This is a genomic window from Micromonospora sp. NPDC049836, assembly GCF_044465125.1.
In the GTDB taxonomy this organism is placed as follows: Bacteria; Actinomycetota; Actinomycetes; order Mycobacteriales; family Micromonosporaceae; genus Micromonospora.
In genome coordinates this window covers 57,063-113,714 of the sequence record NZ_JBITLH010000004.1, presented here as the reverse complement: position 1 = coordinate 113,714, position 56,652 = coordinate 57,063, and the positions used below count along the sequence as shown (strand labels likewise).

At 74.3% G+C, this 56,652-nt stretch carries 52 protein-coding genes (2 of these 52 running past the window's edge); 20 read left to right on the top strand and 32 right to left on the bottom strand.

Features of this window, described 5'->3' with window-relative positions; translation table 11 throughout:
* On the bottom strand, positions 1–220 hold the 5' portion of the coding sequence (locus tag ACIBPB_RS12135) for an RNA polymerase sigma factor (RefSeq protein WP_396839617.1). The gene continues 362 nt to the left of window position 1, outside the view; the window shows 220 of its 582 coding nt (coding positions 1–220); the start codon lies at positions 218–220; the stop codon falls past the left edge of the window.
* Between the two features lie 72 nt (positions 221–292).
* Here ACIBPB_RS12135 and ACIBPB_RS12130 point away from each other — a divergent pair, with 72 nt between their 5' ends.
* The gene (locus ACIBPB_RS12130; protein WP_396839616.1) at positions 293–1,540 is read left to right on the top strand and encodes a YncE family protein; all 1,248 of its coding nucleotides are present in this window, start codon (positions 293–295) and stop codon (positions 1,538–1,540) included.
* 65 nt (positions 1,541–1,605) lie between these two features.
* On the opposite strand, the gene ACIBPB_RS12125 is transcribed toward ACIBPB_RS12130, so the two are convergent.
* Complete coding sequence (locus ACIBPB_RS12125; protein ID WP_396840091.1) at positions 1,606–2,829, bottom strand: multidrug effflux MFS transporter; 1,224 nt, start codon at positions 2,827–2,829, stop codon at positions 1,606–1,608.
* Between the two features lie 319 nt (positions 2,830–3,148).
* On the opposite strand from ACIBPB_RS12125, the gene ACIBPB_RS12120 reads away from it, so the two are divergent.
* The 4 genes from ACIBPB_RS12120 to ACIBPB_RS12105 all read left to right on the top strand — a co-directional run bounded on the left by ACIBPB_RS12120 (position 3,149) and on the right by ACIBPB_RS12105 (position 7,273).
* Positions 3,149–4,282 carry a cellulose binding domain-containing protein gene (locus tag ACIBPB_RS12120; protein ID WP_396839615.1) on the top strand — a complete coding sequence of 378 codons (1,134 nt, stop codon included), beginning with the start codon at positions 3,149–3,151 and terminating at the stop codon, positions 4,280–4,282.
* A gap of 193 nt (positions 4,283–4,475) precedes the next feature.
* The gene (locus ACIBPB_RS12115) at positions 4,476–5,474 is read left to right on the top strand and encodes a LuxR C-terminal-related transcriptional regulator (protein WP_396839614.1); all 999 of its coding nucleotides are present in this window, start codon (positions 4,476–4,478) and stop codon (positions 5,472–5,474) included.
* A gap of 87 nt (positions 5,475–5,561) precedes the next feature.
* Positions 5,562–6,326 (top strand): DUF427 domain-containing protein, encoded by a 765-nt coding sequence (locus ACIBPB_RS12110; RefSeq protein WP_396839613.1) that lies wholly within the window; start codon positions 5,562–5,564, stop codon positions 6,324–6,326.
* A gap of 113 nt (positions 6,327–6,439) precedes the next feature.
* On the top strand, positions 6,440–7,273 hold the full coding sequence (locus ACIBPB_RS12105; RefSeq protein ID WP_396839612.1) for an alpha/beta fold hydrolase: 834 nt from the start codon (positions 6,440–6,442) through the stop codon (positions 7,271–7,273).
* 26 nt (positions 7,274–7,299) lie between these two features.
* Here the strand turns inward: ACIBPB_RS12105 and ACIBPB_RS12100 are convergent, their stop codons facing one another.
* On the bottom strand, positions 7,300–8,874 hold the full coding sequence (locus ACIBPB_RS12100; protein ID WP_396839611.1) for a Na+/H+ antiporter: 1,575 nt from the start codon (positions 8,872–8,874) through the stop codon (positions 7,300–7,302).
* Between the two features lie 77 nt (positions 8,875–8,951).
* Complete coding sequence (locus tag ACIBPB_RS12095; protein WP_396839610.1) at positions 8,952–9,572, bottom strand: L-threonylcarbamoyladenylate synthase; 621 nt, start codon at positions 9,570–9,572, stop codon at positions 8,952–8,954.
* 109 nt (positions 9,573–9,681) lie between these two features.
* Between ACIBPB_RS12095 and ACIBPB_RS12090 the strand changes: the two genes are divergently transcribed.
* Together ACIBPB_RS12090 and ACIBPB_RS12085 are read left to right on the top strand one after the other, a co-directional pair.
* Positions 9,682–10,005, top strand: coding sequence for a hypothetical protein (locus ACIBPB_RS12090; RefSeq protein WP_396839609.1), 324 nt, complete (start codon positions 9,682–9,684; stop codon positions 10,003–10,005).
* A gap of 115 nt (positions 10,006–10,120) precedes the next feature.
* Complete coding sequence (locus ACIBPB_RS12085) at positions 10,121–11,257, top strand: glutamate--cysteine ligase (protein ID WP_396839608.1); 1,137 nt, start codon at positions 10,121–10,123, stop codon at positions 11,255–11,257.
* 103 nt (positions 11,258–11,360) lie between these two features.
* On the opposite strand, the gene ACIBPB_RS12080 is transcribed toward ACIBPB_RS12085, so the two are convergent.
* A complete protein-coding gene (locus tag ACIBPB_RS12080) occupies positions 11,361–11,633 on the bottom strand; it encodes a hypothetical protein (RefSeq protein WP_396839607.1) in 273 nt (90 codons plus the stop codon).
* A gap of 44 nt (positions 11,634–11,677) precedes the next feature.
* On the bottom strand, positions 11,678–13,462 hold the full coding sequence (locus tag ACIBPB_RS12075; RefSeq protein WP_396839606.1) for an N-acetylglutaminylglutamine amidotransferase: 1,785 nt from the start codon (positions 13,460–13,462) through the stop codon (positions 11,678–11,680).
* A gap of 308 nt (positions 13,463–13,770) precedes the next feature.
* Between ACIBPB_RS12075 and ACIBPB_RS12070 the strand changes: the two genes are divergently transcribed.
* Positions 13,771–16,764, top strand: coding sequence for a glycosyl hydrolase (locus tag ACIBPB_RS12070; protein WP_396839605.1), 2,994 nt, complete (start codon positions 13,771–13,773; stop codon positions 16,762–16,764).
* A gap of 50 nt (positions 16,765–16,814) precedes the next feature.
* On the opposite strand, the gene ACIBPB_RS12065 is transcribed toward ACIBPB_RS12070, so the two are convergent.
* The 7 genes from ACIBPB_RS12065 to ACIBPB_RS12035 all read right to left on the bottom strand — a co-directional run bounded on the left by ACIBPB_RS12065 (position 16,815) and on the right by ACIBPB_RS12035 (position 22,120).
* Positions 16,815–17,195, bottom strand: a complete 381-nt coding sequence (locus ACIBPB_RS12065) for a VOC family protein (RefSeq protein ID WP_396839603.1) — start codon at positions 17,193–17,195, stop codon at positions 16,815–16,817.
* A 46-nt stretch (positions 17,196–17,241) separates the two neighbouring features.
* The gene (locus ACIBPB_RS12060; RefSeq protein WP_396840090.1) at positions 17,242–17,727 is read right to left on the bottom strand and encodes an SGNH/GDSL hydrolase family protein; all 486 of its coding nucleotides are present in this window, start codon (positions 17,725–17,727) and stop codon (positions 17,242–17,244) included.
* On the bottom strand, positions 17,724–18,839 hold the full coding sequence (locus ACIBPB_RS12055; protein ID WP_396839602.1) for an aromatic acid exporter family protein: 1,116 nt from the start codon (positions 18,837–18,839) through the stop codon (positions 17,724–17,726). Before ACIBPB_RS12055 ends, ACIBPB_RS12060 begins: the two co-directional genes overlap by 4 nt.
* Before the next feature lie 35 nt (positions 18,840–18,874).
* Positions 18,875–19,252, bottom strand: coding sequence for a sensory rhodopsin transducer (locus ACIBPB_RS12050; protein WP_396839601.1), 378 nt, complete (start codon positions 19,250–19,252; stop codon positions 18,875–18,877).
* Positions 19,249–20,451 carry a D-arabinono-1,4-lactone oxidase gene (locus ACIBPB_RS12045; RefSeq protein ID WP_396839600.1) on the bottom strand — a complete coding sequence of 401 codons (1,203 nt, stop codon included), beginning with the start codon at positions 20,449–20,451 and terminating at the stop codon, positions 19,249–19,251. The genes ACIBPB_RS12050 and ACIBPB_RS12045 overlap by 4 nt, the downstream gene beginning before the upstream one ends.
* A 125-nt stretch (positions 20,452–20,576) precedes the next feature.
* Entirely contained in the window at positions 20,577–21,182 is a 606-nt protein-coding gene (locus ACIBPB_RS12040; protein WP_396839599.1) for a GNAT family N-acetyltransferase, read from the bottom strand.
* A gap of 56 nt (positions 21,183–21,238) precedes the next feature.
* A complete protein-coding gene (locus ACIBPB_RS12035) occupies positions 21,239–22,120 on the bottom strand; it encodes an SDR family NAD(P)-dependent oxidoreductase (RefSeq protein WP_396839598.1) in 882 nt (293 codons plus the stop codon).
* A 194-nt stretch (positions 22,121–22,314) separates the two neighbouring features.
* Between ACIBPB_RS12035 and ACIBPB_RS12030 the strand changes: the two genes are divergently transcribed.
* A complete protein-coding gene (locus tag ACIBPB_RS12030) occupies positions 22,315–23,346 on the top strand; it encodes a nitronate monooxygenase (protein ID WP_396839597.1) in 1,032 nt (343 codons plus the stop codon).
* Between the two features lie 130 nt (positions 23,347–23,476).
* Here the strand turns inward: ACIBPB_RS12030 and rph are convergent, their stop codons facing one another.
* Entirely contained in the window at positions 23,477–26,074 is a 2,598-nt protein-coding gene (rph, locus tag ACIBPB_RS12025) for a rifamycin-inactivating phosphotransferase (protein WP_396839596.1), read from the bottom strand.
* 450 nt (positions 26,075–26,524) lie between these two features.
* On the opposite strand from rph, the gene ACIBPB_RS12020 reads away from it, so the two are divergent.
* The 5 genes from ACIBPB_RS12020 (at position 26,525) to ACIBPB_RS12000 (ending at position 31,717) form a co-directional block, all read left to right on the top strand.
* Positions 26,525–27,832 carry an exo-beta-N-acetylmuramidase NamZ domain-containing protein gene (locus tag ACIBPB_RS12020; protein ID WP_396839595.1) on the top strand — a complete coding sequence of 436 codons (1,308 nt, stop codon included), beginning with the start codon at positions 26,525–26,527 and terminating at the stop codon, positions 27,830–27,832.
* Between the two features lie 229 nt (positions 27,833–28,061).
* On the top strand, positions 28,062–28,544 hold the full coding sequence (locus tag ACIBPB_RS12015; RefSeq protein ID WP_396839593.1) for an iron chaperone: 483 nt from the start codon (positions 28,062–28,064) through the stop codon (positions 28,542–28,544).
* 45 nt (positions 28,545–28,589) lie between these two features.
* On the top strand, positions 28,590–29,768 hold the full coding sequence (locus tag ACIBPB_RS12010; protein ID WP_396839591.1) for a low temperature requirement protein A: 1,179 nt from the start codon (positions 28,590–28,592) through the stop codon (positions 29,766–29,768).
* Between the two features lie 301 nt (positions 29,769–30,069).
* Positions 30,070–31,257 (top strand): elongation factor Tu, encoded by a 1,188-nt coding sequence (tuf, locus tag ACIBPB_RS12005; RefSeq protein WP_396839590.1) that lies wholly within the window; start codon positions 30,070–30,072, stop codon positions 31,255–31,257.
* A 148-nt stretch (positions 31,258–31,405) separates the two neighbouring features.
* Positions 31,406–31,717 carry a hypothetical protein gene (locus tag ACIBPB_RS12000; RefSeq protein WP_396839589.1) on the top strand — a complete coding sequence of 104 codons (312 nt, stop codon included), beginning with the start codon at positions 31,406–31,408 and terminating at the stop codon, positions 31,715–31,717.
* Positions 31,718–31,726: 9 nt separating this feature from the next.
* Here the strand turns inward: ACIBPB_RS12000 and ACIBPB_RS11995 are convergent, their stop codons facing one another.
* Positions 31,727–32,734 carry an SDR family oxidoreductase gene (locus ACIBPB_RS11995; RefSeq protein WP_396839588.1) on the bottom strand — a complete coding sequence of 336 codons (1,008 nt, stop codon included), beginning with the start codon at positions 32,732–32,734 and terminating at the stop codon, positions 31,727–31,729.
* 245 nt (positions 32,735–32,979) lie between these two features.
* Between ACIBPB_RS11995 and ACIBPB_RS11990 the strand changes: the two genes are divergently transcribed.
* A complete protein-coding gene (locus ACIBPB_RS11990) occupies positions 32,980–34,758 on the top strand; it encodes a glycoside hydrolase family 15 protein (RefSeq protein WP_396839587.1) in 1,779 nt (592 codons plus the stop codon).
* A gap of 5 nt (positions 34,759–34,763) precedes the next feature.
* On the opposite strand, the gene ACIBPB_RS11985 is transcribed toward ACIBPB_RS11990, so the two are convergent.
* The 15 genes from ACIBPB_RS11985 to ACIBPB_RS11915 form a co-directional block, all read right to left on the bottom strand.
* Positions 34,764–35,204: a PPC domain-containing DNA-binding protein gene (locus tag ACIBPB_RS11985; protein WP_396839586.1), complete on the bottom strand. Its 441-nt coding sequence runs from the start codon at positions 35,202–35,204 to the stop codon at positions 34,764–34,766.
* A complete protein-coding gene (locus ACIBPB_RS11980; RefSeq protein ID WP_396839584.1) occupies positions 35,201–35,560 on the bottom strand; it encodes a hypothetical protein in 360 nt (119 codons plus the stop codon). The genes ACIBPB_RS11985 and ACIBPB_RS11980 overlap by 4 nt, the downstream gene beginning before the upstream one ends.
* 1 nt (position 35,561) lies before the next feature.
* Entirely contained in the window at positions 35,562–36,650 is a 1,089-nt protein-coding gene (locus ACIBPB_RS11975; RefSeq protein WP_396839583.1) for an enolase C-terminal domain-like protein, read from the bottom strand.
* Complete coding sequence (locus tag ACIBPB_RS11970) at positions 36,647–39,724, bottom strand: FAD-binding and (Fe-S)-binding domain-containing protein (protein WP_396839581.1); 3,078 nt, start codon at positions 39,722–39,724, stop codon at positions 36,647–36,649. The genes ACIBPB_RS11975 and ACIBPB_RS11970 overlap by 4 nt, the downstream gene beginning before the upstream one ends.
* Positions 39,721–41,568 carry a thiamine pyrophosphate-dependent enzyme gene (locus tag ACIBPB_RS11965; protein ID WP_396839580.1) on the bottom strand — a complete coding sequence of 616 codons (1,848 nt, stop codon included), beginning with the start codon at positions 41,566–41,568 and terminating at the stop codon, positions 39,721–39,723. The genes ACIBPB_RS11970 and ACIBPB_RS11965 overlap by 4 nt, the downstream gene beginning before the upstream one ends.
* 84 nt (positions 41,569–41,652) lie before the next feature.
* Positions 41,653–42,135, bottom strand: a complete 483-nt coding sequence (locus ACIBPB_RS11960; RefSeq protein WP_396839579.1) for a DUF421 domain-containing protein — start codon at positions 42,133–42,135, stop codon at positions 41,653–41,655.
* 5 nt (positions 42,136–42,140) lie between these two features.
* Entirely contained in the window at positions 42,141–43,868 is a 1,728-nt protein-coding gene (locus ACIBPB_RS11955) for a cytochrome bc complex cytochrome b subunit (protein ID WP_396839578.1), read from the bottom strand.
* Positions 43,865–44,731: a ubiquinol-cytochrome c reductase iron-sulfur subunit gene (locus ACIBPB_RS11950; protein ID WP_396839577.1), complete on the bottom strand. Its 867-nt coding sequence runs from the start codon at positions 44,729–44,731 to the stop codon at positions 43,865–43,867. Before ACIBPB_RS11950 ends, ACIBPB_RS11955 begins: the two co-directional genes overlap by 4 nt.
* Positions 44,728–45,552, bottom strand: coding sequence for a c-type cytochrome (locus tag ACIBPB_RS11945; RefSeq protein WP_396839576.1), 825 nt, complete (start codon positions 45,550–45,552; stop codon positions 44,728–44,730). Before ACIBPB_RS11945 ends, ACIBPB_RS11950 begins: the two co-directional genes overlap by 4 nt.
* Positions 45,553–45,555: 3 nt before the next feature.
* A complete protein-coding gene (locus ACIBPB_RS11940) occupies positions 45,556–45,945 on the bottom strand; it encodes a c-type cytochrome (protein WP_396839575.1) in 390 nt (129 codons plus the stop codon).
* On the bottom strand, positions 45,942–46,829 hold the full coding sequence (locus ACIBPB_RS11935) for a cytochrome c oxidase assembly protein (protein ID WP_396839574.1): 888 nt from the start codon (positions 46,827–46,829) through the stop codon (positions 45,942–45,944). The genes ACIBPB_RS11940 and ACIBPB_RS11935 overlap by 4 nt, the downstream gene beginning before the upstream one ends.
* Positions 46,817–47,215 carry a hypothetical protein gene (locus ACIBPB_RS11930; RefSeq protein ID WP_357327396.1) on the bottom strand — a complete coding sequence of 133 codons (399 nt, stop codon included), beginning with the start codon at positions 47,213–47,215 and terminating at the stop codon, positions 46,817–46,819. Before ACIBPB_RS11930 ends, ACIBPB_RS11935 begins: the two co-directional genes overlap by 13 nt.
* Positions 47,215–47,832: a heme-copper oxidase subunit III gene (locus ACIBPB_RS11925; RefSeq protein WP_357327393.1), complete on the bottom strand. Its 618-nt coding sequence runs from the start codon at positions 47,830–47,832 to the stop codon at positions 47,215–47,217. Before ACIBPB_RS11925 ends, ACIBPB_RS11930 begins: the two co-directional genes overlap by 1 nt.
* 58 nt (positions 47,833–47,890) lie before the next feature.
* Complete coding sequence (ctaD, locus tag ACIBPB_RS11920; protein ID WP_396839573.1) at positions 47,891–49,819, bottom strand: cytochrome c oxidase subunit I; 1,929 nt, start codon at positions 49,817–49,819, stop codon at positions 47,891–47,893.
* Positions 49,820–49,836: 17 nt separating this feature from the next.
* Positions 49,837–50,853 carry a c-type cytochrome gene (locus ACIBPB_RS11915; RefSeq protein WP_396839572.1) on the bottom strand — a complete coding sequence of 339 codons (1,017 nt, stop codon included), beginning with the start codon at positions 50,851–50,853 and terminating at the stop codon, positions 49,837–49,839.
* A gap of 121 nt (positions 50,854–50,974) precedes the next feature.
* Here ACIBPB_RS11915 and ccsA point away from each other — a divergent pair, with 121 nt between their 5' ends.
* Genes ccsA through ACIBPB_RS11890 form a run of 5 tightly spaced genes read left to right on the top strand, consistent with a single transcriptional unit; the run spans position 50,975 to position 55,472 of the window.
* Entirely contained in the window at positions 50,975–51,742 is a 768-nt protein-coding gene (ccsA, locus tag ACIBPB_RS11910; protein WP_396839571.1) for a cytochrome c biogenesis protein CcsA, read from the top strand.
* Positions 51,739–52,143: a cytochrome c maturation protein CcmE gene (locus ACIBPB_RS11905; protein WP_357327381.1), complete on the top strand. Its 405-nt coding sequence runs from the start codon at positions 51,739–51,741 to the stop codon at positions 52,141–52,143. The genes ccsA and ACIBPB_RS11905 overlap by 4 nt, the downstream gene beginning before the upstream one ends.
* Positions 52,133–54,046, top strand: coding sequence for a cytochrome c-type biogenesis CcmF C-terminal domain-containing protein (locus ACIBPB_RS11900; protein WP_396839570.1), 1,914 nt, complete (start codon positions 52,133–52,135; stop codon positions 54,044–54,046). The genes ACIBPB_RS11905 and ACIBPB_RS11900 overlap by 11 nt, the downstream gene beginning before the upstream one ends.
* Positions 54,043–54,597 carry a TlpA family protein disulfide reductase gene (locus ACIBPB_RS11895; RefSeq protein ID WP_396839569.1) on the top strand — a complete coding sequence of 185 codons (555 nt, stop codon included), beginning with the start codon at positions 54,043–54,045 and terminating at the stop codon, positions 54,595–54,597. Before ACIBPB_RS11900 ends, ACIBPB_RS11895 begins: the two co-directional genes overlap by 4 nt.
* Positions 54,594–55,472, top strand: a complete 879-nt coding sequence (locus tag ACIBPB_RS11890) for a cytochrome c-type biogenesis protein CcmH (RefSeq protein WP_396839568.1) — start codon at positions 54,594–54,596, stop codon at positions 55,470–55,472. Before ACIBPB_RS11895 ends, ACIBPB_RS11890 begins: the two co-directional genes overlap by 4 nt.
* Before the next feature lie 6 nt (positions 55,473–55,478).
* On the opposite strand, the gene ACIBPB_RS11885 is transcribed toward ACIBPB_RS11890, so the two are convergent.
* Together ACIBPB_RS11885 and ACIBPB_RS11880 are read right to left on the bottom strand one after the other, a co-directional pair.
* Complete coding sequence (locus tag ACIBPB_RS11885) at positions 55,479–55,661, bottom strand: hypothetical protein (RefSeq protein ID WP_396839566.1); 183 nt, start codon at positions 55,659–55,661, stop codon at positions 55,479–55,481.
* A 57-nt stretch (positions 55,662–55,718) separates the two neighbouring features.
* A protein-coding gene (locus tag ACIBPB_RS11880) for a cation:proton antiporter (RefSeq protein WP_396839565.1) crosses the window boundary here: on the bottom strand, positions 55,719–56,652 show its 3' portion. Its footprint extends 521 nt past the window's final position; the window shows 934 of its 1,455 coding nt (coding positions 522–1,455); its start codon lies beyond the right edge, outside the window; its stop codon occupies positions 55,719–55,721.

Genomic DNA, 56,652 nt, shown 5'->3' with positions numbered 1-56,652 from the left:
AGGACTGGCCCCGGTAGCGGGACAGGTTGCGATAGCCCTTCACGAACGCCTCCTGGGTGACGTCCTCGGCGTCCGGACCCGCGCCGAGCAGCACCGCCGTCCGGTACGCGGACGCGGTGTGCCGGGCGACCAGGAGTTCGTACGCCTCCAGGTCACCGTCCCGGGCACGGGTGACAAGTTCCTCGTCGTCCAGGGGATCCTCCGCTCCGCTCCCCCTCATGACACCGCCCGGGCCGCGCCGGTTCCACCCCGACGGTGGGAACCTGGTCCGGCGCGGCGGTGTCATCCCGGTATGACCGCCATCCCGATCCCACGCCGCGCCGTCCTCACGATGATCGCCGGCGCCGGCGTCGCCACGCTGGCCGGCTGCCGGCCCACCCGGGCCTCGACGCCCGCCCTGGCGCTGCCCGACGCGCTCCTGGTCGACCTCGACGGCGGGGTCGGCGTGCTGCGGGGCGCGACGCGGCGGACCTTCGCCCGGGCGGTCGCCAGCGCGGACGGCCAGACCGTCTACGTCACCGCGCCGGCCGGTGCCGACACCGCCTTCTGGGCGGCCTATCCCGGCAGGGGCGACGCCTCGTCGCGGGTCGTCCTGCCGGGGCGGTGGGTGCCGCAGGTCGTCTCGGCGGGCGGCACGATGGTCGCGCTCACGCCCGAGCCCCGCGCCGTCACCGACGGACCGCCCGGCGGGCGGGCGGCGACCCCGGTGCTGGTCGCCGACGCCGGCGGGGTGCGCTACCGGCTGGAGTTGCGCGGCAACCTGGTGCCGGAGACGTTCACCGCGGATCTCGGCGGGCTCTTCGTCCTCGACTGGCTGCCCGCCGCGGCCCCGGACCGGTACCGGGTCCGCCTCGTCGACCTGGCCAGCCGGACGGTCGGCCCGCTGCTGACCCGCGACAAGTCGCCCGTCCCGACCGGCGCGGAGGAGGAGATGCGCGGCGACGGCCGGCAGGCGGTGCTCGCCCCGGACAAGGCGCTGCTCTACACGCTCTACACTCACCAGCCCGGTCACCAGCACACCCGGGACCTGGTCAGCGGCCGTCCGGGCAACGCGCACGCCTTCGTCCACACGCTGCACCTCGAGCAGCGCTGGGCGTACTGCGTGGACCTGCCGCACCCGTTCGGCGAGTCCCCGGCGGCCGGTCACGCCATGGCGATCACTCCGGACGGGGGGCGGCTGTTCGTCGCGGACGTCACCTCGGGCGCCGTCGCGGAGATCTCCACCGAGGGGCTGGCCGTCAGCCGGACCGGCCGGCTGGCCCCGGGCGCGGGCAGCGCGTACGCGGCCACCGACGGCCGGGCGCTCTTCGTCGGCGCCGGCACGGCGGTACGCGCGATCGACCTCGCCGGGCTCGACGGCACGGCGGAGTGGACGGTCCGCGACCCGGTCGCCGGCCTGGTGGCCGCCCCCGGCGGCGGCCGCCTCTACGTCGGCCAGCGCGCCGCGGTGAGCTGGCACGACCCGGTCACCGGCCGGGTGCTCGGCCGGGTCCCGGCCCCCGGCCTGGTGGCCGTACGCGGACCGGCCGCGGCGGGGTGACGTGACCGGCCGCCGGGCCGGCGGCGCTCGGTGAGCGGGGTGACCGGCCGCCGGGCCGGTGACGCTCAGTGGACGGCGACCGCGACCGCGGCCGGCTCGACGTCGGCCAGCCGGGCGGCGCCGACGACGGTGAGCAGCACCAGCAGCGCGGTGACCATCCCGCCGGCCACCACGGTGGCCATCGCGAGGCTGCCGGTGCCGAGCACGCCGACCAGGGGCGCGGCCACCGCGCCGACGCCGAACTGCACCGCGCCGAGCAGCGCCGCCGCGGTGCCGGCCGCCTCCCCGTGCCGGGACAGCGCCAGGGCGGGCGCGTTCGGCAGGGCCAGCCCGGCGGCGGCGAGCACCACCCAGAGCGAGGCGAGGATGGTGGGCAGACCGCCGAGACCGGTGGCGGCGAACCCGAGCAGCACCAGGCCGGCCGCGGCGCCGACGGTGAGGGCGGCGACCAGGATCCGCTGCGGGGTGTACCGGCGCAGCAGCCGCACGTTGACCTGGGTGGCGGTGATCAGCCCGACGGCACCGGCGCCGAAGGCCAGCCCGAACTCCTGCTCGTCGAGCCCGTACCGCTGCTGGAAGACGAACGACGAGCCGGCCACGTACGCGAAGAGCGCGGCCATCGCCAGGCCGGTGACCAGGACCAGGCCGACGAACGTCCGGTCGCGCAGCAGCGCCCGGTAGTCCCGGACGGTGGCGGCCACGCCGCCGCGACGGCGCCGCTCCACCGGCAGGCTCTCGGGCAGTCCGACCACGGCGACCGTGGCCAGCAGCACGCCGAAGACCGCCAGCGCGGCGAACACGCCCCGCCAGTCCGACCAGCGCAGCAGGCCGCTGCCCAGGGTCGGGGCGAGGATCGGCGCCGCCCCCATCACCAGCATCAGCCGGGAGAAGAGCTTGGCGAAGGCGGCGCCGCTGAACAGGTCACGCACGACGGCCGTGGCCACCACGGCGGCGGCCGCGACGCCGAGCCCCTGCAGCACCCGCAGCACGCCGATCACCGCGATGTTCGGGGCCAGCACGCACAGCACCGAGGCCAGGATGTGCAGGGCGATCCCGGCGAGCAGCGGCGTCCGCCGGCCGACCGCGTCGGAGAGTGGGCCGATCAGCAACTGGCCGAGCGCGAGGCCGGCCAGGGTGCCGGTCAGGGTCAGCTGCACGGCCGCCGACGTGGTGTGCAGGTCGGTGGTGATGGCCGGCAGCGCGGGCAGGTACATGTCGATGGTCAGCGGCCCGATGGCGATCAGCGAGCCGAGCACGAGCACGAGTCGCAGCCGCTGCCCCCGGCCCATCAGGTCGCCGGGGGTCACGATCGGGTCGGCGACGGCGGTCACGGCAGCACGTCCGTGCGGGCGGGAAGATCTGCAACTCTCACACCTGGCAGCAAATCACCGACGGGCGACATGATTCCCGGCCGCGGCGAAGGGTGCCTCAGCTCACAGGCGCCGCGTGGGCCCGACCACCCGGTTGACCGGCAGTTTGGATGGGACATAAACTAATTCAGATCGATAGATGTGTCCCGGGCCGCTCCCCGTGGTGCCCCCTCGCTCCGGCGTCCGTTCCGCAGCCGTCGGCGACGCCCCGGGCAACCGACTCCCGGGAGGTCCTCCCTTGCTCAGACGGATCATCACCCTCGCCGCCGCGGGCGCCGCCACGGTCGCGGCCTGCGCCGTCGCGGCCCTGCCCGCGTCCGCCGCCAGCGGCTGCCGGGTCACCTACACCCTCACCAACCAGTGGCCGGGCGGTTTCGGCGCCGACCTCAGCATCACCAACCTCGGCGACCCGCTCAACGGCTGGACCCTCACCTGGTCCTACGGCGCCGGGCAGCAGGTCACCCAGGCGTGGAACGCCACCGTCACGCAGAACGGGGCGCAGGTCACCGCCCGCAACGCCAGCTGGAACGGCGCCCTGGCCAGCAACGCCAGCACCTCGTTCGGCCTCAACGGCTCGGTCACCGGCGGCAACCCGGCGCCGGCGAGCTTCGCGCTCAACGGCACCACGTGCACCGGCACCGGGTCCGGTCCGACCGGCACGCCGACGCCGACGCCGAGCCGGAGCGCGACACCCACACCGACGCCGACCTCGGGTACCGGGGTGCCGGCGGACGCGGCGTGGGTCGCCAGCGGGCAGTGGGACTCGTGGACGAACAACGGCTACACGCTGAACAACGACGTCTGGGGCGCCGGCGCCGGCCCGCAGACGATCTGGGCGCGCACCGGCACCAACTGGGGCGTGATCGCCAACCACCCGCGCACCAGCGGGGTCAAGGCGTACCCGCACACCGGTCGCGCGCTCAACCGCACGCTGAGCTCGCTGAGCTCGCTGACCAGCTCGTTCAACGTCTCCGTGCCGGGCACCGGCGACTACGCGACCGCGTACGACATCTGGGCGAACAACAACGCGTACGAGGTGATGATCTGGGCCAACCAGAGCGGTGCGGTCGGCCCCATCGCCGGCTCGTACGACGGCAACGGCGCGGTGCCGGACGCGCGCAACGTCACCGTCGGCGGGCACACCTGGAACGTCTACCGGGGCTCCAACGGCAGCAACGCGGTCTTCTCGTTCGTGCGGACCAGCGGTACCAACGCGGGCACCGTCGACGTGCTGGCCGTCCTGCGCTGGCTGCGCACCCAGGGCTGGTGGGGCGACGTGACCATCGGTGAGGCCCAGTTCGGCTTCGAGCTCACCGGGACCGCCGGCCAGGCCGCCTTCGTCTGCTCCAGCTTCTCCCTCGGCTACGCCTGACCGGCGGGCGAACCGTCCACGAACCCGCACCGAAATCTTCGGATGATCTACGGCTGGTAGAACTTGCATCGGCTGCGCCGCGGCCCGGGCCAGCGCAGTCCCGTCGACCACGCGGCCGCCACGGCGGCCCGACCAGCAGCCAGCTGGGGTACGCCGGAGCAGACCTGCCCAGACCGCAGGAGTGTCGGAAGGTATGGACGCAAGCGCAGACAGCCCGTGGGCGGTGACCGGCCTGGATCCCCTCGCCGGGCGGGTGTTGGAGCACCTGGTGGCGGTGCCGTCGGCCGACGTCGCCGAGGTGGCGGCGGCGGTCGACGTGCCGCCGGAGGAGGCGGAGCGGGCGCTGCGGCAGCTCGCGGACTCCGCGCTGGCGTTGCGGGTCGACGGCCCGGCATCGCGCTGGGCCGCCGGCCCGCCCCGGTCGTCGCTCGGCGCCCTGCTGGCCCGGCGGCGGGCCGAACTGGCCCGCGTCGAAGGGCTCGTGGAGCGGCTGTACGAGGTGTACGAGGCGGTGTCCGGGCCGCGCACCGCACACGTGGTGGAGGTGCTGGACCGCGTCGAGGAGGTGCCGGCCCGCTACGGCCAACTGCTCAAGGGGACCTCGGTCGAGGTGCTGCACCTGGCCAAGCCGCCGTACGTGACCGGACCCCGGGCGGCCACCGGCGAGTTGGCCGTGGCGCCCGGGGTGCGGATGCGATCGGTGTACGAGACCGAGGGCTTCACCGACGCGGTGTCCCTGCGGACCGCGCTGCGCGGCACCGGCCAGGGCGGGCAACTGCGGCTGGCGTCGCGGCTGCCGGTGAAGCTGGTGGTGTTCGACCGCTCGGCGGCGCTGCTGCCGATCCGCGCCGACCGGCCCGCGGCGGGCTCGCTGGTGGTGCACTCGCCCGCGCTGGTGGCGGCGCTGGTGGCGCTCTTCGAGAGCGTGTGGGAGCGCGCCGAGCCGGTGTCGCTGGTGAGCCGGCGCGACGGTCCCGCCCCGAGGGGCGCGGGGCCGGACCGGCGGACCCGGGAGATCCTGCACATGATGGCGACCGGGATGAAGGACGAGACGATCGCCCGCGCGCTCAAGGTGAGCCGCCGTACCGTGCAGAAGCACGTCAGCGACGCGGGCGCCCTGCTCGGCGCGCGGACCCGGTTCCAGATCGCGCTGCTCGCGACCGAGCGGGGGTGGCTGCGGGAGCAGACCTGACCCGCCGGCCGGGACCGGCGACCGGCGCCGCGCGCGGATCGTTGAACCGGTGCCCGGTCCCGCCGGGTCACCACGAGGGAGGTACCGGTGCCCGACTACCCGAAGGCGATCGTGCCGGTCGACCACGTCGAGCCGGTGCCCCGCCGGGTCCGCGCGTTCGTCGGCGGCGAGCCGGTGCTGGACACCACGCGGGCCCGGTACGTCTGGGAGTGGCCGTTCTATCCGCAGTACTACGTGCCGGCCGCCGATCTGCGCCGCGACCTGCTGGTGGACGAGGGGCGTACGGAGGGCACCCGGCGCGGCACGGCCCGGCTGCACGGGTTACGCGCCGGCGACACCACCCGGGCGGGCTGCGCCCGCTGGTACGGGCCGGACGCGGCACCGGACCTGGCGGACACCGTCCGGTTCGACTGGGCCGCGGCGGACGCCTGGTTCGAGGAGGACGAGGAGGTCTTCGTCCATCCGCGCAACCCGTACGCGCGGGTGGACGCGCTGCGCTCGACCCGGCACGTGCGGGTGGAACTGGACGGCACGGTGCTGGCCGAGTCGACCTCACCGGTGCTGGTCTTCGAGACCGGGCTGCCCACCCGCTACTACCTCAACCGCACCGACCTGCGCGCCGGGCTCCTCGTCGCGTCGCAGACCCGGACCTCCTGCCCGTACAAGGGCCGCACCAGCGCCTGGTGGTCGGTCCGGCTCGGCGCCACCGTCCACCCGGACCTGGCCTGGTCGTACGGGTTCCCGACGGCGGCGCTGCTGCCGATCGCCGGGCTGGTCGCGTTCTACAACGAGAAGGTCGACCTGATCGTCGACGGGGAGCGGCTGGACCGGCCCCGGACGCACTTCTCCTGACCCGGGCGCGGCGCGCCCCCCACGGCGGGCCGGGCGCGCCTATGGTGAGGCGCACGCCCGTGGCCGCGGCCGCCCGGCCGACGAGGTCGCGGATCCGAGGACGGAGGACCAGCGTGACCACCACCGATTGGACCGCCGGCGTCGCCGGCACCGGCCAGTACGCCGAGGTCAACGGCATCAACCTCTACGTCGAGGCGCACGGCGCCGGGCGACCGTTGATCCTGCTGCACGGCGGCCTCGGCTCCGGCGAGATGTTCGGCCCGGTGCTGCCGGCGCTCGCCGCCCGGCACCAGGTGATCGCCGTCGACCTGCAGGGGCACGGCCGGACCGCGGACATCGACCGGCCGCTCGACCTGGAGTTCATGGCCGACGACATCGCGGCGCTCATCGACCACCTCGGCCTGGACCGGCCGGACCTGGTCGGTTACTCGCTCGGCGGGGGCGTCGCGCTGCGCACGGCCCTGCGGCACCCCGGCAGGATCGGGCGGCTGGTCGCCGCCTCGGCGCACATCCGCTCCGACGCGATCTATGCGGACCTGCGGGCGCAGCAGGGCCAGGTGACCGGGGCCGCCGCGGAGTTCATGAAGGACACCCCGATGTACCAGCTCTACCAGCGGGTGGCGCCCCGCCCGGAGGACTTCCCCCGGCTGCTCGACAAGGTCGGCGAGCTGATGGCGAAGGACTTCGACCTCACCGACGAGGTACGCGGCCTCCAGGTGCCCACGATGATCGTCGCCGGTGACGCGGACATGGCGCCGCCGAGCCATTACGTCGAGGTGTTCAAGCTGCTGGACGGTGGTCTGCGCGACGGCGGCTGGATGGGTGAGGGCCGGCCGAAGGGCGGGCACGCGCTGGCGATCCTGCCCGGACTGACCCACTACAGCATCTTCAGCTCGCCGCTGTTCGCCGCCGTCGTCCTCGACTTCCTCGACGACCGGTCGAACTGACCGCGACCCGGTCGCTCCGGCACCGCTCAGTCCTCGACCTCCGGGCCGAGCAGCCGGATCTCCTCGATGTCGATGGCCGCCTGGAGCTGCCGGAGCACCGCGTCGTCGATCTGGTTGGTGTCCCGTAGCCGGGTGACCTCCCGCCGCTTGCGGTCCAGCGCCGCCAGCCGCAGCTGCCGGGCGGTCTCCCGCTCCTGCTCGTCCTGCTCGCCGCGGGTGGCGCGGACGTCCTCCAGGTGGTCCTGGTAGTCGGCGCGGAGCCGGTCGACCGCGTCCGCCGAGGCGCCGACGTCGACGGCGACCTGCGGCAGCGCCTCCAGGGCGGCCTCGGTGGCCCGGATCCGGGCCAGCCGCACCTCGTCGTCGCGTTCCCGGTCCCCCATCAGCCGGGCCCAGCGGACCACCGCCGGCAGGGTGGTGCCCTGCACCAGCATGATCAGGACGATCACCACGACCGTGATGAAGATGATCAGGTCCCGCTCGTCCACCGGCCCGCCGTCGTGCGTGGTCGCCGGGACGGCGAACGCGGCGGCCAGGGAGACCGCGCCGCGGAAGCCGGCCCAGCCGGTGGCCGTACGCACCCGACCGCTGAAGCGGCGGCCCTGCCGGGACTCCCGCCGGTCGATGCTCTGCAACGCGGCGACCGACAGGTGCACCCAGGCCATCCGGACCGCCACCACGACCAGGACGATCAGCACCGCGATGCCGAGCGACTCGGTCGGCGAGTGGCTGGTGATGCTGCGCAACGAGCGGGGCACCTGCATGCCGAGCAGCACGAAGAGACTGCCGTTGATCATGAAGGTGGAGAGGTCCCAGAAGGCGTACGCGGTCACCCGGGAGCGGGCCCGGATCACCCGGGGCCCGGCGTAGGAGAGCAGCAGGCCGGCGACGACCACCGCGAGGACGCCGCTGGCGTGCACCGCGTCGGCCAGCAGGAAGGCGACGAACGGGGTGAGGATGCTCAGCCCGCCCTCGCGCAGCGCGTCGTCGACGTGCCGGCGGATCTGCACGACCACCCCGCCGACGAGCAGCCCGGCCGCGATGCCGGCGGCCGCCTTGCCGACGAACTGCCCGCCCAGGGCCAGCGCCCCCGGGGCGGCCCCGCCGATGATCACCCCGACGGTCACCGAGAAGAGCACCAGCGCCGTACCGTCGTTGATCAGGCTCTCCGCGCGCAGCGTGGTGAGGATGCCGCGGGGCATCCGCTTGGCCAGGCCGGCGACGGCGGCGGCGTCGGTCGGCGCGAGGACCGCGCCCAGCACCCAGGCCGGCGCGGAGGCGACGCCGAGCGCCTGCGCGACGTACGCGACGGCGACCGTCGTGATGATCACCAGGGCGACCGCGAGCATGGCGATGACCGCGAGGTTGGCCCGGATCTCGCGCAGGCTCACGACCAGGCTCTCCCGGTAGAGGATGGCCGGGAGGAACAGGACCAGCACCAGCTCGGGCGGGAGCGTGACGTTGTCGAACGGCGGCAGCAGGCCGAGCAGGGCGCCCATGGCGATCAGCAGCACGGGCGGGGCCACGCTGTACCGGCCGCCGAGGGTGGTGCCGACGAGCACGGTCGCGCCCAGCACCGTGATCAGCACGAGTGCTTCCACCGCGTACCCCCGTCGCCCGCCGCCCGGCTTCACGGTGCCGCACCGGGTCGGGCCGGCGAGGCGGAACGCGCGAATCGCTACTCAAACCGGCTGGTGTCCCCGGCGCCGCGACGCAGGATCTCCGGCTCGGGACCGGAGAGGTCGACCACCGTGGTCGGCTCCAGGCCGCAGTCGCCGGCGTCGAGCACGGCGTCGAGCTGGTGGTCGAGCCGTTCCTTGATCTCCCAGCCCTGGGTCATCGGCTCCTCCTCGCCGGGGAGCAGCAGGGTGCTGGAGAGCAGCGGCTCGCCCAGCTCGGCGAGCAACGCCTGGGTGACGGTGTGCTTGGGCACCCGCACCCCGACGACGCGCCGGCGCGGGTCCTGCAACCGGCGGGGCACCTCGGCCGTGGCCGGCAGGATGAACGTGTAGCTGCCCGGGATGCAGGCCTTGACCAGCCGGAAGACCGAGTTGTTGACCTTGACGAACTGGCCGAGCTGGGCGAAGTCCGCGCAGACCAGGGTGAACGGGTGCCGGTCGTCGAGCTTGCGCAGGTCGCGGATCCGCTCCACGCCCGCCCGGTTGCCGAGCCGGCAGCCGAGCGCGTAGCAGGAGTCCGTCGGGTAGGCGATCAGGCCGTCGTCGCGCAACAGGTCGACGACCTGCCGGAGCACCCGGGGCTGCGGGTTGTCCGGGTGCAGGTCGTAGTACCTCGCCACGTCGTCAGCCTATGCCCGACCGGCTGATCGGCAAAAAGTCGCCGCGATCAGGTTTGCCGCGCCCGCGGACCGGAAAAGGTGGGGGCCGCTCGAAGAGGGGGGACCACTGATGTCCGAAGCCAGCACAGACCGCGCCGACCGGCCGGCCGAGGTGACCGACCCGCTGCTGTGGAGCCTGGCCGCCGCGGTGGCCGACGCCCACCAGCCCGACGAGGAGCGGATCTGCGTCAGCCCGAGCTGTGTCGGCGCGAGCTGGCCCTGCGCCGCGTGGAACAGCGCCCAGGAAGGGCTGCGGGCCGCCCGGACACCTCGGGCCGCCGGACCGGCGGCGACCGCCGGCGTGCGCCGCGACGACCCGCTCACCGGGTGGTCCACCGTGCCGGCGCCGGCGCCCGCGTCGGAGCAGCAGCTCGCCACCGCCACCGCCGCCTGAGCGGGATCCGGGCCGCGGCCCGCCGGCGGACCACGCCGGTGGTGTGCCGCCGTCGACCCGGCGCGGCCAGGGGAAACGGCCCACGGCTGGCAGGTGCCGGCCGTACCGTCGAGGTATGGCCGTGCGGGGATCCCGACCTTCCGTCACATCCGTCCCCGCGGTCCTCACCGTGGGCGTCGAGGAGGAGTTCCTGCTGCTCGACCCGGTGACCGGGGAGAGCCTGCCGGTCGCCGACCGGGTGCTCGCCGCGCTCTCCGGGCACAGCCGGCGGCAGAGCCGGCAGGAGTTCCGGCACAGCATGGTGGAGATGGTCACGCCGGTCTGCACCGACCTGGCGCGGCTGCGCGCGGAGCTGCTGGCGTTGCGCCGCGCGGCGGCCGGGGCGGCCGACGCGGCCGGGGCGCGGCTGGTCGCGGTCGCCGCCACCCCGGTCTGCGAGCCGCACCGCACCGTGCCGGACAAGGACCGGTACCGGGCCATGTCGCGCCGGTACGGTCCGGTGGCGCACGACCCGGCGGTCTGCGGCTGCCACGTGCACGTCGGCGTGCCCGACCGCGAGCTGGCCGTCCAGGTCTGCAACCGGCTACGGCCCTGGTTGCCGGTGGTGCAGGCACTCAGCACCAACTCCCCGCTGCACGACGGGCACGACACCGGGCACGCGAGCTGGCGCTCCATGCAGTTCGACCGGTGGCCGAGCGTCGGGCCGAGCCCCTACTTCGCCGACGCCGCCGACTACGACCGCACCGTCGCGGACCTGATCGCCGCGGGCGTCATGCTCGACGCCGCGATGGTCTACTGGTACGCCCGCCCGTCGACCGCGTACCCGACGGTGGAGGTGCGGGTGGGCGACGTCTGCCCCACCGTGGACGACACGGTGCTGGTGGCGGCGATGATCCGGGCCCTGGTCGCCACCCTCGTCGACGAGGTCCACGCCGGCCGACCGGCCCCCCGGATCCGCAACTGCCTGCTGGCCGCCGCGCACTGGCGGGCCGCGCACGACGGGGTGGACGGTGAGCTGATCGACCTGATCCGCGGGGGCACCCGGCCCGCCTGGGAGCTGGTCGAGGAGCTGTACGCGGCGGTGACCCCGGCGCTGGTCCGGCACGGTGACCTGGAGATCGTGCGCGGCCAGCTCGACCGGCTGCGCCGCGAGGGCACCGGGGCGACCCGCCAGCGGCGGACCATGGCCGCCAGCGGCGGCGACGTGCGGGCGGTGCTGGACCGGCTGGCCGCGGACACCGTCCGGGGCTGACCCGGGCGGACCGCGCTGGACCGGGTGGCCGCCGACACCGTCCGCGGCTGACCCGGGCGGGCCGCGCTGGACCGGCTGCCGGCACCGTGCGCCGCTGCGCCGGTCAGACCGGCGGGATGCCGGAGCGGCCGAGGTCGGCCATGTCCGGCTCGTCGCGCCGGGGCACCTCGGTCGAGGCGGGCGCGTGCGGCGGGTGGGTCGCCTCGGTCAGGTCCTCCACGGCGGCCCCGCCCAGCTCACGCATCATGTCCGCGACCACCCCGAGCACGGCGGACTTGTCGCCGAACTGCCGGCCCTGGGCGAGGAGTTGGCCGTCGTCGGTCAGGACGGCGAACGCGTACCGGCCGTCGGCCGGGCTGTCGATGACGAACTTCACCGGGTGCCCTTACCCCGGTGCGGGCCCGCCACGCCACCGGCTGGTCAGCCGATCCGGTGGGTTTGCAACCACAGCTCCAGCAGTCCCAACTGCCAGAGCTTGTTGCTGCCGGCGGCGGCCTGCGCCCGGTCCGGGTCGGCCAGCAGCGCCTCGACGTACGCCCGGCGGAACAGGCCCCGGTCCCGCGCGGCCGGCGCGGCCAGTGCCTCGGTGACCAGGTCCCGCACCGGCCCGTCGACGTTGCGCAGGGCGGGCACCGGGAAGTAGCCCTTGGGCCGGTCGACCACCTCGGCGGGCAGCACGGTGCGGGCCACCCGCTTGAGCACGCCCTTGCCGCCCTCGGCGGTCTTGTGCCCGGGCGGGCAGGCCGCCGCGAGCGCGACCAGGTCCTGGTCGAGGAAGGGGGTACGCACCTCCAGCCCCCAGGCCATGCTCATGCTGTCGACCCGCTTGACCGGGTCGTCGGGGAGCATGAGGTGGGTGTCCAGGCGCAGCACGGCGTCGAGCGCGGTGTCGGCGCCGGGCGCCGCCAGGTGCGCCTCGACCAGCTCCCGGCTGGCGTCCCGCGGGCAGCCGTACGCCGGGTCGACGACCTCGGCCATCTCGGCGTGCTCCCGGTCGAAGAAGGCGCCGGCGAACGCCGCGGCCACCTCGTGGCGGGGCACGTCGGCCAGCGGCTGGTGGTAGCCGTAGCCGGCGAAGACCTCGTCCGCGCCCTGCCCGGACTGGGCGACCTTGACGTGCCGGGCCACCTGCTCGGAGAGCAGGTGGAAGGCGACGACGTCGTGGCTGCCCATCGGCTCGGTCATCGCCGCCACGGCCCGGCGCACCGCCGGGACCAGGTCCTCGTCGCCGAGGTGGATGCGGTGGTGGTCGGTGTCGAAGGTGGCGGCCACCAGGTCGGAGTAGTGGAACTCGTCGCCGGCCTCACCGTCGCGGCCGCTGAAGCCGATGCTGAAGGTCTGCAGGTGGTGCTGCCCGGCCTCGGCGAGCAGCGCCACGATCATGCTGGAGTCCAGGCCGCCGGAGAGGAGCACCCCGACGGGTACGTCGGCGACGAGGCGCCGCCGGACGGCGGTGCGCAGCGCGTCGCCGATCGCCTCCTGCCAGTCGCCCGCGTCCAGGTCGGTCCGGGCCGGGTCCCGGACGTAGTCGGGACGCCAGTAGACCCGCTCCCGGCTGCGCCCGTCGGCGTCCACCACGCGCAGGGTGGCCGGCGGCAGCTTGCGGACCCCGCGCAGGATCGTACGGGGCGCGGGCACGATCGAGTGCCAGGACAGGTAGTGGTGCAGCGCCACCGGGTCGATGTCGGTGTCCACGTCACCGGCCCGCAGCAGCGCCGGCAGGGTGGAGGCGAAGCGCAGCCGGCCGGGTCGCTCCGCCAGGTAGAGGGGCTTGATGCCGAGCCGGTCGCGGGCCAGCACGAGCCGCCCCCGGCGGTGGTCCACGAGGGCGATGGCGAACATCCCGACCAGGTGCTCGACGAACCGCTCCCCCCACTGGGCGTACGCGACCAGGATGACCTCGGTGTCGCCGGTGGAGCGGAACCGGTGCCCGGCGGCGGCCAGTTCGGCCCGCAGCTGCGGGTAGTTGTAGACGCAGCCGTTGAAGACGAGGCTCAGCCCGAGGTCCTCGCGGGTCATCGGCTGCGCCGCCGCGTCGGACAGGTCGATGACGGTCAGCCGCCGGTGGCCCAGCGTCACCCAACCCGCGCGGTGCAGGCCCTCGCCGTCCGGGCCGCGCGGGCGCAGTGCCGCGCTCATCCGGGTGACGGCGTCCGCGTCCGGCTCGGTGCCGTCGAACCGGGCTTCCCCGCTGATCCCGCACACGGTCAGCCGGGCCGGGACGTGCGACGAGCGCGGACCATCACACCACCACCCCTGTCTGGCGACCCGCCGGTCGGCACGCCGGCGCCCGGGACTACCCGGTGGCTGCCGGTGGAAACGCTCGAAGCCGCTGGTCAGCGGGGGTCGGGTCGGTGCGGGACGGGCCACCGGGGGCGGCCTCCCGGGCGGCGGCGGAGAGGCCGCCGGAGCAACAAGCCATTGACGATGACGAAACCCGAATCTAACGTCGCTGTGCAAGAGAGCGCTCTCACGGCCGTCCCACCCCGATCCCTCCACGTAAGGGGACTCCCATGACACTCCCCCTCCGGGGCCGCTCCCCCGGCGCCCCGGCGCACCCGCCACGTCGCATCCCCCGCACCCGACGCGCCCTGGCCCTGGCCACCGCGTCGGTGCTGGCCGCCGGCCTGCTCGGCGCCGTCCTGGCCCGGGGCGGCACCGCCGCGGCCGGCACCGTCGGCGCGGGCAGCTACACCGAGACGCTGCCGGCCGGCGCCGCCCTGCCCACCGGCTGCGGCGCCCTCAGCACCAACCCCCGGCTCTTCGTGACCCCCGACGCGCCCGCGGGCGCGATCCCCACCAACGACTGGTGGACATCGCTGCTGTGGAAGCGCAACAACTGCGCCACCAGCGAGAACCTGCACGCCCACCCGCTGGCGTACCGGGCGGAGACCAACGGGCTGGGGCTGTCGTACACCACCACGGCCGCGATCAGCGGCACCGCGACCGGAGTCGGCGAGTACCACTACCCGTACCGGGAGGACCTGCGGGTCGGCGTCGCCGGGCTCGCCGCCCCGGTCGTCAAGGCCGCCGACTGGACGGACTGGACAGTCACCGCCGACTGGAGCGACGGCACCCGCGGCATGCGGGCCACCATCGGCCACGGCCTGCCGTTCAGCTACTACCGGATCAGCGGCGGCGCCGCGCAGCTCACCGCCGCGGCCGCGCCGACCGTCTGGTCGAACAGCGGCGCCACGATCGGCTTCACCGTCAACGGCCACGACTACGTCGGCTACGCCCCGAGCGGCGCGACCTGGACCGTCGCCGGGCCGGTGATCAGCTCGACCCTGGGCGGCAAGGGTTACTTCTCGGTCGCGGTGCTGCCCGGCGGGGCGGACCGGGCCGCGCTGGCCGCCGAATACGGCCGCTACGCCCACGCGCACGTCACCGGCACCCGGATGAGCTACGCGTACGACCCCGCCGCCGGCACCGTGCGCACCACGTACGCCTTCACCACCACCCCGCGCGAGGGCACCGAGACCCGGACCGTGACGGCGCTCTATCCGCACCAGTGGCGCAACCTGACCGGCGCCACCCCGATCACCCCCACGTACGTCTCGCCGCGCGGCGCGATGCGGGTGCTCACCGGCGTCTCGTCGTTCACCACCAGCATGCGCTACACCGGGGTGCTGCCGGAGGTGCCGGCCGTCGGCGACGCCACCGGCGCCGACCTGGCCACCGTCACCGGATACCTCGACGCCGAACTGGCCAACCCGGAGGGCGTCGGCGGCACCGACACCTACTGGGCGGGCAAGGGACTGGGCCGGGCCGCCCGGATCGCCGAGATCGCCGACCAGCTTGGCCGCACCGGGGTACGCGACGCCGCGCTCAACGCCATGAAGGCCCGGCTGACCAACTGGCTCACCGCCGGAACCGGCGAGAGCGGACAGCTCTTCTACTACGACCGCAACTGGGGCACGCTGATCGGCTATCCCGCCTCGTACTCCTCCGACACCGACCTCAACGACCACCACTTCCACTACGGCTACTTCGTCGCCGCCGCCGCGACGGTCGCCAAGTTCGACCCGACCTGGGCCGACGCCACCCGCTACGGCGGCATGGTCGACCTGCTGATCCGCGACGCGAACAACTACGACCGCACCGACAGCCGCTTCCCCTACCTGCGCGACTTCGACATCTACGCCGGCCACGACTGGGCCTCCGGGCTGGCCCCGTTCGGCGCCGGCAACAACCAGGAGTCCTCCTCGGAGGGGATGAACTTCGCCAACGCCCTGATCCAGTGGGGCCAGGCGACCGGGAACCGGGCCGTCCGCGACGCCGGCATCCACCTCTGGACCACCCAGTCCGCGGCGATCGCCGAGTACTGGTTCGACGTGCGGGACCAGAACTTCCCGGCCACCTTCGGCCACCACGCCGTCGGCATGGTCTGGGGCGACGGAGCCGCGTACGCCACCTGGTTCTCCGCCGCCCCCGAGATGATCCAGGGCATCAACCTGCTGCCGGTCACCGGCGGTCACCTCTACCTGGGCGACGACCCCGCCTACGTGCTGACCAACTACGCCGAGCTGGTCACCAACAAGGGCGGCCCACCGACGGTGTGGCAGGACATCCTCTGGGAGTTCCTGGCCCTCGGCGACGGCGACCGGGCGTTGCAGAACCTCCGGGCCAGCGGCGGCTTCACCAGCGAGGAGGGCGAGAGCCGAGCACACACCTTCCACTGGATCCGCAACCTGGCCGCGCTGGGCACCGTGGACACCTCGGTGACCGCCGACCACCCGCTGGCGAAGGTGTTCCGCAAGAGCGGCGCCCGCACGTACGTGGCGTCCAACATCACCGCCCAGCCGCTGACGGTGACCTTCTCCGACGGCACCCGGCTCGCCGTGCCGGCCGGCCGGACCGCCACCTCCGGGGCGCTGACCTGGAGCGGCGGCAACGCCACCGGCGGAAAGGTCGTCCCCACCACCCCGCCGAGCACGCCCAGCGGCTCGCCGTCGCCCACCCCGACCGGCCCGAGCCCGTCGCCGACCAGCCCCAGCCCGTCGCCGAGCAGCCCCAGCCCGAGCCCTTCGACGCCCCTGGCACCGACCCGCTACCTGCTCTCCGGCGGGGCGCTCGGCGCCGCCGCCGGGGCCGCCGGAACGGTGTCGGTGGCCGCGGCCAACGGCAACCACGACGGCACGCCCAGCAACGCCCAGGTGTTCACGGCCACCGGGCTGACCGGCCGGTACACCGGCGGGGCGACCCGCTTCGACCTGTTCCTGGACGCCGGCACGACGGTGGGCAACGGCACCCAGCTACGGGTCTCCTACGACCTGACCGGCGACGGCACCGCCGACCGGGTGGAGACGTACCGCTACTTCGCCACCGACCCGCTCGTCGGCTGGGAGCACTACACCGAGAGCCAGGGCCTGCGCTCGGCCACCGGCACCCTCGGCAACCTGGTCAACGGCACGGTCCGGGTCGAGGTCTGGAACGCGATCGGCACGACCGGGACCAGCCTCGGGGTCGGCAACCGCTCGACGCTGATCCTGCCGTACACCGGCTGACCGGGGCGTCCCCGGCCGCGGTCCACCGCGGCCGGGGCGCCCACCGGCGGTCAGTCCCAGCGGCGCGCGGTGGCCGCGAACAGCTCCGGGTCGCTGGCCACCGGGATGACGCAGAGCAGGTGCCCGCCCGGGGCCCGCAGCACGTGACAGTCCAGCCAGCGGGAGACCGGGGTGGCGCCGAGCCGGCGCAGCCGGTCCACCTCGGCGGCGACGTCGTCGGTCTCGATGTCCAGGTGGTAGCGGGGGGCGTCGTCCACCGCCTGCACCGCGGTGACCAGCCCCGGCACCACGTCACGCAGGCCGGTGAACTGGGGTTCGGCCGGGTCCACCTCGGTGGGCGCGCCGAACGCCGCGGACCAGAAGGCGGCGGCCGGGGCGGCGGCGTCGTGCGGCGCGTCGACGATCAGCGCGTACAGCCGGGAGCGGTGCATCCGCCGAGCCTAGCCGTGGCCGGCGCGGCCGGCACGCCGGCGCGGGTCAGGCGGTCGGGGTGACCGCGCGCAGCCAGGCCTGGGCGATCAGCGCATGGCCGAACGGGGTGGGGTGCACGCCGTCGCGGGTCCACACCCGATCGTCCACGTCGGCCGCCTGGAACAGCGCGTCGACGGCGACCAGCGTCGCGTCGAACTCGGCGGCGAGCCGGCGCACCACCTCGACCTTCGGGTCGAGGTCCGCCCGCCAGCCGCGCTGCGCGTCGTCGCGCGGGACCAGGAACGGCTCGACGAGGACCAGCCGGGCGCCGGTCCGCCGGGTCGCCTCGAGGATGTGCCGGTAGTCCCGGGCGAAGTCGGCGGCGCTGGTCGGGTCGTCGTGGGTGTACCGCCGCCAGGTGTCGTTGACGCCGATCAGCACCGACACCACCTGCGGGGCCAGGGCCAGGCAGTCGGTCTCCCAGCGGGCCCGCAGGTCGCGGACCCGGTCGCCGCTGACCCCCCGGTTGCGCCCGCCGGGGCGGCGGCTCAGGCCCCCGCGGTCGCGGCCCGCCGGACCAGCCGCCGGGCCTCCGCACGCGGCACGCCGGTGGCCCGGAGCAGGTCGTTGGCGGCGGTACGCAACTGCGAGACGACGATAGTGCCGGAGAAGCCCAGGTCCTGCCGGCACGCCGCACCCGCCTCGCGAACCGCGCCGAGCACCCGGTCCCGGGCCGCCAGCGGCTCGCGGGCGTCGAGGAACGCCTCCTGCAGCAGCCGGACCGCCTCGCCGAAGTGCGCCACCGCGGCCGGCAGGTCGGCCGGCACCCGTTCCCCGTCGCGCAGGGTGGTGCCGATCCGGCGGACCAGCGCCCGGCAGTTGCGGAACGCCCGGTTCATGTGGTCCACGCCGCGCCGGTATCCGGCCAGCCGGCGTCGCCGCCACCAGCGGACCGGGGAGAACCGGACCACCTCCTCGGCGGCGCTGAGCGCCTCGCCGAGCCGGTTCAACTCCGGCTGAGCGGCGCGCATCCGGTCCAGCACCTCCTCGGCGGCCCGGGCGTCGCCGCGCGCCAGGGCCCGCGCGGCGGCACCCATCTCCCGGGCGAACAGGTCCAGGGCCGGGCCCGCCACCCGGCGGACCGTGCGCAGCGGGTTGAGCGGGGCCAGGACGAGCACCACGAGCAGGCCGACCACCCCGCCGACCAGCGCGTTCACCGTCCGGGGCAGCTCCAGGTCGGGCGCGGAGGGGGTGAGCGTGGCGACCAGCACGGCCGTACCGCCGGCCTGGGTCACCAGCGCGCCCGGGCCCCGGACCAGCACCGCGGCCGCGACCGCCAGGAAGACGATCACGCCGGTCTGCCAGGGCCCGGTGCCGACCGCGACGATCAACAGGTCGCCCACGGTGATGCCGAGGACCACCCCGACGACCAGTTCGGCGGTGCGCCGGGCCCGGCTGCCGAGCGAGGCGGCGATGACACCGACCGCCGCGGCCGGCGCGAACGTCGGCTCGGGGTTGCCGAAGAGCCGGGAGGCGGCCACCCAGGCCAGGGCGGCGGCGAGCCCGGCCTGCACGGCCACGATGAGGTACGTCCGCAGCCGCCGGTAGGTGTCCCGCCCGGCCCCGCGTACCCGCTCGCCGAGTTCGGCGCTGGCTGCCCGCATGGGCGCGGGTACCCGCGCCCACGCGCGGTCGAACCTCAGGCCGGGTAGGCCATGCCGCCGGTCAACGCCACCATCCCCGGCAGCCGGGTGTCCTGGCGCAGGAACTGCACCACCACCGGCACCGGGGAGCGCAGCACGCAGCCGTACGGCCGGTCCAGCCGTACCGCCTCGGGGTCCACGAGGTCGTTGATCCGCACGTGCCGGACCCGGCGCGCGCCGACCCGCAGCCGGTACGGGCCCACCGGCTCGTCGTCCTCGTAGTAGACGTCGAGGCGCAGCTCGGCGTCCCGGTCGGTGGCGTTGAGCACGCAGAGCTGGTCGAAGCCGGTGAACGCGGGCTCCGGCCCGTGCGCCGGGAAGGGCACGTGCCCGCCGGGCAGTACCCAGACGTGGGCGCCCAGGTCCTGGCTCACCGCTCCTCCAGCAGCCGCGCCAGGTCCGGGGTGAGGAACACCCCGTCCGGGTCGAGGCGCCGCCGGACGGCCTGGAAGTCGTCCCAGCGGGGGTAGAGCGGGCGCAGCTCGCGGGCGGTGAGCCAGTGCTTCTTGCCCCAGTGCGGCCGACCCCCGTACTGCCGGAAGACCGCCTCCATGTCCCGGAAGTACTCCTCGTAGGGCAGCGAGGTGTTCTGCAGGCAGGCGATGGTGGTGGTGGACCGGCCGTAGGCGTTGCTGAGCCAGATGTCGTCCGGGGCGATGGTGCGCACCAGCACCCGCCAGCCGACGATCCGGCGGTGCCGCTCCCGCACCCGGCGGCGGACCTCGGCGAAGCAGGCCGGGAACGCCTCCGACGGCAGCATGTACTCGATCTCCTCGAAGCGCAGTTCCCGCCGCCGGGGAATGGTGCGGTGGGTCGGCCCCACCCGGTTCTCCCGGGGCGGGCTGTCCGGCGCCCGGCCGGCCGGCCAGTTCCGCCGGTCCGCGACGGCGTCGATCCGGTTCAGCACCCGGATCTGGGTCTGGTCGCTGCGCGGATACCAGTAGAAGTCCATGTTGCGGTTGGTGTGCTGGAGTTCGGCCAGGTGGTCGAGGGTCCAGTCGAGGTCCGCGCACCACGACCGCCGGTGCAGGTCGTAGCGGGGTTGCACGTCAAGGGTCATCCGGGTGACCACGCCGAGGGCGCCGAGGGAGAGCCGGGCGGCCGGCAGCAGCTCCGGGTTGCGGTCCGCGGCGATCTCCACCACCTCCCCGGTCCCGGTGACCAGGCGGACGGCGGTGACCTGGGTGCTCAGGCTGCCGAAGCGGATCCCGGTGCCGTGGGTGCCGGTGGCGGTCGCCCCGGCGATCGACTGGTAGTCGACGTCGCCGAGGTTGTCCATGGCCAGGCCGGCGTCGTAGAGCCCTTCGCCCAGCGCCTTGAGCTTGGTGCCGGCCCCGGCGGTGGCGCGCCCGTCGGCGCAGACCACGCCGGCCAGCCGGTCCAGGCTGACCAGGATGCCGTCGGTGCGTACCAGCGGGCTGGACGAGTGGCCCGAGCCGACCGGCCGGAGCGTCACTCCGCTCTCCCGGGCCCGGCGCACCAGTGCCCGCACCGCGTCCTCGTCGGCGGGTTCGGCGTACTCGGCGGGCGTGAAGGAGAGACTGCCGGACCAGTTCACGAACGAGCGTGCCACCCGCGCACCCCCTCTTCCGGCGCCGCCGTGCGGCCCGGTTACCCGCCGTCGCGGCGGGTAACCGCCGGGTCCCGGCCGGTGCGGTGCTGGTGTGGTGCGGTGCGGGAGAGTGGCCGCCGGCCGGGTCACGCCGGTCCGGCGCCACCGCCCGGGCCGCCGGTCCGCGCCGGCACGCTGCGGGTCACCACCCAGCGGTGCTTGCCGATCTTGCGGTCCGGGGTGAAGCCGAGCCGCTCGTAGGTCGACAACGCCCCGTGGAAGAGGAACCCGGCCGGCACCGACCCGGCGTCCTCGGGATATCCCTCCACGGTCCCCCCGCCCAGCTCGGCGATCAGGTCCAGCGCGCCGGCGAGCGCGGCGCCGGCCACCCCCTGGCGTCGATGCCCCTTGCCGACGTAACAGCAGGCGATCCGCCAGTCGGGCGGGGCGGTCAGGCCCTTCTCGTAGGCGGCGCGGCTCTTGATCCGCGGCAGCTCCGCCGGGCTGCCGAACTGGCACCAGCCCAGGCAGGTGTCGCCGTCGAGGACCAGGGCCGCGTGCGTGGTGCCGGCCCGCACCCGGGCCAGCTTGCGGTCGCGGTTCAGCTCCGCCGTGGTCCCCTTGCCCACGCCCTCCGGGTGGAATCCCATGCACCAGCAGCCGCCGAACACCCCGTTGTTCCGCTCGACCAGAGCGGCGAAGGCCGGCCAGGTGGATTCGTCGAGAGGGCGGACCCGGTAGCTGGACGCCATGCCCGGCAACCTAGTCCCGGCCCCCGATGATCGCCAGGCCCGCCCGGCCGCGGTGGTCAGGCGGTGACGTGGGCGCTGTCGCCCCCGGTCGCGGCGAACGCGGTGCCGCTGACCATCCGCGCCTGGTCCGAGGCGAGGAACACCACCAGCGGGGCCACGTCCTCCGGCTGGACCCAGGGCACCCCGAGCGGGGTCTTCGCCCGTTGCAGCTCGATCGCGGTGCGCTCGTCGGTGGCGAGGTCGCCCGAGGGCGTCCGGCCACCCTCGACGATCGCCTGGGCGTACCGGTCCTGGTGGCGGGTGAGCGCCGTGTCGACCAGCCCGGGGATCACCGCGTTCACCGTGATCCCGTGCCCGCCCAGCTCCAGCGCGGCGGACTTGACCAGCCCGATCAGCCCCCACTTCGACGCCGAGTACGCCGACCCGTTCGTCGTGCCGTGCTGCCCCTGCGTGGAGGAGGTGACGATGATCCGCCCGCCGCCCCGGCTGACCAGCAGCGGGGCGAAGACGCGCAGCACGTTGGCGGTGCCGGTCAGGTTGACGTCGATCTGGTCGTGCCAGTCCGGGTCGGTCATCTCCAGCAACGGCCGGAACGCCTGGATGCCGGCGTTGGCGTGCAGCACGTCGACCCCGCCGTGGTCCCGCCGTACCGCCTCGGCCACCGCCCGTACCGCCGCGATGTCGCGCTGGTCGGCGACGTGCGCGGACCACCGTACGCCGGTGGCGGCGACCAGCCGCCCGGTCTCGGCCAGGTCGTCGGGGGTGGCGGGCGGGAAGTCGAGGATCGGGCTGACCGGCCCGGCGATGTCGACGCCGGCCACGTCGGCCCCGGCGCCGGCGAGGGCCACCGCGGCCGCCCGGCCGATGCCCCGGGCCGCGCCGGTGACCACGGCGACCCGACCGGCCAGCGGACGCGTCATCGGCTCGGCTGCGGACATCGCTGCTCACCCCCCACACCGCCGGCGCATGCGCGCCACCGCCGGCGGCGACTCCGGCCGACTTCACCTGCACCGTAGACCGCGCGGCGCGGCCGGCGCCGACGATCGCCGGTTGCCGTGACGGCCGCTCCGCCGGCCCGGCGGCCGGACCGGTCGGTGGGGCGCGGTGGGCGGCGGACGGGCAGACTGGTGCGGTGGACGGGACACGCGACCTGCTCGGGGTGGAACTGCCGGTGGTGGCGGCGCCGATGGCCGGCGGACCGACGACCACCGGGCTGGTCGCCGCGGTCGGCTCCGCCGGCGCGTTCGGGTTCCTGGCCGCCGGCTACCGGGCGCCGGAGGCGGTCGCGGCGGAGATCGCGGCGGCCCGGGCCACCGGCCACCCGTTCGGCGTGAACGTCTTCGTGCCCACGCCGGTGCCGGTCGCCGAGGCGCGGTTCCGCCGGTACGCGGCCCGGATCGCCGCCGAGGGCGCGCCCTACGGGCTGGACCTCGCGGCCGCGTCCCGCACCGAGGACGACGACCACTGGGCCGCGAAGGTGGAGCTGCTGGTCCGCGACCCGGTGCCGGTGGTCAGCTTCACCTTCGGCCTGCCCTCCCCGGCCGTGCTGCGGCAGCTGCGCCGGGCCGGCAGCCGGGTGCTGGTCACCGTCACCGACCCGGCGGAGGCCGCCGCCGCCGCGGAGCTGGGCGTGGACGGCCTGGTCGCGCAGAGCGGGCTGGCCGGCGGTCACCTCGGCACCTTCACCCCGGCGAAGCCGCCCCCGCTGCGCCCGCTGCCCGAGCTGGTCGGCCTGGTCACGGCCCGGACCGGGCTGCCCGTGCTGGGCGCCGGCGGGGTCGGCGGCGCGGCGGACGTGCGGGCCGCGCTCGCCGCCGGCGCGACCGGCGTCCTGGTCGGCACGCTGCTGCTGCGCGCCGCCGAGAGCGGCACCACCCGCACCCACCGCGACGCGCTGGCCGACCCCGGCCGGGACCGGACCGTGGTCACCCGGGCGTTCACCGGGCGGCCGGCCCGCGCCCTGCGCAACGGCTTCATCGAGCGGTACGAGGCGGACGCCCCGCTGGGCTACCCGGCGGTGCACCACCTGACCCGGCCGCTGCGCGCGGCGGCCGCCGGGGCCGGCGACGCCGACCGGCTGCACCTCTGGGCCGGCACCGGCTGGCGGTCCGCCCGGGCGGCCCCGGCAGCCGAGATCATCGCGGAGCTGACCCGGAGCCGCTGACCGGCGGCTGCTCCGGCCGGGGATTCCGCACGCCCGGGTAGCGCGACCGCACGGTCGAGGGTGAGCTGCGGCTCCGCCGGCCCGGGTGCCGCGCAGCGCCGGGACCCGCGCGGGCCGACGGGAGGATCCGTCAGGACAGCAGCTCGACCCAACCGTCGGTGCCGTGCACCCGGATCCGCTGCCCGTCCCGGATCCGGGCGGTGGCGTGCGGGACCGCGACGACGGCCGGCAGGCCGTACTCCCGGGCGATGACCGCGCCGTGCGTCATGAGCCCGCCCACCTCCGTCACCAGCCCAGCGACCGCGACGAACAGCGGTGACCAGCTCGGGTCGGTGTAGGCGGTGACCAGGATGTCCCCGGGTTCCAGGTCGGCGTCGGCCATGCCCCGCACGACCCGGGCCCGCCCCTCGACCGTGCCGGCGGAGACCGGGATGCCGACCAGCGCCCCCGGCGGCACGTCGTCGCGCCGGTACGCCCCGTCGAGGCCCTCACCGTCGGAGGTGAGCACCCGGGGCGGGGTGAGCGACTGGTACGCCCGGAACTCGTCCTTGCGCCGCCGGATGAGTTGATCGTCGACCCGGCGCGTCCGCACGGCCTCGTGGAACTCCTGGAAGGTGAGGTAGAAGCAGTCCTCCCGGGCGCGGAGCACGCCGGCGCGCACGAGCTGCTCGGCCTCCTCCAGCAGGGCCTGCTTGTAGAGGTAGTAGCGGCTGACGATGGCGTACTTCGGGTACTCCCGGTAGCCGACGAAGGTCCGCACCCGGTCGATCATCCGCCTGGTCTCCTCGGCCTTGGCCTCGCCGTCGGGCAGGGCGCGCAGCCGGGCCAGGATCTCCCGTTCCTTCTCCGCCGCCGCCTCGCGCCCCTGCGCGAAGCGTCGCCGGCTGGCGCCCGGCGCGAAGTTGCGGACGTTGTCCAGGATCGCCGGCAGCAGCGTGCTCGGGCGTTCGCTCCAGCGCGGCCGGGTGATGTCGATCTCGCCGGCGCACCGCATGCCGTACCGGTCGAGGTAGGCCCGGATGGCGTCCCGCGCTTCCTGCCCGCCGGGAAGCTTGGCCAGCTCGTCGAGGAAGTCGTCGTCCTCGACGTCCCGCAGGAAGGCCACCACCTCGGGATACGGACGGACGACGTCGGCGACGTCGAGCAGCGCGAGCCCCATCTCCGAGGTGATGTTGTGGGGCGCGGAGAGCGTGAGCGTGTCGGCGGCGTTCTTCTCGCCCAGCCACTCCCACAGCTGGTCGTTGAGCCACCAGGTGGCCTCCATGCCCGCCCCGATCGCCTGCATGCTCAGCGGATCGCGCAGGTCCCGCTTGTGCTCCTCGAAGGCGGCCAGGAGGAAGTCGAACCGGGCTGGTCCGGCGGTGGCCCGCAGGTCGCGCGCCAGGGTGGCGACGGCCGCCTCGCTGCGGGCGATCAGCTCGGTGACGATGGCCGGATCGGTCTCGATCGTCGCGGGCCGGCCACCGACCGGCGGCCCGGCCGGCGCCTGGTCCGGAAGCGACGGGAGGAAGTCGCCGCGGCCGAGGACGGTCTCCAGCGCATCCCTGGTCAACGGGTCGGACCTGTCCACCAGCGCCAGCAGGCTCTCCCGCCGTGACGGTGTGCTCAGGTGCGGGGTGGCGTCGACGAACAACCGCCCGCCGGCGGCGTGCATCGGGGCGAGCGCGGTCAGCTGCCACATGGACAGCCCCAACGGCTTCATGGCGTCGGTCATCATCTGCTGGTGGCCGACGGAGAGGTAGACGTGGTTCTCCCGGTCGGCGCGCTCGGGCACCGGGAACAGTGTCGTGATGGGCCGGCTCTGGACGACCTGGACCTCGCCGTCGACCAGGCACCATTCGAGATCCTGGGGCTGACCGAAGTACGCCTCGATCCGCCGGCCCAGCTCCACCAGGCGCAGGACCTGCGCATCCGTCAGCGCCGGCTGGTCCTGCCGCGCCGGGTCGATGGCGTGCTCCGCCGTCCCACCGCCGGGCCGGGCCCGGCTGGCGAGCCGCTTGACGGCGATCGTCCGGTCCACGATCACCCCGTCGCGCACCCGGTAGGCATCCGGGTTGACCCGCCCGGAGACCAGGGCCTCGCCGAGTCCGGGTGCCGCCTCGACGGTGGCCAGCCGCCGGTTGGAGGTGGTGGGATCGGCCGTGAACAGCACCCCGGACACCTGGGGGGCGAGCATCTCCTGGACGACCACGGCCATCGCGACCGTCCGGTCGTCGATGCCGTTGCGCCGGCGGTAGGCCACCGCCCGCTCGGTGAACAGGGCGGCCCAGCACCGGCTGACGTGGGCCAGGACGGCCGGCGGCCCGACCACGTTCAGGTAGGTGTCGTGCTGGCCGGCGAAGGAGGCCGCCGGCAGGTCCTCCGCCGTGGCGCTGGAGCGGACGGCGTAGCCGGCCCGTTCGCCGAGCCGGGTCACGGCCCCGGTGATCGAGGCCGCGACCGCGCCCGGGACGGGCGTCTCCTCGATGCTGCGGCGGATCTCCGCGCTGAGCGTGCCGATCCCCTCCCGGTCGCCGGATTCCAGCCGGGACAGGGCCCGGAGCCGGTCGTCGATCCCCGGCACCTCGGCCATCATCAGGCGGAAGGCCGCGGTGGTCACGCAGAAGCCGGACGGCACCGCGACGCCGTCGATCCGGGACAGCGCCCCCAGGTTCGCGCCCTTGCCGCCCACGACGGCGACGTGCTCCGCGCCGATCTCGGGGAAGTCCAACACGTACTGCTCGGTCACTACGATTCCTCCGGGTTGGGCGTACCGCGCGGCGCGGCGACCGCGGGATCACCGGGGTAGAGCGTCCCGTCGAACCCCATCTTTTCGTCCGCGCCGCGGCCAGACCGACGATTCTGCGGCAGGACCGGGGTCTTGCGGCAAGCCCACCGGTGCGATATATGTTCAAGTGGGCAGGGAGCACGATCTCCCTGCCGTTGTCGTTTCCGGGCCTGCTCGCGGCCGCCTTGCCGGTCAACCCCCGGATTCCCCCCGGCGCCCGTCGCCGCACCCCCGTCGGGTGGACCACGGTCGACCGCGCCCCTGTTCCGGCCGGTGATCCCGACCTGCCCCGGATCCGCTCGGCCGCCGCCGGCCCGCGCTGTAGCTAAGCTTCTTGACGCCTCATTGATATGTAGCTAAGTTTCAGCCACGTCCCGAGGGCCACGGCCTGAGCTGGTAGGAGGCAACCCCATGCAGCGTAGGAACTTCCTCGCCGGCGCGGTGGGCAGCGGAGCGCTCGGCGCCGGCGCCGGCGCGTTCGGGGTCGGCGCGGCCCTGGCGCCCGCGGCGGCCAGCCCGGGTGTGCGCCGGGTCCGGACCGGTCTGGACCGGCTGGTGGCCTCCGACTTCGCGGTGCTCGCCGGCCAGCGGGTCGGCGTCGTGTCGAACCCGACCGGCGTCGACGGGGCCTACCGCCACCTCGTCGACCTGATGCACGGCTCGGGCCAGGTCCGGCTGGCCGCGGCGTTCGGCCCGGAGCACGGCTTCCGCGGCTCGGCCCAGGCCGGCGGCAGCGAGGGCACCGGCGTCGACGCGCGCACCGGCATCCCGGTCTACGACGCGTACGGCGCCTCCCAGGCCCGCTGGGAGAGCATGTTCACCGAGGCGGGCGTGGACACCGTCGTCTTCGACATCCAGGACGTCGGCGTCCGCTTCTACACCTACATCTGGACCATGTACACCTCGATGGTCGCCGCGGCCCGGGTCGGCCTCCGGTACGTGGTGCTGGACCGCCCGAACCCGATCGGCGGCCGGGCGTACGGGCCGATGATGACCGCCCCGTACACCTCCGGGGTCGGCCTCAAGGAGATCGTGCAGCAGCACGGCATGACCGTCGGGGAGCTGGCCCGCTTCTTCAACGGCACATTCCTGCCGGCCGACGCCGGGCGACCGGTCGACCTGCACGTGGTGCTCTGCGAGCACTGGAAGCGGGACCGCCTCGCCGCCGACACCGACGTGCCGTGGGTGATGCCCAGCCCGAACATGCCCACCCCGGACACCGCCCTGGTCTACCCCGGCACCGGCCTCTTCGAGGGCGTCGCGTCGATCACCGAGGGCCGGGGCACCTGCCGCCCGTTCGAGCTGATCGGCGGGCTGGCCACCGACTTCGACCACCACTGGGGCGACCGCCTCAACGCCCGCGACCTGCCCGGCGTCGAGTTCCGCGAGGCGTACTTCTCGCCGACCTCGGCCGGGCAGAAGCCGCAGCTGTTGAACAAGCTCTGTGCCGGCGTCGAGGTCAAGGTGGTCGACCGGGCGGTCTACGACCCGATCCGCACCGCGGTGGCGATGCTCGTGGAGGCGCGCAGATATCCGGCCTTCGCCTGGCGCAGCGACTCCTGGGACCCGGTTCGCCCGTACTGGATCGACAAGCTCACCGGGTCGCCGCGGCTGCGCACCCAGATCGACGCCGGGGCCGACGTGGACGACGTGGTCGGCGCCTGGGCCGACGAGCTGGCCGCGTTCACCGCGCAGCGCAAGCCCTACCTGCTCTACTGAGCGCCGCCGGTCGGCAGCCGTGACGCCCGGCCGGTTGAGCCGGCTCCCCGAACGGCCGGTCCCGCGATGTGATCAGGAATCGAGAAGCCGCCGGCGTTGCCGGCCGCCTAGCCTTTCCCCAGGTGATCGGCGGGAGCGCCGAACCGTCAACGGCGAAAGGCAGACCGAGCAGTCCGCAGCGAAGTCCACGAACGGGTCCGACGGCTTCAGCCCCGAGGAGCGGGCCGCGATGAAGGAGCGCGCCGCCGAGCTGCGCGCCGAGGGCAAGAAGGGCGACAAGAAGGCCGACGAGCTGCAGGCGCTGCTGGACGGGATCGCGAAGATGGCGCCGGAGGACCGGGTGCTCGCCGAGCGGGTGCCCGTCACGGTGACCGCCAACGCCCCGCAGCTGTCGCCGACGACCTGGTACGGGATGCCCGCGTACGCGAACGCGGCCGGCAAGATCGTCCTCTTCTTCCAGAACTCGGGCAAGTTCAACTACCGGTACTCGACGCTGTGCTTCCAGGACGCGGCCAACCTCGACGACGGCGACCTGTGGCCGGTGGCGTACGCGCTGCGGCAGTGGAGCCCGGAGGTGGAGAAGCGGGTCGCCGAGCTGGTGCGGGCCGCGGTCGCCTGGCCGGTGCCGTGCCCCGGCTCCGGCGGGCCGAGCCGGTGCCGGGCACCCCGGCGATCTCGTCAATCCCGGCAAAACACCCGATTGGCATGGTAGGACTGCCGGTGAACCGGTGCGGGACGGACGAGACGCGGGCAGTGGATGACGATCGGCGGCTGGCGAGGACTGCTGCAGGGCCGCGAGGGCGAACTCCTCCTCGACCTGGTCTTCGTCTTCGTGCTGACCCGGTTCTCGCAGCGCCTGATCGAGGACTTCACCACGGACCGTCAGGTCGTCCTGCCCGAGGTCGGCCAGACGGTGCTGTTGCTGCTGGCCCTCTGGATGATCTGGGTCCACGCGGCCTGGGTGACCAGCCGGGTCGAGCCCGAGCAACCCGTCACCCAGCTGCTGATCGTCTGGACGATGTTCGGCAGCATGATCATCGCGGTCACGCTGCCCCACGCGTTCGGCGCGCGCGGGCTGCTCTTCGCGATCACGTACGTCGCCATCCAGATCGGCAAGCCGGTCATCCTGCTCATCGCGCGGCGGGACCGGGAACGGCACAACCCGCTCCGGCGCCTGTGGTGGGCGACGGCGTCCGCCGTGCCGTGGCTCGCCGGGGCGGCGCTGTTCCCGCAGAGCCCCGGACGCGGGGCGCTCTGGACCCTCGCCGTCGCCGTGGACCACGCGGGACTGGTGTCCGGCTGGCCGGTGCCGGGGCTGGGGCGTACCAGAGCGGCGGACTGGCGGCGCGCGGGTGAGTACCTCGCCGAGCGTTACCAGCAGCTCATCGTCATCACCATCGGCGAGACGATCCTGCTCACCGGCGCGACGTTCGCCGACGAGTTCACCCCCGACCGGGTGGCGCCCAGCACGCTCTCCTTCGCCACCGCGGTGCTGATGTGGCGGATCTACTTCCACCGGGCCGGGACGGTGTTCGTCACCGCCGTGCAGGTCGCCCCCCACGCGGACCGGCTCAGCAAGTCCGCGTACTACACCCAACTGGTCATGGTGGCCGGCATTCTCGCCGCCGGCGTCGGCTACGCGCTCGTCATCCGGGAACCGGGCGGCCACCAGAACCCGGTCTGGCTCGCGGTCATCCTCGGCGGGCCCGCGCTGTTCCTGGCCGGCCGGTCCTGCCTGGAGTACGAGGTGTTCGCCCGGCTCTCCCCGTCCCGGCTGCTCGGGCTGGTCGCCCTCGCCGCCGCGACGCCGGCGTTGCTGCACCGTGCGCCCCTGTTCGCCGCCGCGACCGCGACCGCCGTGCTCGCCGGGGTCGCGACCTGGGACGCGATCGGCGAGCGGCGGCATCCGGGCGAGGCGCCCTCGCCGCCGCGCTAGGGAATATCGGTCGACCGGCCGGCCGTTCGGGGCTAGCGTGATCGCCATGTTCGGCACCGTCGGCTCCGTGCGGCCCGCAGGTTTCCACCTGCCGGGCGCCGCCGCCGTGTGCGCGTGGCTGGCTGATACCCGAGGCTGACCCTCCTCCCGCTGCGGCAGAACCACGGAGGAGGGTGGCCCGGTTGTTCCGGCGCTGCCCGGTGGGGCGCGCCGTGACGCGCGGTTCTGGCGCGGTTCCCGCGGAGTGGCATCCGCCCGCGTTCGTCGTCCCGCCAGCTCTCCTCCACGGTGGAGTAACCCCATGGCCAAGAGCCAGTTCGTGCGCGCGAAGCCGCACCTCAACATCGGCACGATGGGTCACGTCGACCACGGCAAGACGACCCTGACGGCCGCCATCACCAAGGTCCTCGCCGACCGCGACCCCGCCGTCAACCGGTTCGTGTCCTTCGACGGCATCGACCGGGCGCCGGAGGAGGTGGCGCGGGGCATCACCATCAACATCGCCCACGTCGAGTACGAGACCGCGACCCGGCACTACGCCCACGTGGACATGCCCGGGCACGCCGACTTCGTGAAGAACATGATCACGGGGGCGGCGCAGGTCGACGGCGCGATCCTGGTCGTCTCCGCACTCGACGGGGCGATGCCGCAGACCCGCGAGCACGTGCTGCTCGCCCGGCGGGTCGGGGTGCCGTACCTGGTGGTGGCGATGAACAAGGCCGACGCGGTCGACGACCCGGAGCTGCTCGACCTGGTCGAGCTCGAGATCCGGGAACTGGTGTCCGGTTACGGGTTCCCCGGTGACGAGGTGCCCGTGGTCCGGGTGTCGGCGTTGCGCGCCCTCGAGGGCGACCCGCGCTGGGTGTCGTCCGTCGTGGAGCTGCTCGACGCCGTCGACTGGTACGTCCCGGTGCCGCCGCGCGCGCTCGCCGAGCCGTTCCTGATGCCGATCGAGAACGTGCTGACGATCTCCGGGCGGGGCACCGTGGTGACCGGCGCGATCGAGCGGGGCACCCTGCGGGTCGGCGACCCGGTCGAGGTCGTCGGTCTCGGTCCGACGCTGTCCACCGTGGCGACCGGGCTGGAGACCTTCGGCAAGGCGCTGGCGACCGCCGAGGCCGGCGACAACGCCGCCGTACTGCTGCGCGGGGTAAAGCGCGACCAGGTGCAGCGGGGTCAGGTGGTGGCGCTGCCGGGCAGCGTCACCCCGCACCGGCGGTTCCGGGCGCGGCTGTCCGCGCTGACCACCGCCGAGGGGGGACGGCACACCCCGTTCTTCGCCAACTACCGACCGCAGTTCTACTTCCGCACCACGGACGTGGTCGGGGCGGTGGACCTCGGTGACGTGCCGATGGTCCGGCCGGGCGACACCGTCGAGCTGACGGTGGAGCTGGGCCAGCCGATCGCGATGGACGTCGGGCTCGGCTTCGCGGTCCGGGAGGGCGGTCGCACGGTGGCCGCCGGAACGGTGACCGGCCTGCTCGACTGAACCGCGGGCCAGGGTCCCTCGCGGATCCAGCCGTTGGTCGGCGGTGGCGGACTCGTTCCGGCACCGCCGGCCGGCGGTGATGTCCGCGGCGTCGCATCCGGGCCGCCAACCGCTCGTTTCGCCACGAATCTCCGGGGAAGGCAGGGACATGGGAGCGGACCGGGCGGCACCGGTGAGCACCGGCGGTTACGACGCCGTGGTTGTCGGCGCCGGGCACAACGGTCTGGTTGCCGCCAACCTGAGCGGCGGGGTGCACGGTGGCCCGGGCGCGAACGCGGCCAGGGCGGCGCTCCTGCACGCCGGTGGCGGGCGGCTGCGGGCCGCGGCGGTGCGGGCGGCGGTGCGGCGGATCAGCAGTGCACCCGACCGTGGCCTCCTGCCGCCGCCGGTGGCGGACCTGCCCGACGCGAACCGGCGGGCCGGTGCGGTGTGCGCACCTGGGGCGACCGGACAGCTGTGATCTCGCGGCTCAGCGCCGGCGCCAGGCGAGGACACCCGCTGCGGCCCCCAGCACGCCGGCGGCGGTCGCGACCCGGTGCCGGGAGAGCCAGGCCTGCGGGCTGCGGCCGTGGGACCGGCCGGAGAAGCTGCCTCGTGCGCCGTAGTCGTGGCCGCCGGGTCCGTCGAGTGGGTGCCAGAGGTTGTTCGGCCGGTCGTGGTCGGCGGGGCGGCCGGTCTGCTGGGACTTGTAGCCGGTACGGGCCAGATACCGGTCGAGCAGGCCCGGAGCGACCCGGTTGCCGAGGATGGTCAGCGCGGTGGAGGTGCCGACCCAGTACTCGCGCCGGCGCGGCCGGTCGGCGGCCCCGACGATGGCGCGTGCCGCGACCTCCGGCTGGTAGATCGGCGGCACCGGCTCGGCGTGGCGGGGCAGGCGGGACAGCAGCCAGTCGAACTGCGGGGTGTTCAGCGCCGGTAGGTGCACCATGGTCACCCGCACGTTGCTGCGCTGGTGCATCAGCTCACAGCGCAGGGACTCGGTGAACCCGACGATGGCGTGCTTCGCCCCGCAGTAGGCGGCCTGCAGCGGGATGCCCCGGTAGGCCAGCGCGGAGCCGACCTGGACGATGGTGCCGCGGTCGCGGGGGAACATGTGGGACAGGGCGACGCGGGTGCCGTGCACGTAGCCGAGGTAGGTGACCTCCATGGCGCGCCGGAACTCCTCCGGCCGGGTCTCCTGGAACGGCGCGAAGACGGAGCTGAAGGCATCGTTGATCCACAGGTCGATGGGCCCCAGCTCCGCCTCGATGCGCCGGGCGGCGGCGACGACCTGGTCGTGATCGGCCATGTCGACCTCGATCGGCAGGGCCTGGCTCCCCGCGGCCCGCACCTCCTCGGCGGCGGCGTCGAGCCCGACCCGCCCTCGGGCCAGCAGCGCGATGGCGATTCCGCGGCGGGCCAGCAGTCGGACCGTGGCCCGACCGACTCCCGCGCTGGCGCCGGTGACCACCGCCACCTGGATGTCCCGTCTGCCCATGACTGTCCCCCTCTGCCGTCGACTCCGGCTGCCGCACTACCCGCCGGTGACCCGGCCAGTCATCCGGCGGCGTCGAATGCGCGCGACCCGGCCGGGCGGGAAGGGCTCCGGGTCGGGTGTCAGCCGGGAAGGTACGGGTACTGCGCGCCACGGACGTCGACGAGGGGAACGACAGCCATGGGCACAGCCGGTCCCGGCCACCAGCGCACGGGTCGCACCTGGCAGGGTCCGCACGAGGCCTGCCGGTGACCCGCCGTCACGGGTCGCCGGCGGATGGAACCGCCGGCACCGCTCCGGCGGTGTTGCGCGACTACGCGCTGCTGGCCGACGGGCATCGGGGCGCGCTCATCGGCCCGGGCGGGGACGTTGCCTGGCTGTGCGCGCCCGGCTGGTCCGACCCGGCGGTGTTCAGCTCACTGCTCGGCGGGGCCGGGCGGTTCCTGGTCGCGCCGGCGGACGCTCGGTTCGTCTGGGGCGGGCACTACGAGCCGGGTTCGCTGATCTGGCGCAGCCGCTGGGTCACCGAGAACGGCATCGTCGAGTCCCGGGAGGCGCTGGTCTTCCCCGGCGAAGCGAACCGGTTGGTACTGCTGCGCCAGGTCCGGGCGCTGGACCAGCCGGCGCGGGTGCGGGTGCTGCTGGATCCACGGGCCGGTTTCGGCCGGGAGCCGGTGCGGGACGTGAGCCGGGACGGCGACCGGTGGCTGGCCCGCACCGGCGGGCTGCACCTGCGGTTGCAGGGCGGCGGCGGGCTGCACCGCGACGGGCAGGGCTTTCTCGTCGGTGAGCTGACGGTCCCTGCCGGTGGTCGGCACGACCTGGTGCTGGAACTCGCCGACCAGCCGCTCGACCGGCCGGATGAGCCGCCCGGCGAGCTGTGGCGGACCACCGAGCACCACTGGGGGTCGGTGGTCCCCTCGCTGGCCGGGCCGGCGAGCCGCGACGCGGCGCTGGCCTACGCCGTGCTGCGGGGCATGACTCGTCCGGGCGGCGGGATGGTGGCCGCCGCCACCACGGCCCTGCCCGAGCGGGCGATGGCGGGGCGCAACTACGACTACCGGTACGCGTGGATTCGTGACCAGTCCTTCGCCGGTCAGGCCGCCGCGCTGGTCGGCCGCTACGACCTGCTCGACGACGCCGTCGCCTTCCTGACCGGCCGGGTTCTGGCCGACGGGTACGACCTGGCTCCCGCGTACACCGTCGACGGCGATCCGGTGCCGCGGGAGCAGCCGCTGGACGGCCTGCCCGGCTACCCGGGCGCCGGCGCGCGGACCGGCAACTGGGTGCACGGCCAGTTCCAACTGGACGCCTTCGGCGAGGTGCTGATGGTGCTGGCGGCTGCGCAGCAGCACGACCGGCTCGACAGCGACGGCCGGCGCGCCATGCAGGTGGTCGCCGACGCGATCGAGCGGCGCTGGTCGCAGCCGGACTCCGGGATCTGGGAGCTGCCGCCCCGCCAGTGGACGCATTCGAAGTTGACCAGTGTGGCGGGCCTGCGGGCGGCCGCCCGCACCGCGACGGCGCGCCCGGCGGCGCACTGGTCGGCGCTTGCCGACCGGATTCTCGCCGACGCCGCGGGGAACGGGCTCGCCGCGGACGGGCACTGGCGGCGGTCCTACGACGACGACCGGATCGATGCGGCGTTACTGTTGCCCGGCATCCGCGGAGCGCTCCCGGCACAGGATCCGCGGACCGACCGGACCCGCCGCGCGGTCGTCGCGCAGCTGGCGCAGGACGGCTACCTGTACCGGTTCCGTCCCGACCGGCGGCCGCTCGGCGACGCCGAGGGCGCGTTCCTGCTCTGCGGGTTCGCCGCCGCCCTGGCCGCGTGGCAGGCCGGTGACGCGGTGGGCGCGAACCGCTGGTTTGAACGCAACCGGGCCGCGTGCGGGCCACCGGGCCTCTACACCGAGGAGTACGACGTGCGGCAGCGCCAGCTGCGGGGCAATCTGCCCCAGGGATTCGTCCACGCGCTGATGCTCGAGACGGCGGTGACCCTCGGCCAGGTGGATCCCTGCCGCTGACCGGGTCAGCGGCCGGGGCCCGAGATGAGCGCCAGTCCGGTCTGCGGGTCGACCCGCTTGGCCAGCTCGGGGGCGACCTCGGTGACGATCACCTCGAGCGTCGGCCACACGCGGGCCGAGAGCAGGTGCCCGCCCACCGTGCTGCCGTCGGAGCGGCCGAGCACGGCGTGCACGTGCAGGGCCGGCTCGCCGTCGCGGGCGGCCACGTCTCCGACCAGTGACAGCACTTCCACCTGTTCCCGCACCGGGATGTGCCGGTAGTCGGCCAGTTCCCGATCGAACCAGCCGACCTCGGCCTCCTGGAAGCCGCCCACGGCGGTCACTCGGCCGGCGCGCAGGCCGTGACGGCGCAGCGCGTCGCCGATCGTGGTGACCGGTTCCTCACCCTTGTCGCAGACGACGACCAGCACCCGGCCGGTCGGTTGGTGCAGTTCGTCGATCCTCACAGCTCTCCCTTCTGATGGGCGGCGGCGGTCGCGCCCAGCGCCGCCCAGCAGGTGGCGACAGCGGAGTCGGCCAGGGCGGCGTGACGCTGCCGCGGGTCGGCGGCGGCGAGGGCGAGTGCGGTGACGGCGTGGATGCCGTCGACCGCCGCCCCGGCGGCGAGCACCGCCCGGGTGGGCCGCCAAGAGGTCACGATGGTCTGGACCAGGTGCCGGGCGCCGAGCACCCGCAGCGTCGTCAGCGCGGCGGTGGTGGCGGGACCGACCGGGCGGAGCAGCGCGCCCGGAGCGAGCAGCAGCAGGCCGGCCCACACCAGCCGGACACCCACCGCCCCGCGTCCCAGCTCGCGGCGGGTCATCTCAGGCCACCCGGAACTGCTGGGCCTGCTCGGCGCGGAACCGCAGGCCGTTGCCGGGACGGTCGGTCGGGACGGGAAGCGTGCCGCCGGTGGCCGACGAGGCGCCGTCGAAGAGCATCGCCTCGATCCGGACGTGGTCGTGGAACCACTCGAGGTGCCGTAGGTTCTGCGTGGCGGCGGCGACCGCCAGGTGCTGGTGCGGGGCGCAGTGCCCGGAGACCTGAATGCCGGCGGCGGCGGCCACCGCGGCGGCGCGCAGGAACTCGCTGATCCCGCCGCAGCGCGTGACGTCGATCTGCAGGCAGTCCACGTACGGGGCCATCCGGTGAAAGTAGACCAGGTCGAAGCCGTACTCCCCCGCCGTCACGTCCGGGGTCACCTGGTCGCGGACCAGGGCGAGACCGGGCAGGTCGTCGGAGCTGACCGGCTCCTCGTACCAGCGCACGTCCAGCTCCGCCGCGGCGTGCGCCACCCGTACCGCCTGCTTGCGCTGGTAGGCGCCGTTGGCGTCGACGAACAACTCCGCGTCGTCGCCGATGGTGCGCCTCGCCGCGGCGATGCGGCTCAGGTCGCGCTGCACCTCGGTGCCGCACGACTCCCCTATTTTGATCTTGACGCGCGGGATGCCCTGCTCGTGGACCCAGCCGGCGAGCTGCCGGTGCTGGCGCTGCGCGTCGTAGGTGGTGAAGCCGCCGCTGCCGTAGACGGGCACCTCGTGCCGGGCGGTGCCGAGCAGCCGGGCGAGCGGGAGCTCGTGCCGGCGTGCCTTGAGGTCCCACAGGGCGCAGTCGGCGGCGGACAGGGCCAGCCCGGCGACACCCGGCCGGCCGGCGTTGCGCAGCCGGCGGCGCATGCTCGTCCAGGCCGCCGGTACGTCGTCGGGGTCGAGGTCGGCGACCACCGGCGCGAGCAGGTCCGTCACCACGCTGACCGTGCCCGTCGGTCCGTAGGTCCAGCCGATGCCGGTGTGCCCGTCGGCGCGCGCCTGGACCAGCACCAGGGTGGTGCTGGTCCAGGCGAGGGTGCCGTCTCCCTCCGGGGCGTCGGTGGGAACCCGGTACGCCTCGGCCGTGAGCTGTAGCCGGGTCATCGCATCCGCCGGCGGATCAGCTCGGTCACCGCCGCCAGGGCGCCGGCCGAGACGAGGGCTGACGCCGCCCACCGGGCGAACGCCGAGGGCGGTCGGGGCCGGTCGGCCCAGCTCTGCTCCGGGCGGCGCGGCACCGTGTCGGTGTGCCGGGCGGCGCGGAGCAGTTCGGCCAGGTGGATCGCGGAGCGCCCGGCGGAGGCGCTCTGTTCGACCTGGGTGCGGCAGCTGAACCCGTCGGCGAGGATGACATCGGTTTCCTCGGCGTCCCGGACGGCCGGCAGCAGCACCCGCTCCGCGCACGCCTCGGACACCTCGTAGTGGCCCTGTTCGAAGCCGAAGTTGCCGGCCAGGCCGCAGCAACCCGAGTCGAGGAACTCCGCCTCGACGCCGGCCGCGGACAGGACGGCCTGGTCGGCGGCGACGCCGAGGACGGCGTGGTGGTGACAGTGGGTCTGGATCAGGGCGTGGGCCGGGATCCGGGGCGGCCGCCACCCGGGGCTGTGATCGTGCAGCAGCTCCGCCAGGGTCACGGTCTGTTCGCGCAGCCGGGTGACGTCGTCATCGGCCGGGAACAGCTCGTGGGCGTCGCTGCGGAACACCGCCGCGCAGCTCGGTTCCAGGCCGACCACCGGGGCGCCGGCGCGCAGGTAGGGCCGCAGCACGTCCACGCTGCGGCGCAGCACCCGCTTCGCGACCCCCAGCTGCCCGGTGGATATCCAGGTCAGCCCGCAGCACACCGGGCGGTCCGGCACCCGCACCCGCCAGCCGGCCGCTTCCAGCACCTCCACGGCGGCGCGGGCCACGCCCGGGTGGAAGTGGTTGGTGAAGGTGTCCGGCCACAGCACGACGTCCCCCCGGGAGCCGTCGCCGTTCGGGGTACGACGGGCGAACCACCGCTGGAACGACTCCCGCGCGAAGACGGGAATGTCCCGCCGCTGGTCGATTCCGCCGATGCTCTTGGCCAGCCGGCTGAGCCCGGGTGCGTGCGCGAGGGCGTTGACCACGCCCGGCAGGCGTGCGGCGGCGGTGGCCACCAGCGGCAGCCAGCCCATGGAGTAGTGCGGGCGGGGGCGGAGCCGGCCGGCGTAGTGGTGGGACAGGAACTCGGCCTTGTAGGTGGCCATGTCCACGTTCACCGGGCAGTCCGCCTTGCAGCCCTTGCACGCCAGGCAGAGGTCGAGCGCGTCCCGTACGGCGGCCGAGCGCCAGCCGTCCCCGATCGTGCCGCCGCGGGCGGTGCCGTCGAGCATCTCGAACAGCAGCCGGGACCGGCCGCGGGTCGAGTGTTCCTCCTCCCTGGTCACCATGTAGGAGGGGCACATGACGCCGCCGGAGTGGCGGCGGCACTTGCCGACGCCGACGCAGCGCAGCACGGCGTTGCCGAAGCTGCCGCCGTCGTCGGGATAGGCGAAGGCGGTGTCGACCCCGCCGTGGTCGTAGTCGACGCCGAGCCGCAGGTGGCTGTCGAGCGGGTACGGCGGTGTCACCTTGCCCGGGTTCATCCGGTCGTCCGGGTCGAAGATCGCCTTGAACTGACCGAAGGCGCGGATCAGCCGGTCGCCGTACATCTTCGGCAACAGCTCGCCACGGGCCTGCCCGTCGCCGTGCTCGCCGGAGAACGAGCCGCCGTAGGAAACGACCAGGTCGGCGGCGCGTTCGATGAAGGAGCGGAAGTCATGGATCCCCTCGGCGGTGCGCAGCCGGAACGGGATGCGGGTGTGCACGCAGCCCTGCCCGAAGTGCCCGTACAGCGAGGCCTGCTCGTAGCCGTACTCGCGGTAGAGCTTGCGCAGGTCGCGCAGGTAGTCGCCGAGCCGGTCCGGGGCGACCGCGGAGTCCTCCCAACCGGGCCAGGTGTTCTCCGAGTCCGGGACGTGGGCCGTGGCGCCCAGGGCGGCCTCGCGGACCGCCCACATTCGCTTCTCGTCGGCGGGGTCGGCGAACTCGTGCACGGTGGGTCCGCCGTCGCGGCGGACGGCGGCGATCAGCCGGTCGGCCGCCGCTCGGGCCTGTTCCGGCGTGTCCCCGCCGAGCTGGACCATCAGCCAGGCGCCGCCCTCGGGCAGCTCGTGCAGGGCGTGCGGATGCAGACTCTTGCGCCGCTCGAAGCTGACCAGCTTGTCGTCGATGCCCTCCAGCGCGATCGGCTGGTGCTCGAGCACCCGGGGTACGTCGTCGCCGGCGGCGGCGATGTCCGGGTAGCTGAGGAACACCATCGCCTCAGCCTTGACGATCGGCACGAGCTTGAGCCGGGCCCGCAGGATGGTGACCAGGGTGCCCTCGGACCCGACCAGGGCCTGCGCCACGTGGAAGGTCTTCTCGGGCAGCAGGCTGTCCAGGTTGTAGCCGGAAACCCGGCGCGGGATGTCCGGATAGCGGGTGCGGATGTCGGCCAGGTACTCATCGCGCAGTGCCCGCAACTGCCGGTAGATCGCCGCCTTGCGGCCGCCGTCGCGCTGGATGCGCGCGTACTCCTCGTCGGTGGTCTCCCCCACCCACATGCGGGTGCCGTCGTAGAGCAGCACCTCCAACTCGACGATGTTGTCCACCGTCTTGCCGGTGCGCTGGGCGGTGGCGCCGCAGGAGTTGTTGCCGAGCATGCCGCCCAGGGTGCAGTGGTTGTGGGTGGCCGGGCGGGGACCGTACTCCAGTCCGGTCGGCTTGAGCTGCGCGTTGAGTTCGTCGAGCACGATGCCCGGTTCCACCAGGCAGGTCCGGCTCTCGGCGTCGACCTCCAGCAGTCGGTGGCAGTACTTCGACCAGTCGAGGATCACGGCCGTGTTGGTGCACTCGCCGGCCAGGCTGGTGCCTCCGCCGCGGGAGGTCAGCGGCGCGCCGTGGCGACGGCAGACGGCCACGGCGGTCACGGCCGCCGCCACGGTACGGGGCACCACGACACCGAGGGGGACCTGACGGTAGTTGGAGGCGTCGGTGGAGTATGCGGCGCGGGAGCCGCTGTCGAACCGGACCTCGCCGTCGACCTCCGACCGCAGGTCGGCCGCGAGGGCGGACAGGTCGAGGTCGCGGGCCGGCTCGGGCGGGCGCAGAACCGGGTCGGGCAGCACCTCGGTCATGACCGCAGCTCGTTGATCTTGTCGCGGGCGACCGTGGCGAGGGTGGCGACCTTGTGCGGCTGGCCGCGCAGGAACGCCTCGGTGAAGTGTTTCGCCTGGTCATACTTGACCTTGCCGGGCATCGGCGGCTCGTTCGGGTTGACGTCGCAGTCGACCAGCGCCGGGCCGGGGTGCGCGAGAGCCTCCCGGATGGCCCCGGGCAGGGCCTTCGCGTCGGTCACCTTGGCCCCGAACGCGCCGCAGCCACGCGCCCAGGCGGAGAAGTCCGCCTCCGGCTGGCGGTGCCGCACCGCGTACTCCGGGTAGCCGAGCATGATCTGCTCCCAGAGGATCTGCCCGTACGAGTTGTTGTTGTTGATCACGACTTTGATCGGCAGCTCGTGCCGGACCGCGGTGAGGAACTCGGCCATCAGCATGGCGAAGCCCCCGTCGCCGACGAACGCGATCACCTGTCGGCCCGGGTAGGCGTGCTGCATGGCGATGGCGTACGGCAGGCCGGGCGCCATGGTGGCCAGGTTGCCCGACAGGTAGAACTCGCGGTCGCCGCGGATCGTCCAGTGCCGCGCCGACCAGGTGGCGATGGTGCCGGAGTCACAGGTGAGGATGGCGTCGTCGGCGGCGGCCTCGTCAATGCAGCCCATCAGGTACTGCGGCGCGATCGGCGACCGCTCCGGGTCCACCAGGCTGGTCATCTCCGCGCGCCAGTCGCTCATCTTGCGCTGGTACTTCTCCAGGAACGAGCGGTCCGGGCCGTGGCCGAGCATCGGTAGCAGGTCGCGCAGGGCCAGGCGGGCGTCCGCGCAGACCGGGGCCTCGACCGGCAACCGCATGCCGATGAGGCTGGGATCGACGTCGATCTGCACCACCCTCGCCCGCCCCGGGCCGGGCAGGTACTTCCCGTACGGGAAGGAGGTGCCCACCATCAGCAGCGTGTCGCACTCCTCCATCAGCTCCTCGCTCGGCGCGGTGCCGAGCAGACCGAGCCCGCCGGTGGTCAGCGGATGGTCGTCGGGCACCACCAGTTTGCCCGGCAGCGTCTTGACGATCGGGCTGGCCAGCGCCTCGGCAACCGCGAGCACCTCGGTTCGGGCGCCCCGGGCACCGACGCCGACCAGCATGGCCACCTTCCGGCCGGCCTTGAGCACCTCGGCCGCCCTGGCCAGCTCCCGCGGGTCCGGCGGCAGTTGCGGGTACGACATCACGGCCGCGCTCATCGGCGGCTTGCCCGGGCTGACGTGCCGGTACGGGTCCTCGCTGGCGGGTGCCACCTGCACGTCGTTGGGGAACGTCAGGTGCGACACGGTTCGCTTGCTCAGGGCGTCGCGGATCGCCAGGTCCACCACGGCCGGCATCTGCTGCGGGTTGGTGACCATCAGGTTGTACGCCGCCACGTCCTGGTAGAGCTGCGTGGTGTGGACCTCCTGCTGGTAGTGCGACCCCAGCACGGAGGTCTCCTGCATGCCGGTGATCGCCAGCACCGGCACGTGGTCCAGCTTGGCGTCGTAGAGCCCGTTGAGCAGGTGGATCGCGCCCGGGCCCGAGGTGGCGCAGCAGACCCCGAGCCGGCCGGTGGCCTTGGCGTAGCCGGTGGCCATGAACGCCGCCGCCTCCTCGTGGTGCACCAGCACGAAGCGCAGCTTCTCCCGCTGCCGCCGGAATCCCTCCATCAGGCCGTTGATGCCGTCGCCGGGCAGGCCGAACACGGTGTCGACCCCCCACTCCACCAGCCGTCGGGCCAGGCTCTCGCCGACGATCTCCTGCACGTCGTCCTCCTCGTTCCGGGGTTCGTCCGGCCTCTCCCGCTCACGCCGGCCGGCGGCGCCGTGCACCGCCGTTCCGGACATCTCGGGCCAGGGCGGACAAGGCGGCGGCTACCCGGCCACCCGAGCGGCAAACCAACCCAGCGGGCCGATTTCCGCCCGCCGTCCTCACCGTCGCTCCGCCTCCCGGGGCAGTACCGACAGCCGTCCCCGACCCTCCAGGACCGCCAGGTGCACGCCGTCGACCTCACCCACTCCGCGCTCCCGCAGCAGGGCGTCGAGATCGGCGCGCGTCAGCCCGGCGCGCCGCAGGTTGCCGCTCAGGACCTGCCCCCGCGCCACGATCACCACCGGCCCCTTCTCGATCAACCGCCGGCCCGCCGGCCGCAGGCGTACCCAGGTGATCAGCGCGTGGGCCGCCAGGATCGCCACCAGCGTCACCGCGCCGGACAGGTAGCTCGCGTCCGGGGCACTGGGCAGGCGTCCCACGATCGCGCCCACCGCGACGGCGGCCACGAAGTCGTACGCGGACAGCTCGGCCAGGGTGCGCCGGCCGCCGACGCGCATCGCGAGCACGGCGGTCACGTAGAGCAGGACCGCCTTCAGCGCGACCCAGACCAGCCGGTCGGCATGACCGATGAGGGCCGTCATGGCGTTCATCGCGGCCGAGGCCCGTCCCCGCCGTCGTCACGACGCCGGCTCCGACGCTGGCGGATCGCCGCGAGCAGCAGCGACGCCCCGAGCGCGGCGTTTCCCCAGCGGCGCACCATGGTGCGTACCCGCCCGGGCGGCGGGGACGGTGGGGGACCCGGCACGGTCACGTGGTCGACCCCGGGATAGGCCAGCCGGGCCGACTCGGCGGCCTCCTGCTCGGTCAGCACCACCCGATTGCTCAGGATGGCGACGCTGGCGGCCTCGTCCCGGTAACGCCAGCGCCACACGTCACCCTCGGACCACAGCTCGATCCGTTCCCCGGCGCGGTCCGGGGCCGGCACCTCCGGCTCGTCCTGCTCCGCCCGCGTGTCGGCGCCGCCCGCCGGCCTGCGGGCGGCCCGCAGGTCCGCCCGGGTCAGCTCGCCGAGACGCGCCGCGTCGCCGCGCCGCAGCGCCCGGGCCAGCAGAAAGGCCAGCGCACCGGCCAGCAACGGCAGCACGAGCACCAGCACGCGCAGCAGGTTGAGCAGGTCGTACACCGGTACCCGGAGCAGCCGGGCGAGGATGTCGTCGCCGGCCGCCACGACCAGCACCCCGAAGAAGGTCAGGGCCGTCACGCCCACGCCCATCCGGACCGGGTGGTCGCGGGGCCGGTCGAGCAGCTGGTGCGGGCTGCGGTCTCCGGTGCACCACCGCTCCAGGAACGGCCAGGCGTACAGGGCGAGGAAGGTGACGCCGCCGAGCACCACGCCGGGGAAGAACGGGGCCGGCACCAGATGCCCACCGATGTGGATCTCCCAGGGTGGGAACAGCCGCAGGGCGCCGTCGCCCCAGGCGACGTACCAGTCGGGTTGCGCGGGCGACGTGGACTGGGCGGGCGCGAACGGCCCGTAGAGCCAGACCGGGTTGATTTGCACGAGCCCGCCGAGGCCGAACAGCACCGCCAGGATCCAGAGGAACAGTGCCAGCGAGCGCAGGGTGTAACTGGGATAGAGCCGGGAGCCGACGACGTTGTGTTCGGTGCGCCCCGGAGCCGGGAACTGGCTGTGCTTCTGCCGCACGATCATCGCCAGGTGCACCGAGACGAGGGCGACCAGCACCGCGGGCACCAGCAGCACGTGGGTGACGAACATCCGCGGGATCATCTCCTCGGACGGGAACTCGCCCCCCAGGCCGAGAGCGACCAACCACGAGCCGACCAGCGGTATCGACTCGACCACCGAGACGATGATCCGCAGGCCGAGACCGGAGAGCAGGTCGTCGGGCATGGAGTAGCCGGTGAAGCCGTTGGCCAGGGCCAACGTCAGCATGGTGATGCCGACCAGCCAGTTCAGTTCCCGAGGCTTGCGGAACGCGCCGGTGAAGAAGATGCGGATCAGGTGCACCAGGATGGCGGCCACGAAGATCAGCGCTGCCCAGTGGTGGGTCTGCCGGATCAGCAGCCCGGCCCGGACGTCCCAGCTCAGCCGCACCGTCGAGGCGTACGCGGCGGAGGTGGTGCTGCCGTCCAGCGGCTCGTAGGAGCCGTGGTAGACCCGGTCGGCGGAGCTGGGGTCGAAGAACAGGGTCAGGTAGACGCCGGTGAGGATGAGCGCGACGAAGGAGTAGAGGGCGATCTCGCCGAGCATGAACGACCAGTGGTCCGGGAAGACCTTCGCCAGCGCCCTGCGGGTCAGCGGGGACAGCCGCAGCCGGTCGTCGAAGGCGCGGGCGAGCCGATCCATGATCATGGCCGGCTCCAGAATCCCGCTCCCGGCGGCGCGGTGAAGTCGCCGGTGGCCCGCAGGTACCCGTCCGCGTCGACCTCGATAGGCAGACCGGGCAGCGGCCGGGCGGCCGGACCGGCAACGGGTCGGGCGTCGGCAAACAGGTCGAAGGAGGACTGGTGGCACGGGCAGAGCAGCCGGCCGGTGCCCTTCAGATAGAGCCGTACCGGGCAGCCGGCGTGGGTGCAGAGCACGGAGTAGACGACCAGACCGTCCAGGTGCCCGGCGGACGGCGACCGGGTGAACCGCTCCGGCCGCAGCCGTACTGCGAAGGCGGGACCGTCGCCGGCGTCGGTCGCGCCCTCGGGGAACACGCCGACGACCGTGCCGGCCGGCACGTCGGCGGGGCGCAGCGGCCGGCCGTCCGCGGTGACCAGCCGCACCCCGGGACCCCACGGGGTGTCCGTGCGCGCCCGCACCGGCCGGGCACGGTCCCAGGGCAGCAGCGACCGGAGCGGGAACAGGGCCGCGACACCGAGCGCGGTCAGTGCCAGGCCGAGCGTGGCGAGCAGCCCCCGGCGTCGGATCGGGCTGTCCGGCGCGGTCAGCGCTGCCGCCGTGCGGGCCTGCTCGTCCGGGGGCGGCGCGAAGCCCTCGTGCTCCTCGACGTAGCCACCGACCGGCACCAGTCGCCGGCCCCAGATCGCCAGGCCGATGGCCAGCCCGGCGAAGGCCACCGCGAGGCACACTCCCTCCCACTGGGTCTGCCCGCCCAGGCCGTAGGTGACCGCGAAGCCGGTCGCGCCGGCGGCGCTGACCAGGAAGGACAGGATGATGCGCCGGTTGACGCCGGGTGGGGCCGGTGCGACCCGTGGCCGCCGGCTCACTCGCCGGCCCTCCGGCCCAGCCAGCGGGCCGCGGCAACGAGCAGGCCGAGCGTGGCCACCCAGGCGGCGAGGCCCTCGGCCAGCGGGCCGAGCCGCCCGAGCGGATTCCCGCCGCGGTCCAGGCGCTCGCTACGCAGCCGCTGCACGTAGCCGGCCAGGTCGTCCACCTGCTGGTCGGTGAGCACCTGGCTGGGGAAGACCGGCATCAGCCCGGGGCCCACCCGGATCGCCTCAGCCACCTGCACCGGGGTGGCCTCGTACAGCGGCGGGGCGATCCAGCCGTTGGTCAGCGGCGCGCCCGCGCCGGTGCCGCCGTGGCACGGGGCGCAGTTGGCGGCGAACAGCTCACGGCCGCTGCTGAGGCTGCCCCCACCCACCCGGGGGATCTGCGGGCCTCCACCGCCGAAGCTGGTCACGTGCCCGACCAGGGCGGCGATCTCGTCCGCCGAGAACACCGGCTCGCCGCGGCGCGGCTGCTGCATCTCCCGCGGGATCGGCATCCGTCCGGTGCCGACCTGGAAGTCGACCGCCGCCGCGCCCACCCCGATCAGGGACGGTCCCCGTTGGGCACCCTGGCCCTGGTCGCCGTGGCAACTGGCGCAGTTCTGCCGGTACAGCTCCTCGCCCGCGGCAGGGGCCGGCGCGGCGGTTGCGGGCGCCGGCGCGACCGGAGCGTTCGCGAGCGACGGCGCGACCGGGGCGTTCCCAGGCGCGACCGCCGCGGGGGCGGCGAGGGCCGCCGGCCCGGCAGCCAGCGCGATCACCGCCCCCGCCGCCGCGGCCCGGGCCGGGTGCCACCACCGGTACGTCCAGACGGCCATCACTCAGTCCAGCGTGTACAGGTAGGCGGCGATGTCCTGGGCGTCCAGCGGGCTGACGCCCAGGTCCGGCATGGCGGTGCCCGGTTCGACCCCCTGCGGGTCGGCGATCCAGTGCTGCAGGTTGTCGGCGTTGTTCACCAGCTTGCCGGCGATGTAGGAGCGGGACCCGAAGCGGGTCAGCGGGGGCCCCACCAGTCCGTCCGCCCGGTTGATGCCGGGGATGGTGTGGCAGGAGCCGCAGCCGTACTGGGCGATCAGCGCCGCGCCACGGTCCGGCTGGCCGGCGCGCACCTCGGGTGGCGGGGGCGGATCGGTGCTCGCGCAGCCGGGCGCGGCCAGCAGCGGTGGCAGCGCGAGAAGCATGGTCAGCGGCGTGCGGACGCTGCGTTTCACGTCACCACTCCTTCGGTAGCGGTCAGCCGGCCGTCGCCCTCGGGCGAGGTCACCCGCTCCGGGCGCCGCCGCTGCTGCGCCAGCAGCCAGCGCAGGAACAGTGCGAGCGTGACGACCAGCGCCGCCACGTCCATCGGGGCCCACATCAGGAGCCCGGCGAGTTGCTGGTCGGCCAGCGGGTCGGCACCGAGAACCTCGGGCGGATACACCGGCCGGGGCGCGAAGGTGAGCACGGCGCCCAGCGCGGACGCCGGCAGCATGGTGGCGATCAGCAGCAGCATCCCGGTGGGCGCGGGCAGCCGGTGCCGGGCGGTGCCGAGCAGCGGCGCCCAGAGTAGCCAGGCCGACCCGACGAAGCAGGCGTGCTCCAGCACGTGCAGGGCCGGATGCCGCTCGGCGGCGAGGAACGACGCGGGCAGGTGCCAGAACCAGAGCACCACCGTCTGGCTGCCGCCGGCGACGAGCGCGACCGCCACGGGGCGGCGCAGCCACCGGACGCCCGCGGCGACGCGCAGGCGGGCGATGCGTCGGCGGGCGGTCGCCGGACAGGCCAGGGTGAATGGCAGGCCGGCGGCGCCGGCGGCCAGCAGCGGACCGGCGACGAGCAGCAGCAGCATGTGCTGGGTCATGTGCCCGGCGAGGCCCCGTTCGGCCAGCGCGGTGACCGGGCCGCTCTGGGCGCCCAGGACGGCGAACAGTCCGACCCCGAAGGCGGCCACCCGCCAGCCGGGCAGGACGTCGCCGACGCCGCGCCGCGCCCACAGCTCGTGCACGCCCCGGCCGTACGCGGCGGCGGACAGTGCCAGGGCGGCGGCCAGCAGCATGGCGAGCAGCCCGCCGGTCACCTCGCCGGTGTCCCCGACGGCGGCGGTCACCGCTGGCATGGCGGCAGCACCAGCAGGGCGACACCGCCCAGCACGATGATGGTCAGGAACAGCAGGTTGGACCAGATGCCCACGACGGCGAGCATCCGGCTGCGGCCCACCGAACGGTCCTCGCCCTCTCCTGGCGAGGGGGCGGTGCGCCGCCACAGCAGGGCGGCGGCGAGCAGCGCGCCCACGGTCGCCAGGGCGGGCAGCACCACCGCGGCGGCGACGACGGCGCGCAGCGGCAGGGGCCCGACCTGCTCGGACCCCGCGGCGCAGGTCAGCTCGTCCACGCCCCAACCGGCCAGCAGGTGCACCGCCCAGGCGAACGCGCCCCCGAGCACGGCGTACCAGAACAGCAGGCCGCCGGCGAGGCGGGCGCGCGGGCCGGGATGGGCGCTCATCACAGCCTCGGCGAGAGGTAGATGGTGAACAGGATGGCGGCCCAGACCGCGTCCACGAAGTGCCAGTAGATGGCGGCGTTGCGGACCCGGTCGTGCCGGTGGGCGCCGAAGCTGCCGCCGCGCAGGGACGCGGCGAGCAGCCAGGCGAGCATGGTCAGCCCGACCAGCACGTGCAGGCCGTGGAAGCCGGTGATCAGGTAGAACAGCGAGCCGTAGACGTCGGTGGTCATGGTGAACTCGCGAAGCTTCTCGGCGTACTCGCTGGCCTGCAGGGCCAGGAACGTCACCCCGAGCACGATGGTGGCGGCCAGGCCGGAGCGTAGCCGCCACCGCTCGCCCTTGCGGATGCCGTGCTCGGCCCAGATCACCGGCAGGCTGCTGGGCAGCAGCACGGCGGTCATCACCAGCGGGCGCAGCAGCTTCGGCTCCTCGATCCCGGGTGGCGGCCACTGGGCTCCGTACTGGAAGCGCAGGTAGAAGTAGCTGCCGAGCAGGCAGGCGAAGAGGGTTCCCTCGGTGACGACGAACATCACCATGCCCCACCAACCGGTGGATCGACCGACCGGCAGCTCGGTGGTGAGGGCCTCGGTGCCGGTGGCCGACGTGCTTCCGGTCATGCCCGGCCTCCCTCGGTCCGCGACCGCGGGGCTGGCGAGCCGGGCCCGCTCCTCGCGTTCACGGGCTCACCCCGACTTCCCGGTCGGGTCGGCGCGGCGGCCACAGCCAGACCGCCAGGGTGACGGCCACCGCCACGGCGGCAGCGGCGGCCACCGGGTACCAGGCGAGCAGCAGGGCGGTGAAGAAGACCAGCATCGCCAGGGCCAACACCAGTGGTTGGAACGAGGCCTCGGGCATCTCCACGACACGTTCGCGCCGCCCGTCGAGCTCGCTGGTCAACAGCGTCCGTCGGCCGTCGGCGAGGATCCGGTCCGGTTCCGCGCCGGCGCCCATCGACTCCCGGCTGGGTTCGTCCCAGGTCGGGTGCAGGCTGTGTACGCGCGGCAGGACCGGGAAGTTGTACGGTTTCGGCGGCGAGTCGGTGGACCATTCCAGGCTGTCGCCACCCCATGGGTCCGGTGGCGCCGGGCGGCCGCGCCGGACGGTGTGCACCACGCCGGCCAGGACCAGCAGCAGCCCGAGCGCCAGCACGTACGAGCCGATGGTGGCGACCAGGTTCCAGCCGTCCCAGCCGTCCTCGCTGCGGTAGGTGTAGACCCGGCGGGGCATGCCGAACAGGCCGTAGAGGTGCATGGGAAAGAAGGTGAGGTGCATACCGGCGAGCACCAGCCAGAACGCCCACCGGCCGAGCCCTTCGTGGTACATCCGCCCGGTGATCTTCGGTAGCCAGTAGTAGATGCCGGCCAGCATCGGGAAGACCGCTCCGCCGATGAGCACGTAGTGGAAGTGGGCGACGACGAAGTAGGAGTCGGTGACCTGCTGGTCGAACGCGGTCAGCGCGAACATGGTGCCGGTGAGGCCGCCGAGCACGAAGGTCACGATGAACCCGATGACGAACAGCAGCGGCACCCGCAGGACCAGGCGGCCGAGCACCATGGTGGCGAGCCAGGCGAAGATCTGGATGCCGGACGGAATCGTGATGATCGTGCTGGCCGCGCTGAAGAAGCTGTACGAGAGCTGCGGCAGCCCGGTGGCGAACATGTGGTGCACCCAGACCCCGAACGAGATGATCGCGATGGACACGATGGCCAGCACGATCAGCGGGTAGCCCACCACTGCGCGTCGGGTGAAGGCCGGCAGCACGGCGGAGACGATGCCCAGCGCCGGCATCACGATGATGTAGACGTCCGGATGCCCGAAGATCCAGAACAAGTGTTGCCAGAGCAGCACGTTTCCGCCGGCGCCGGGGTCGAAGAAGTGGGTGCCGAAGCGGCGGTCCAGGAAGAGCATCGCGTTGTCGAGGTTGAGCGCCGGCAATGCGAAGATCACCATGAAGGCGGTGGCGACGATCGCCCAGACGAACAGCGGCACCCGGTTCAGCGACATTCCCGGTGCGCGCAGCTTCAGCGCCGTGACGATGAAGTTGATCGACCCGGCGGTGGTGGCGATGCCGAGGAAGAGCAGTCCCAGGCTGTAGACGTCCATGTGCAGGCCGGGGGTGTTCTGCTCATCGGTCAGCGGCACGTAGGCGAACCAGCCGCCGTTGGGCGCGGCGCCGAAGGGCAGGCTCGCCCACATGAACAGCCCGGAGAAGAGGAACACCCAGTAGCCGAACGCGTTCAGTTTGGGAAACGCCATGTCCCGCGACCCGATCAGCAGCGGCACCAGGAAGTTGCCGAAGCCGAACAGCATCGGGGTGGCGAACAGGAAGATCATCGCCGTGCCGTGCATGGTGAAGAGCTGGTTGTACTCCTGGGGGGAGAGCAGCCCCGACTCCGGCCGGGCCAGCTGGGTGCGCATCGCCAGCGCACTCAGTCCGGCGAGCGCGAAGAACAGTCCGGCCGTCACCAGATAGCGGCGGCCGATCCTCTTGTGATCCACGGTGGTGAACCAGGATCGCAGCGAGGGGCGCTCGCTCCAGTGCTCCTCCAGCCGGGCCAGCTCCTCGCGGCTCGCGCCCGGGGCCGGTGCCGCGGTCGTGGACATGCCTGCCTCCCCTCCGCTCACTTCAGCGACTGCAGGTACGCGATGAGGTCCAGTAGCCGCTCCGCGTCGACCGGCTGCGGCGGCATGTAGTTGCCGGGCTTGACCGTCTGGGAGTTCGCGATCCAGCCGCCCAGGTGGCCGCCGTCGTTCGGCACCGCGCCGGCGCCGATGCTCCAGCGGGAGCCGACGTCGGACAGGTCCGGACCGACGCGCCCGGCGGCTTCCGTGCCCCGGATCGCGTGGCAGCCGGCGCAGGTGCCCTGCGCGAACGTCTGCTGACCGCGCCGCTGCGCGTCGGTCTGTGGCTGGGCGGCGGGCGCACCGAGGCGGGCCCGCCAGGCGTCGAAGTCGCTACGGGCCTCGGCCACCACGAGCAGGGCCATGTGCGCGTGCTGGGTGCCGCAGTACTCGGCACACTGGCCCCGGTAGGTGCCGGCCCGCTCGGCCCGCAGCCAGGTCTCCCGGACCTCGCCGGCGATGAGGTCGGTCTTCGGCATCAGTTGCGGCACCCAGAAGCTGTGCAGCACGTCGGCGGTCCGCAGCCGGATCCGGACCTTCTCCCCCACCGGGATGTGCAGTTCGTTGGCGGTCGCGCCGGCGACGCCCGCCACCCGCACCTCCCACCACCACTTGTGGCCGGTCACCTCGATGGTGGTCGCCCGTGGTCCCGGTCCGTCGCCCAGCGCCGCGAGGTCGCGCAGGCCGAGCGCGTAGACGGTCACCAGGACGACCAGCGGGATGCCGGCGCCGGCGATCGTGACGAAGCGCAGCGGCTGGCCGTGCCGGACCCGGGCGTCCCGCCGGCGGCGGAACACCAGCGCCCAGGCCAGCACCAGCATGACCTCGGCGAACACCGCCGTGGAGATCCAGAACAGTACCCACCACAGGTCGGCGACCCGTCCGGCGCCGGTGCCGGCGGGATCGAGGGCCGACGGCGCCCCGCCGGCGCAGCCGGCCAGGGCGGGCAGGACACCCAGCACCGCCGCCCGGGCGAGGCGCCGGGTCGATGTCCTGGATTCAGCTCGGGTGTCCACCGGAGCCGACTCTAATCAGGCGTAGGACGAAATATGCTTTTTGGAGTAAATAGGCGAGAAGCAGCCGATACGTTGGGGTCTCGTAGGCAGCAGGCGAGCAACGGCGCGGAACGGGACGATCATGCGAAGCTCCACCGTGGAACTGACCGCGGATTCCCCACACGGTGCCGCGGCACGGCGTACGACCGCGTGGACCGCCGCCGGCCTCGCTGCCGGAGCCGGCCTCGCCGGTGGCCTGCTGGCCCCGACCGACGCCGGGCAGGGCCCGGCACAGCGGCTCATGTACCTGCACGTGCCGGCCGCCTGGGTGGCCTACCTGGCGTTCGCCGTCGTCCTGGTGGCCAGCGGCGCCCATCTGCTGCGCAACGACGCCCGGTGGGATCGGGTCGCCCTGGCCGCGACCGAGATCGGCGTCGTACTCACCGCGCTCACGCTCGCCACCGGCTCGCTGTGGGGACACCTCGTCTGGGGCACCTGGTGGGCCTGGGACCCACGGCTGGTCGCGACCGCGCTGCTGTTCCTGGCGTACGCCGCCGCGCTGGCCCTGCGCCGGTCGCTCGCCGAGCGGGCCGGCCTGCCGCCGCACGGCGACCCGCGGGTGACCCGGCCCGTGGCCGTACTCGGCGTCGCCGGCTTCCTGCTGGTCCCCGTGGTGCACTTCTCCGTGCTCTGGTGGCGCTCGCTGCACCAGCAGGCCACCATGCTGGCGCCGGCACGGCCACCGATCGACCCCCGGATGGCGCTGGCGCTGCTCCTGGCCGTCGCGGCGGCGACCGTCGCCGCGACCTGGGTGCTGGCCCACCGGGTGCTGCGGCTGCAGCGGCAGTTCGACGCCCGCCACGCCGCCCGCCCGTGGCCACCAGCCCGCCGGCCGGACCTGGTCCGGTGATCCGACGTCCCGGGCGACTGGCCCTGGTCGCGGTCCTGCTCGCGGGCGGCGCCCTGCTCGTCACCGGCGCCCTGCGCGACACCCTCACCTACTACCGGACGCCGGCAGAGGTGCTCGGCGACCCGGCGGCCATCGGCGAGCGGGTCCGCCTGGGCGGCGAGGTCGTGCCCGGCACCGTGCACCAGGACGGTGACCTCGTGGTGTTCCGGCTCGGCGGGTCCGGTCAGGAGGTGCCGGTGCGGCAGCACGGGGTGCCACCGGAGACGTTCCGCGAGGGCCAGGACGCCGTCGTCGAGGGCCGGCTCGGCACCGACGGGGTGTTCGACGCCGACCACCTGGTGGTACGGCACGGCAACGAGTACCGGCCCTCCCCCGCCCCGGAGTCACCCGGTGCTCGGTGACCTCGGCACCGCCGGTCTGGTCGCCGGCCTGCTCATCGCGCCGCTGGCCGCGCTGCTCTGGCTCCGGGTCGCCCTGCTCGGGGCGCCGGCCCGGCCGGCGCGCCTGGCCTCGGTCGGCGCGCTGCTCGCCGCGCTCGCGGCGGGTGCGACGCTGGAGGCGGCGTTGCTGGTCCACGACTTCGGCGTGCGGTTCGTCGCCGAGAACGGGGGCCGGCACGTGCCCCTCCCCTACGCGATGACCAGCATGTGGTCGGCCATGGACGGGTCGTTGCTGCTCTGGCTCCTCGTCCTCGGCGGGTACGGCGCGCTGCTCGCGCGGGGTCGGGCGGACCGGCTGCGCGCCCACGCGATGGTCGTGGTCAGCGTGGTCACCACGTGCTTCTTCGCGCTTTCCACCTTCGCCGCCAACCCGTTCCGGGCCGTGGACCCGGCCCCGCCGGACGGGCCGGGTCCGAATCCGCTGCTGCAGGAGCACGTGGCCATGGCGGTGCATCCGCCCCTGCTGTACGCCGGATACCTCGGCATGGTCGTGCCGTTCGCGCTGGCGCTGGCCGCGCCGCTGGCCGGGCCCGCCGGCCGGAACTGGCTGCGGCTGGCCCGGCCGTGGGCGCTGGTGGCCTGGACCGCGCTCACCGCCGGCATCGTCCTGGGCGCCTGGTGGTCTTACGCGGTCCTCGGCTGGGGCGGCTACTGGGCGTGGGACCCGGTCGAGAACGCCTCCCTGCTGCCGTGGCTGACCACCACCGCCTTCCTGCACACCAGCCTGGGTGGTGGCCGTGGCCGGGAACGGTGGAACAGTGTCCTGGCGTGCGCGGGATTCCTGCTGGTGCTGCTCGGCACGTTCCTGACCCGCTCCGGCTCGGTGGCCAGCGTGCACGCCTTCACCGAGTCGCCGCTGGGGCCCCTGCTGCTCGGATTCGTGCTGCTCGCCGTGCTGGCCGCCACGGTCCTCACCGGTCGCCGCGAACCCGCGCCCGCCCGGGCGGGCACCGCGCTCTGGTCCCGACCCGCCGCCCTGCTGGCCAACGCCGTGCTCCTGGTCGGCGTCACCGCCGTGGTGCTGATCGGCACGGTGCTGCCGCTGCTCGCCGAGCCGATCACCGGCGGCCGGGCCAGTGTCGGAGCCGGCTACTACCACCGCACCGCGGTACCGCTGGCCGTGGTGGTGCTGGTGCTGGCCGGGCTGCCGCCCGCGCTGCGGTCCCGGGCCGGCACGCTCCGCCGGCTCGCCCTGCCCGCCGCGGCGGCGGCGGCCACCGTGGCCGCTGTCGGCCTGCTCAGCCGACCCGGCACCGCGGCGCTCACCGCGTTCGGGGCGGCTGCTTTCGTGCTCACCGGCCTGCTCGCCGCCCTCGGCGGTCCGCGCGCCGGCGGCCGCCGGCGAGGCCGGCGCCGGGCGGCCACGCTCGGGCACGCCGGCCTCGCCGTGCTCGCGGTGGGTGTCGCGGCGTCCGCGACGTACGAGCAGGTCGACGAGCGGACCCTGCGGGTGGGCGAGACGATCCGGGTGGGCGACGTGTCCGCGCGGCTGGAGTCGGTGCAGCGCGCCACGCCCGCCGGCCGGATGACCGTCCGTGCCCGCCTGGCCGTCTCCGCTGACGGCCACCGCCGCGCCGCCGCCCCGGCGCTGCGCTACGACCCGGCGCGGGACATGGCCGTCACCGTCCCGGCGATCGACGCCGGTCCCCGCCGCGACGTCTACCTCACCCTGCTCGCGGTGGCCGCCGACGGGAGCAGCGCGACCGTACGCCTGGCGGTGAACCCGCTCGTCGGTCTCGTCTGGGCCGGCGGCGCGATCGTCGTGGCCGCCGGACTGCTCGCGCTCTCCGGCACGGTCCGGCCACGGCGGCGACCGCAACCCGCCGGGCGGCCCGTCCCGGCCACGGCGGGGGCATCGAGATGAGCCGGCCGGCCCGGGCGTGGTGGCGGCGGATCCGGCCGGTTCCGGCGGCGATCCTGCTCCTGACCCTCGGCCTCGGCGGCGTCGTCACCGCGTACCGCAACGGCCCGGTCGACAACCGGCCCTCGCCGGTGGTTGCCGCGCCCGCGCTGACCGGCACCACCCTCGACGGCGCCCGATTCGACCTGGCGGCGCTGCACGGGCAGGTGGTGCTGGTCAACGTCTTCGCCTCCTGGTGCGGCCCCTGCCGCGACGAACTGCCACTGCTGGCCGAGACCGCACGACGGTGGTCACCGAACGGGCTACGGGTGGTCGGACTCAACCTCCGCGACGGGCCCGACGCGGTCCGCGCCCTGCTGCAGGAGGCGCGGGCCGGCGACGCGCTGACCGTGCTGCCCGACCCGGACGGTGCCCGGGCGATCGAGTGGGGCGTACGCGGCGTGCCCGAGACCTACCTGGTGGACCGGGACGGCCGGATCGTCGCGCACCAGCCCGGCGTGGTCACCCGGCAGTGGCTCGACGACCGACTGTCGCCCCTGCTGGCCGCGCCGTGATCCGGCGCCTGGGTGTCACGCTGGCGCTGGCCGCGCTGCTCGCCGCGGCGGGCGCGGGACTGCTCCGCTCGACCGGGCCGGCCGGCCGGACGGACCCGGTGGCCGCGGTCGCCGCCGACCTCGTCTGCCCCGCCTGCCAGGGCGAATCGGTGGCCGACTCCCGCTCGCCGATCGCCGCCTCGATGCGGCAGGTGATCGCCGACCAGGCGGCGCAGGGACGCAGTCCGGACGAGATCCGCCGCTGGTTCGTCGCGCGATACGGCGAGGAGGTGCTGGCGCAGCCGCCGGTGCGGGGACCGGGCCTGCTGCTGTGGGCGGTACCCGCGCTGGCGCTGCTCGGCGCGGGCGTCGCCGCGGCACGTACGCTGCGGGCCCGGCGTCCTGCCGACGGCGACGAGCCGGGCCTGCCGGCCCGCCGCTGGTCACCGCGGCCCGTCTGGCGCCTGACGGCCGCTGCCCTGGTCTGCCTGGTGGCGGCGGTGGCCGTGGCCGCGGACCGGCTGACCCCACCGGCCGCGGCCCCCCGCACCGATCCGACGGCGGTCGCGCTGGGGCTGGCCCGGGACCTGGAAGGCCAGCAGCGCTACGCCGCCGCCGCGCAGATGTACCAGGAGGTCCTGCGGGATCGTCCGGACGACGCCATCCGGCTGCGTCTCGCCTTCGCCCTGCTGCGCTCGGGGGACGCGGCCGGAGCCGGACGGCAGGCCCGGGAGGTCCTCGACCACGCGCCCGAGTCGCCCGACGGCCTGCTCGTCCTGGGGCTCGCCCAGCGCGGCACGAGCCCCGCGGACGCCCCGACGACGCTGCGCCGGTTCCTCGCCGTCGCACCGGCGCATCCCGCCGCGGCGGAGATCCGCCGGCTGATCGAGGGCTGACCGGGGTCAGACGCGGTGCCGGGACCGGGCCACGAGATAGCCGAGGAGCAGACCGGCGGCCAGGGTGGCCATGCCGCGAGGGGTGACCGCGGCACGCAGCCTGCCGAGCCCGGCCTTCGGATCCACCACACTGCCGGCGACGTCACCCGCCGTGCCCACCACCACGTCACCGAGCTTGCCGAGATTCACCCCGTCCACCACCTTCCCGAAGGCGCCGGCTACCCGGTGGGACGCCGGCGAAACGCCTCACCCCGGCGGGCCGGTGAAGACCCGCTCCGCGGCAGGCTGCTCGCCGCCGGCCACCAGCACCTCGTCACCGGCGCGCAACACCGTCTCCCGGCCCAGCCGGACCTGCTCGCCGGCGCGGCTGATCAGGCTCACCCACACCCCCTCGTCCCGGCTCAGCTCGAACAGCGGCCGGCCGTCCGCGGGCGCCCCGGAGGCGACCGTGTAGTGCCGCATCCCGACGGGCTCGCCCTGCACCCGGATACCGACCGACCAGGGTTGCAGCGGTATGGTCCGCATCGGCACGCTGCACCAGCGGGCGACGAGCGGAACCAGCCCGCCCTGCACCACGACCGAGAACGCGACCACGGCGAAGATGATGTCGAACAGGCGCAGGTCCTGCTCCAGGTCGGCGGTGAGGATGAACGTGCCCAGCAGGATGGGCACGGCCCCCTTGAGTCCGGACCACACCACGAAGATCCGCTCGCCCCAGCGCAGCCGGACGGCGGTGAGCAGGCCGCCGACCACCAGCGGGCGGATCACGAAGGTGAGCAACGCGGCTAGCGCCAGGCCGGTGAGCCAGGCGTTCTCGGTCACCATGCTGCGCAGCGACACGATCAGACCGAGCAGGCCGAACGCCAGGAGCTCGCCCAGACTGGCCAGGGCGCCGTGGAAACGTTGGATCTCCCGCTTGAACGGCGCGCGGGCGTCGCCGAGCACGATGCCGGCGAGGAACACCGCCAGGAAGCCGGAGCCGCGGGCCAGGGTCGCCACGCCGTAGACCGACACGGCGGCGAACAGCACCTGCAGCGGGTACAAGCTCTCGTCCGGCAACGACACCCGGCGCATCAGCTGCAGGATGAGCCAGCCGCCGGCCAGCCCGACCAGCGTGCCCACCACCAGTTGCAGGGCGAACTCCCCCGCACCCGCCGCAACCGCCGACCACCCACCGGCG

Excerpts from the sequence above, each read along its gene's own strand:
- ctaD (WP_396839573.1), bottom strand. The coding sequence starts at position 49,819 with ATGTCCACGACCGCGGCACCGGCCCCGGGCGCGAGCCGCGAGGAGCTG.
- ACIBPB_RS11970 (WP_396839581.1), bottom strand. The coding sequence starts at position 39,724 with ATGACCGAGGTGCTGCCCGACCCGGTTCTGCGCCCGCCCGAGCCGGCC.
- ACIBPB_RS12035 (WP_396839598.1), bottom strand. The coding sequence starts at position 22,120 with ATGTCCGCAGCCGAGCCGATGACGCGTCCGCTGGCCGGTCGGGTCGCC.
- ACIBPB_RS11955 (WP_396839578.1), bottom strand. The coding sequence starts at position 43,868 with ATGATCATGGATCGGCTCGCCCGCGCCTTCGACGACCGGCTGCGGCTG.
- ccsA (WP_396839571.1), top strand. The coding sequence starts at position 50,975 with ATGCGAAGCTCCACCGTGGAACTGACCGCGGATTCCCCACACGGTGCC.
- ACIBPB_RS11945 (WP_396839576.1), bottom strand. The coding sequence starts at position 45,552 with ATGGCCGTCTGGACGTACCGGTGGTGGCACCCGGCCCGGGCCGCGGCG.
- ACIBPB_RS11895 (WP_396839569.1), top strand. The coding sequence starts at position 54,043 with ATGAGCCGGCCGGCCCGGGCGTGGTGGCGGCGGATCCGGCCGGTTCCG.
- tuf (WP_396839590.1), top strand. The coding sequence starts at position 30,070 with ATGGCCAAGAGCCAGTTCGTGCGCGCGAAGCCGCACCTCAACATCGGC.
- ACIBPB_RS11980 (WP_396839584.1), bottom strand. The coding sequence starts at position 35,560 with ATGACCCGCCGCGAGCTGGGACGCGGGGCGGTGGGTGTCCGGCTGGTG.
- ACIBPB_RS11935 (WP_396839574.1), bottom strand. The coding sequence starts at position 46,829 with ATGCCAGCGGTGACCGCCGCCGTCGGGGACACCGGCGAGGTGACCGGC.
- ACIBPB_RS12040 (WP_396839599.1), bottom strand. The coding sequence starts at position 21,182 with ATGGCGTCCAGCTACCGGGTCCGCCCTCTCGACGAATCCACCTGGCCG.
- ACIBPB_RS12090 (WP_396839609.1), top strand. The coding sequence starts at position 9,682 with ATGTCCGAAGCCAGCACAGACCGCGCCGACCGGCCGGCCGAGGTGACC.
- ACIBPB_RS12015 (WP_396839593.1), top strand. The coding sequence starts at position 28,062 with ATGAAGGAGCGCGCCGCCGAGCTGCGCGCCGAGGGCAAGAAGGGCGAC.
- ACIBPB_RS11975 (WP_396839583.1), bottom strand. The coding sequence starts at position 36,650 with ATGACCCGGCTACAGCTCACGGCCGAGGCGTACCGGGTTCCCACCGAC.
- ACIBPB_RS12000 (WP_396839589.1), top strand. The coding sequence starts at position 31,406 with ATGGGAGCGGACCGGGCGGCACCGGTGAGCACCGGCGGTTACGACGCC.
- ACIBPB_RS11925 (WP_357327393.1), bottom strand. The coding sequence starts at position 47,832 with ATGACCGGAAGCACGTCGGCCACCGGCACCGAGGCCCTCACCACCGAG.
- ACIBPB_RS12065 (WP_396839603.1), bottom strand. The coding sequence starts at position 17,195 with ATGCACCGCTCCCGGCTGTACGCGCTGATCGTCGACGCGCCGCACGAC.
- ACIBPB_RS12125 (WP_396840091.1), bottom strand. The coding sequence starts at position 2,829 with ATGGGCCGGGGGCAGCGGCTGCGACTCGTGCTCGTGCTCGGCTCGCTG.
- ACIBPB_RS11995 (WP_396839588.1), bottom strand. The coding sequence starts at position 32,734 with ATGGGCAGACGGGACATCCAGGTGGCGGTGGTCACCGGCGCCAGCGCG.
- ACIBPB_RS12130 (WP_396839616.1), top strand. The coding sequence starts at position 293 with ATGACCGCCATCCCGATCCCACGCCGCGCCGTCCTCACGATGATCGCC.
- ACIBPB_RS12010 (WP_396839591.1), top strand. The coding sequence starts at position 28,590 with ATGACGATCGGCGGCTGGCGAGGACTGCTGCAGGGCCGCGAGGGCGAA.
- ACIBPB_RS12055 (WP_396839602.1), bottom strand. The coding sequence starts at position 18,839 with ATGCGGGCAGCCAGCGCCGAACTCGGCGAGCGGGTACGCGGGGCCGGG.
- ACIBPB_RS12115 (WP_396839614.1), top strand. The coding sequence starts at position 4,476 with ATGGACGCAAGCGCAGACAGCCCGTGGGCGGTGACCGGCCTGGATCCC.
- ACIBPB_RS11965 (WP_396839580.1), bottom strand. The coding sequence starts at position 41,568 with ATGTCCGGAACGGCGGTGCACGGCGCCGCCGGCCGGCGTGAGCGGGAG.
- ACIBPB_RS11930 (WP_357327396.1), bottom strand. The coding sequence starts at position 47,215 with ATGAGCGCCCATCCCGGCCCGCGCGCCCGCCTCGCCGGCGGCCTGCTG.
- ACIBPB_RS12070 (WP_396839605.1), top strand. The coding sequence starts at position 13,771 with ATGACACTCCCCCTCCGGGGCCGCTCCCCCGGCGCCCCGGCGCACCCG.
- ACIBPB_RS12085 (WP_396839608.1), top strand. The coding sequence starts at position 10,121 with ATGGCCGTGCGGGGATCCCGACCTTCCGTCACATCCGTCCCCGCGGTC.
- ACIBPB_RS11960 (WP_396839579.1), bottom strand. The coding sequence starts at position 42,135 with ATGACGGCCCTCATCGGTCATGCCGACCGGCTGGTCTGGGTCGCGCTG.
- ACIBPB_RS12020 (WP_396839595.1), top strand. The coding sequence starts at position 26,525 with ATGCAGCGTAGGAACTTCCTCGCCGGCGCGGTGGGCAGCGGAGCGCTC.